Genomic DNA, 57,671 nt, shown 5'->3' on the forward strand with positions numbered 1-57,671 from the left:
TCAGGATATCGTGGGTGCGGGCCATGCCCCGCTGCAGCTCCAGCAGAAAGGCGCGCACCGGCGGATGAGCCGACACTGCACTGGTGGCCATGCCCACCTCTTCGGCCCGGATGGCCTCGCTCACGTCCTCACCGCACAAAAGCACACGCTGGGCGCCGTTCACATAGCGCAGCTCGATTTGGATCTGGGGCAGAAGGGCCGTAACCGCGGCCTCATCCTTCGGATCCACACCCTGGCGCAGGGCGAACAGACCGATGGAGCGATACATGGCGCCGGTGTCCACATACAGATAGCCCAGCTCCTTTGCCAGGCGCTTGGCAAGAGTCGATTTTCCCGCCCCGGAGGGGCCGTCGATGGCAACAGAGATCATGTTTTTTCTTACTTCCTTCTATTTATTCTATGCAAAGCGGCCCCGCCGCTTATGTTACAGATTTGTGGCAAACGCCTGAGCGGTGCACCAGGCAATCTGCAGGTTGTAGCCGCCGGTGTAGGCATCCACGTCCAGCACTTCGCCGGCAAAGTAAAGGCCCGGGCAGAGCTTGGACTCCATGGTTTTCGGGTCCACCTGCTTCACATCCACGCCGCCGGCGGTGATCACCGCGTGGGCAAGGTCGCCCCGCTTAGTAATGGGCACCTCCCAGTGCTTGACAAGCCGCACCAGCTCCCGCTTCTGCTCCTTGGTGATCTGGTTGGCCCGGGTGGCCGGATCCACCCCCCAGCGCTTAACCATCACCGGCTGCATGCTGGCGGGCAGCAGCTTCACCAGCGCGCCCTGTGCGCTCTTGTTGGCCAGCAGGGCAAAATCGTTGGTGACCCGCTTATACAGCTGCTCCTCATCCAGAGCGGGCTTCAGGTCGATGACCGCCTTCCAGCTGTGTTTCTGCATGTCCTTGATGTAGCTGGAAGCCATCAGGGTCAGCGGGCCGGAGATACCGAAATGGGTAAACAGCATCTCGCCCATTTCGGTAAACACGGCCTTTTTGTCCCGGTAAAGGGTCAGGGTCACGTTTTTCAGTGAAAGGCCCATCATGGCCCGGCAGTCCTCGTCCGGCGAGACCAGGCTGCACAGGCTGGGTACGGTGGGAACGATCTTGTGGCCCGCCTGCTTGGCCAGCTGGTAGCCGTCGCCGGTGGAACCGGTCACCGGGTAGCTCACACCGCCGGTGGCCACCAGCACCGCATCCGCGGTCAGCGTGCGGCCGCTTTTGGTCACAACGCCCGCGGCCCGGCCTTCCTCAATCAAAAGCTTTTCCGCCCCGTCGTACAGGATCTGTGCCCCGTCCGCGTAGCGCAACAGGGCCTGGCGGATATCCTCCGCCTTATCGCTCACCGGGAACACCCGGCGGCCCCGCTCGGTTTTTAAGGGAACGCCCAGCTCCTCGAACAGCTCCATGGTCTTTGCTGGCGGAAAGGCGTAGAGCGACGAATACAGAAAACGCGGATTGGTGCGCACGTTCTGCAAAAAGGTATTTTCGTCGCAGTTGTTGGTCACATTGCACCGGCCCTTGCCGGTGATAAGCAGCTTCTGGCCGGGCTTTTCTGTGTGCTCCAGCACGGTGACCGAATGGCCCAGCCGCACGGCCGCGCCCGCAGCCATCAGCCCGGCCGCACCCGCGCCCACAATCAGGATGTTTGCCACTGATTTTTCCTCCAAAGGGTCAGGATACCGGCCCCGCTGTAAAGGAGCAACAGCGGATGCACGGTGGAAAGGTACATGGTGGAGGTGCCGATGTTAAAGGAGGCCACCTCCACAAACGCGATCATAAAGCAGCGCAGCAGCGCCATGGCCACAAGGCCCAGCAGCAGCACCCACAACAGGGCCTGCCCGGGCTGGATGGCCTTTTGCTTTCTCAGCTGCAGCAGCCTGAATCCCTGCCGGATCTGCAGCACCACCGCAGCCGCAAACAACACCGGCAGCCCCATCGCATACACAAGACAGATGGCTTCCATACCGGCAAACACCAGCTTCTGCAGCGGGCTGTAATAGGGCAGATCGCTGCCCGCCTGGGCCGCGCTGTTCACCTGCTGGCCCAGATACGCCTCATAAACCGCCTCGTCCTCCGGCAGGATCAGGCTGCGCTGGTCGGCATAGTAAGGTGCGCAGTCCCGGAAGGTGAGGGTATGCAGCAGGCTGCGCACTCCCTCCGCCAGCACGTCCGGCACATATTCCATCCGGATGGGCGGGGTGGTGCTGCTGCGCTTTGGCCCATTGGACTCCAGCTGACCGGAATCACACAGAGCATTGATGGCGTCCGCCACCTGCTGCCAGTATTCCTCCGCCTTCTGCGAGCTGTCGTACACGCCCTCGTTCCAGGCAGCCTTGCGCAGCGCCCAGTAGAAGCTGCCGGACTGGTAATCGTCCAGCTCCGGGTTGCGGAAGCTGTTCTGCAGGTTCTCGTCCTCCTCCAGCCAGTATTCCAGCGGCTTGAGTTCGGGCACCGCATCGTACAGCTTCATGCGCACGTCGGTGGGTACGCTGCACAGGGGCTTCCATTCCTCGGCCTTCACCCGGCTCATGGCCCCCACCGCTGCGGCAAAGCTGCCGGAGGAGAAATCGCTCACCGCAAACAGACCGTAGCAGGCGTAGTTTACCGCACTGTAAACAAGGATTGCCGCTGCCAGCAGACCATAAGGCACCGCCAGCAGAGCGCAGCGGCCCAGCTTTTTTACAAGAGAGCCCTTATCCCGCAGAGCGGTGAGGATCAGAATCAGGGTGCCCGCCGCCGCGAAGGGCAGCAGCCACACGCCGTCCTCCCGGGTGAGCCAGGCGAGGCCCAGCCCCACGCCGGACAGCACCAGCCAGCCGATGCCCTGTTTCACCGGCCGGCGGCAGCGCAGCGCATAGCCGCACAGCCCGGCAAAGAACAGCATGCACAGGCCGGGGAAGATATTATCCCGGTAGACGCGCAGAGTGAAGGATGCGGTAGCCGCCGGGCTGAAGGCCAGCAGCGCGAACAGGGCAAACCTGCTCTTCCACCGGCGCATCACCGGCGCAAAGGCAAAGGCGCAGGCCAGCGCCGCCCCACAGGTGAGCAGCTGGCCCGCCGCCAGATACGGCAGGTGCAGCAGGTTGCACACAGCCAGCCACACCGCAAAGAACATGTGCTTGGAAAGGGTGAGCCAGTCGTAGGCGCCCAGCCACTGGCCGTCGGTGATGCTCTGAGCCGCCCGGAACATGAGTTCATCGTCCAGCGGGGCGCCGCCCACCCAGACATAGGCCATCTGGAAGCGGGTCATCAGAAGCTTGACGAGCACCACCAGCGCCACCAGCACCCAGAAGGCCCGGCGGCTCATATCCTGTTGCAGCGCACTGCGCAGCCGTTTGTTCATGGCGTTTCTCCCTTTGTAGATGTAGACATATCGGTTATTTCTGGATCTTTTCGATGCCCTCGATCAGGTAGGCCTGTTTGCGGAAGGAAAGATCCACCAGCAGGCTCAGGTACTTCACCGCAATGGTCAGGATCACGAACATGCCGGCCAGACCGCCGCTGAGCACCAGCATGGTGGTGGTCCAGCCGGTAACCGGCTCGCCCACCAGCCATACCACCACAGTGTAGACCAGCGCAATCAGGGTAAGCACCGCCATCATGCAGGAAATGCCGAAGCTGATCTTGTAGCCGGCATTGGTGTAAAGAGCCAGGCTGTCGATGGCCTTGTCCAGCCGGGCTTCCCGCTGGCCGCGGATGCTTCCCTCGAAATGCAGCGTTTTGCAGGCAAGGCCGCTAGCCGCATAGGCCGCCTTGCGGTAGGGCAGGTTCTCGCTGATGGCCTTCACCCGGTTGATGGCCCGGCGGCTCACCAGCCGGAAGGCATCGCTTTCCAGTTTGTAAACGCTGTTGCTGAAGGCATTGAACAGGGTGTAAAAGGCCCGGCTGGCCGCCTTCTGGCTGCTGGGGCTGACGGTCACCACATCAAAGCCGGTGAGTGCCGTCTCGTATGCCTGCCAGACCAGCTCGGCGGGATAGGGGGTGTCCAGACTGTCGAACTCGAACACGAAGTCGCCGATGGCTGCGTCCAGACCGGCGTTCATGGCCTGCTCCACCCCCTGATGCAGGCTCATGTTCAGAATGGTCAGGGGCTTTTCCATTTTTGCGGCGGCAAAGGCCTTCAGGCGGGCCACGGTGTCGTCGGTACAGCCGTCGTTCACCGCCACGATCTCGTAGTAGGTGAAATGTTCCTCCAGCTGAGCCAGCAGCCGGTCAAAGAACGGCTCCACCTGCCCGGCACAGTCGTGCAGATAGACCACCGCCGAGACAAAATTCTTTTCCTTATTCGTGATCTGCGCCATATTGCAGCACCTCATCCAAATCGTAAACGGTATTGATCTTGCCGGACAGCACGCTCACAAAGGCCGGATCCGACGTATACTGCCGGATTACCGTGGGGCGGGAGTCGTCGATCTCGCTGGCCTTCAGAATGGGCTTCATGCTGAACAGGCTCCCGGCATACTGGAAGCCGTATTCCGGCTTCAGATATTTGCGGGCCAGCTGGCTCATCATGGGCCAGGCACTGGCGGGCTTTGCCGGGCACTCGTTGCAGTTGTAAAGGTCGCCCGGGCGGCATTTTCCCCCGCTGCGGCTCTGGCACTCGAAGGTGGCCACACTGTCGTAGCTGGTCACATGGGGGGTAAAGGTCACGCTGGTCAGGCTGTGGTAGCCGGTCTGACCGAAGGGCATAATGGAGAAAAACGGCCCGTCCATCACGGTGATGCCGGTGTTTTTCAGCCTGTCGTCCACGGTGCAGAGAATGATCTCGCACAGCTCATACTTGATTTTAAAGGGCTCGAAGCCCAGCATGGCGTGCAGCTCATTCACCCCGGCATAGGTGGCGTTCAAAAGGAAAGGCGCTTCGGCGGCGATGTCCCCCGCCTTCACCCGCCAGGCACTGCCCACCCGCTCCACCGCTTCCGGCTTGTGGCCGTAGGCAATGGTCACGTTCGGCAGCTTGGCCAGCTCCTTCAGAAAATACTCCTTGAGCACCTGAGCGTCGTAGGTGTATTCGGTGGTCAGAAACGCGCCGTCGCACTGGCCCGGGTTGAAATATTTGGTGGGGGCCACATCGTCGCAGCGGATGTTCGCCGCAGCGCAGAAATCCCGGAACTCCCGGGCATTGGTCCAGGAAAAATGGGCGCTGGTGGCATAGACCTGATCGAATTCCTTTAAAAGGCAGAAGTCATAATCCCGGCAGAAGCGCTCAAAATAATGGGCGCTCTTGATGGCCGTGGAATAGCTGCGGGGGTAGTGGTAACCCATGTGCACCCGGGCCTGGTTGATGTAGGTGGCCCGCATAAAGGGGCCGGCATCCTTTTCCAGCACCAGCACCCGCTGGCCCGCAGCGCCGCATTTCTGCGCCGCGTACAGGCCATAAAGGCCCGCGCCCACAATGATCTTATCGTAAACCTGCATGTCGCATTCTCCCCTTTAAGGGTTGTATTTTCCCCGCAGTGCGGCGAACAAAATTTTCAGCAGATTGGTGTTGCCCTGCAAGCCCTTGATCTTGGTGGGGGTGGGCTCGTTCCTGGGATAAGCTCGCTCCACCGGCACCTCGCAGGCCTTGAGGCCCAGCTGGGTGGCACGCACGCTCAGGTAAGCCAGCAGTTCGTAGCCCACGAACACATCCCGCAGGGGCTTCACCAGCGGATGGGTCAGATAGGCCCGGCTGTAGCCCCGGTAGGCGTTGGTGGTATCGGTAAACCAGTGGCGGGCCGCCAGACTGATCACCGGCGCGTGAATCAGGCGCACCGCCCAGTAACGGCTGACGGGGGTATTGATGGCTTTGCCGCCGGGGATAAACCGGCTGCCCTGAATCAGGTCGTAGCCTTCCTCCAGCTTTTCAATAAAGAGGGGCACGCTCTCGATGGAATCCTTGTTGTTGCCGTCGATGGTCAGAATCCCCTCGTAGCCCCGTTCCAGCGCATAGTGGATGCCCATGCGCAGCTGGGCCCCCTGCTTGCCGGGGCCCTTTTTGGTGAGCAGAGTGTTCACGCCCCGGCGCTCCAGGCCCCGGGGCTCCATGCTGCCGTCGGTGGAGCCGCCGTCGCACAGGATGATGTCACACAGACCATCCACGGCGCCCTTCTGGGCCCGTTCCAACTCGGTGAGGATGCGCTTGCCCTCGTTGATGATGGGGATGAGCAGGCAGTAGTCACTGCGCTTTTCCCGGAAGGCGTCCACCGTGTAGTCCGGCACGCCGGGCACGTTTTTCACCCATTCGCTCATGCGCCGAACACCTCCGCCACATATTCCAGGCTGCGGCGCACGGTGTCCGTGTCCGCGGTTTTCATCTCCAGCGACACATAGCCCTGATAATCCAGCGCGCCCAGCAGCAGCGCCAGTTCCCGGTGAATCGCCCGCTTTTCGATGGGGGCAAGGCCCGGCTCGCTGATGTGCACATGGCTCACATATTTCATATCCGCCGCGAAGTCGTTGGGCCGCTCGCCATTGGCGATCATGGTGCCCACGTCCAGCGTGACGCCAAGGCCGGGGCTGTCCAGCTTTTTAGCCATGGCGAAGGCATCGGCGGTGGTGTTGATGTAATTGGTGTTATACACCGGGGGATTCGCCTCCAGACCGATGACCACCTGCCGCTGGGCCGCCATCCAGGCAATGCGGCTTAAAAAGTCCTCACCCTGCTGCGGGTCGGCGCCTTCCGGCATATTCCGGTTGCGGGGGCAGCCGAACACCAGATTCCGGCAGCGGCAGCTCACCGCGAACTCAATGGCCCGCAGGGTGTATTCCTCCAGCTCCTTCGCCTCGTCCGGGTTGAAGATATTGCCGGTTTTGCCGAACCAGATGCTCTGCATGCTGGGGACGGCAAAGCCGTATTTCTGGTGCATGACGCCGGCAAACAGGGCCGCGCCCGCCGGGCAGTCATAGGGGTTTTCCGGGATCACCCGGGTGGGGGCGATCTCGATGCCCTGATAGCCCAGGTCCTTCAAAAGCTGCCAGACCTGCTCGTCGTTTTCAGCGGCCCAGCCGATGTTGGAAGCCGATAATTTCATTCCGTCCATCCTTTCATAAAGGCGCAGATATTCGCCAGCTCTTCTTTCTCGGTGCAAAGGTAGCCATCCCTGCCGCCGAAGGCCTCGGCGTGCAGGGTGCGCAGATCGTAGTCGAAGGGCTGCGCCGCCAGATGATTTTCAAAATGGCCGCCGGCCACCGCCTCATATACCCGGGCGGCGCTCACCGGGGGCGTTGCCAGATGCAGCACCCGCAAATCCAGCTCCAGAGCCTTCTGAATGTCCGCCCAGAGGCGGCGCAGGTCGTAGAACTGGTAGGCCGAGCGGCTGTCGGTAAAGGCCAGCGCGTTGAAGTCGTTGGCCGCAAACCACTGTTTCAAGGCTGCGGAGTCCTGACTGCCGTTCAATTTATAAAAGTTATTGCCCGCGTCGGAGTAGGCGTTTTTCACCAGCTCACTCTTTGCCGCCAGCTCCTCATACTTGGCCGGGCGCAGCAGCGCCGGGGTAATGGTGTGCAGGTCGTACAGAAAGTTCTTTTTCAGGCCCAGACCATACAGGGCGGGCAGGCGCACGATCAGAGCGTCCGGCCAGTCCTCGCGCACCCAGCGCTCCAGCTGCAGCCGGTTGGCCCCGTAGGCCGCAAGGCCCTCAGGCTGGGGCTCGTCCGCTTCGGTTTTGCCTCTGCTATCTACATAAACACAGATGGAGGAGATCAGCACCAGCTTTTTGGGCGCAAGGCGACGCAGGTTTTCCCGGGCCGCGCGCATTACCGCCAGATCCGCCTCCGGGTCCTGATTGGCCAGAAACATGGCGGCGGGCACACCGGCATAAACCACCAGATCGTTCTCCCTGCCAAAGCCCTGTTGCACATTGCTGGAATGGTAGGCCGCATCGAAGGGATGACTCGCCATCAGGTTGCCTCCCACAAAGCCGGTACTGCCCACCAGAACACTGTTTGCCATGCCGCTGCTCCTTTCGCCGCTTTTTCTCATAGTCATACAGGGTACATTATACACAAAAAGCCCCGAAGTTACAAGGTTCGCGCCCGTTTGAGGCCCTTTTTCCATTGTAAGAAAACCGTAAGAGAAACCACCCTCCGGCTGTAAGAATCCTTTGCTATAATAAGGATGCGCTCAAAGGGGCCTTGGAAAACGCCCCGGTTTTGGCTACAATCAACAAAAGAGCGGTTTTGCAAAGAGGAGGCGGTTTCATGGACCAGCAGGCCTGTATCCTGGTGGTGGACGACGACGCCGACATCGTGAACGCGGTGCGGCTTTATCTGGAAAAAGAGGGTTTTTGCGTATACGGCGCGTCGGACGGCTTTGAAGCGCTGGATGTTCTTGAACAGCGCACAGTACACCTGATTTTAATGGATGTGATGATGCCCCGGATGGACGGTTTTTCCGCCATTCTGCGCATCCGGCAGAAACACAACCTGCCCATTCTGGTGATGAGCGCAAAAACCGAGGACAGCGACAAGGTGCTGGGGCTCTCCATCGGGGCGGACGACTACATTTCCAAGCCCTTCAGCCCCACCGAGCTGGTAGCACGGGTGAAAAGTCATCTGCGCCGGTACCTGACCCTGGGCGGCGCGCAGTCCGGCGGCCCGCTGGTGCGGGTGGGGCGGCTGGAATACGACTTTGAAGCCCATCAGCTCACGGCGGACGGCGAGCCGGTGCGGCTGACCCCCACCGAGACCCGGATCATGGAACTGTTCTTCCGCAGCCCGGGGCGGGTGTTCTCGGCGGAAGAAATCTATGCCGGCGCCTGGGGCGAGGGCAATGTGTACGCCCCGGAGAATACCGTGATGGTGCACATCCGGCGCATCCGGGAAAAAATTGAACTGAATCCGAAGGAACCGGAATATGTAAAGGTGGTGTGGGGTCTTGGCTATAAACTGGAAAAGCACTGAGGGCAAAAAATGGCCGCTGATCGTTCGCATTCTGGCGGGCTGGATGGCGGCGGTGTGCGCGTTTCTGATCTTTTACTGCATCCCGCTGGATGACCGGCTGGTGCAGATTTTTCTGCAGGGGCCCCGCTCCTATTCTGCGCTGATGAACCGGGAAATCGAGGCGGTACCGGAATACCAGTATTTTTTGAGCACCGTTTACTACCATGCCCGGGTGCTGTGCGCCGACGGGCTGGTCACCCCCAGCGGTGAGGCCCTCGCTCCCCAGGCGGTAGCGCAGCAGAAGCTGCTTTCCCGGCAGGCGCTGGAACAACTGCAGCAGAGTGAGGAATACACCAGCCGGGACATCCTGCTGTATCTGAGCGCCGAGGGCGAAGAGACCATCTCATCCTCCCTGCTCCGCTCTCCGGATGAGATCCCCCAGGGCTACGAAATCGTCTTTCAGTTGAAGGACGGCAGCATCGGCGGCAACAGCCTTTTGCTGGACGTCTGTGACCAGATGTCTTATCTGGTCAGTGTAACCGCCTTCAGCAGCACTCAGGAGATTCTTGTCGAGGACATCACCCCCACCCGGGTGGAACCGCAGGGCTTTCTGTCCAATGCGAAGCTGGTGATCGCGGTCAAGCAGGTCCCCTCCAGCGACACCGGCACCCTCGGCTTTGCCTACCGGTGGATCAACAATTCCACCGTGCCCATCATCGCCCGCATTCTGGTGGGGCTGGGCGCCTGGGGGCTGCTCTGCCTGGCGGTATGGCTTGCTCTGTGGAAAAAGCGGCGGGCGGCAGCCCAATGGGCGGCCGGGCTTTTGCGCCGGGTTCCCTTGCTGGTGAAGCTGCCTGCTCTGATTTTCCTGCTCTTCTCCGGCTATCTTCTGCTGGCCATCCTGAGCTGCGCGGCGCAAAGCTACCTGTATGGCTACTCGGTCACCTTCTTTGCGTCCCCCTTCCTGACGGCGTTTCTTCTGGTGATCGATCTGCCGCTGGTCTGGCTGTTCTGGCTGGAATTCCGCTTTAATCTGCGCCACACCCTGCGCACCAGCCTGACCGCCCGCCTGATCCGCCGATACAAGCAGTTTGCCGCCGCCCAGCCATGGAAACGTCAGGCAGCCCTGAGCCTGTTGGCGCCTATCCTGATCGGGCCTCCCTGCCTGATGGCGGCGCTGCCTCTGTCCTTCTTCTGCTATTACAAGGTCTTTTATTTCTTGGATTTGCAGCTGGCTGTTCTTCTGTTTCTTGCCCTCTTCCTGGGCGGTGCTTTCCTTTTTGTAGCCGGTATTGTTCGTCTGCTCCGTTTTCTGGAGCAGGCGAATCAACTGGCGGATAAGCTGGCCGCCCTGCGCGCCGGGCAGCATACCGCCCCGCTGGCCCTGCCCGAGGGTTCTCTCTGTGCGGTGCCCGCGGCGGACCTGAACGCGCTGGAAGAAGGCATTCAGGCCCGGGTGGAACAGCAGATGAAGGCCGAACGGCTCAAGCTGGAGCTGATCACCAATGTGTCCCACGACCTGAAAACACCCCTGACCAGCATCATCAACTATGCGGGGCTTCTCTGTGAGGAACCGCTTGACCAGCCCGCGGCGGACTACGCCAAAATCCTGAAGGTCAAGGCTGACCGGCTGAAAACCATGGTGCGGGATGTGTTCGAGGTGAGCAAGGCCGCCAGCGGCGAGCTGCCGTTGCAGACCCGGCCGCTGGATCTGGCAAAGCTGATCCGCCAGACGCTGGCGGATATGGATGAAGCCATTGCAGCCAGCCCCCTCTCCTTTGTGACCCAGCTGCCGGAACAGGCCTGGGTCTGCGCGGATGGCGACCGGCTGTATCGGGTGTTCCAGAATCTTTATACCAACGCACTGGCCTACTCGCTGCCCGGCAGCCGGGTCTATACCCAGATGGAACGGGGCGAAAGCCGGGTTTCCATCAGCATCAAAAACGTGACCCGGGATCCCATTGCCCCGGAGGATGCGGAGCATCTTCTGGAACGGTTCGTGCGGGGGGATTCCGCCCGCAGCGGCGAGGGCAGCGGCCTTGGCCTTTCCATCGCCAAGAGCTTTGCCGAGGCCTGCGGCGGCCGGTTCTCGGTTCACGCGGTGGCGGATCTGTTCTGTGTACTGGTGGAGTTTCCCCTCTGCCCGCCGCCTGCATCGGAACCGGAAACAGAGTATCCTTCTCAACCGGCTTATGAGCCATCTGACCCGGCAGAGCCACCCGTCTGATCATATCTCCCCGGCTTTCAGGGCCGGGGAGATTTTTTATTCACTGGTGGAAAATCCACCGTTTTCCGCCAACAGTAACCGTCAAATCCCTCCGCGGCTCTTTCCTTCCGTTCAAAATTCGATTATACTGTATAAAATACAGTTGATTTTTTCACAATACATCCCCCGTACACTTGCCGGGGGAGCTCTGCCAGGAAGGGAGCGTTGCCCGTGACCAAACATATTCATCGCCAGATCGTGGTGGCTTTTTCGCTGATTACCGCTGTTTGTATCGCGCTCACCGTTTCCTTCTATATTTTTTCCCGCAACGGCGCGCAGGTGCAGCACGAAGAAGCAGCCCATTCGCTGGAAGCCACTGCGGAAACCGCCCGCAATATTGTGAATTCCCACATTCAGGGGAATCTGCAAACACTGGTAACTCTTTCCTCCTTTATCGGCTACGACTCCGCGGATGGGCTCAATTCGCAGCAGCTGCTTCACGATCCCGCCTTTCTGGACCAGCTGGATGTGGTAAACTCTCAGAATGCGTTTCTGCGCATGGGTGTGGTGGACACCGCCGGGCAGGGCAGCTTTGTTCTGCTGGACGGCAGCGCCCAGCTGGAGCAGGACCTGAGCCAGGATTCCGCCGTGCAGCGGGCACTGGCCGGTGAAGGCAACATCTCCTTCACCTTCTGGGATGATACCCTGGGCTGCTATGTGAACCGGTACGCGGTGCCCATCTACCAGGGCGGCGTGGACGGTCCGGTGATCGGAGTGCTCACCGGCACCAACAACACCGACGCATTGCGGGAGCTGCTCAGCCCCAGCCTGCTGCTGAACGGCCAGGTCCACGCCCATATCGTAAACTCTGAGGGCAAGTTCGTAGTGCGCAACCAGACCTATTTCATCAGCGAAGACGCCCGCAGCATCTTCGATACCCCCGCCTTCAGCGATGAGCTGCAGCAGACCATCCTGAGCGCCTTCGCCGTGAACGAATCCGCCTTTTTCAGCCTGACCAACGAGCGTACCCTGTATGAGGTGGCGCTGATTCCCATGGGAGTCAACGACTGGTACATCATGTGCGTGGTTCCCCAGCGCATTCTGGTCACCGATCTGAGCCAGTGGTTTAACCTGCAGCGCATCACCTTTTTTGTGATTTTCCTGCTGGTGATCCTGCTTACCCTCTATATCTACCGGATGATGCGCCAGAACAACCGCTCTATGAACAAACTGACTTATTTCGATTCCATCACCGGGGCCTACAACCGGGTTCGCTTTTTGCAGGAGATGCCCAGCAAGCTCACCGCCGACCCCAAAGCCCTGATCGTGCTGGACATCGACAACGCCCCCACCATCAAAGACCTGTACGGACTGGAGCGCTTCAACTCCCTGCTGCGGCATATCAAGGAGGCGCTGGACCAGCAGATAGGCCCCACCGAGCTGTTCTGCATGGGCCGCAACGAACGCTTTTTGCTGCTTCTGGACTGCTCAGACCCGGATCAGGTACATCAGCGCATGAGCCGCTTTTTTGCTCAGATCCGCCGGTTCCGGGTGTCGGAGCATCAGAACTATCAGGCGGTGTGTTCGGCAGGTGTGCGTTTTGTGACCAACACCACCCCGGACCTGGAGCGGGCGATCACCGAAGCGGCCATGACCGCCGAAACCACCTCCGGTTCCCGGCAGGACGAACTGCTTTTCTTCGACCCGGCCATCTACGAACCGGTCATCCTGCGCAATCAGATTGAGGAAAGCATGGACGCCGCACTGATGAGCGGTGAATTCGTGATGAAGCTGCAGCCCAAAATCGACCTTGTCACCGGCCGCCCCGGCGGTGCCGAAGCGCTGGTGCGCTGGGTCCGGCCGGACGGGCTTTCCTTCTACCCGGACCAGTTCATTCCCGTATTCGAAAAGAACGGCTTCTGTGTGGATCTGGATTTTTACATGGTGGATCAGGCCTGCCGCACCCTGCGCCGCTGGCTGGACGAAGGGCGCGATGTGATTCCCATCTCGGTGAACCAGTGCCGGCTGATGCTGTATGAGGCAGGGTATGTGCAGCGCCTGTGCAGCATTCTGAACCGCTGGAACATTCCGCCCCGGCTGATTGTGCTGGAGGTGACCGAAAGCCTTGCGCTGGAAAGCATCGACCGGGTGCGGGCCGTGCTGCTCGGGCTGCATGGTCAGGGGTTTTCCATCTCGATGGACGATTTCGGCAGCGGCTACTCCTCGCTGAATACCCTGAAGGATCTGCCCATCGACGAGCTGAAGCTGGATCGGGTATTCCTGGCCGCCCGGGATGAAACCGACGAGGAAAAACGGGATCTGGTTCTGAAAAATGTGATTCATCTGGCCCAGGAGCTGCACATCACCACCGTGGTGGAGGGTGTGGAAACTGAGGCTCAGCTGGATTTCATTCGCCGCATGCACTGCGATCTGGCCCAGGGCTACTACTTCGACCGGCCCATCAGTGTGGAGGAATTCGAACAGAAATACCTGCCCATCCCCCATCCGGATCGGCATATTTCATAAGATTTTCACTGCATTTCCGGCAGAACTTCCAAAGTTTTTTTCGCCCCTGTTTTTTTATTGACAAGGCTTTCCCACCTGTGCTATTCTGTGAACAGTTCAAAGTCGATACGGCTTGTGACTGGTAATGCAGGCAAGACCAAACTTCTCCCGGTGCGATTTGATCGCCGGGTGTGGTTTGGTCTTTTTTATTTGCCGAAACCGGTCGTTTCAAGGCTACGTGATGGAAGGAAAGGTGATAAAACGCATGAAGCATGGCATGTCTGCCGGTGCGTTTTCCGGGGGGATGCACGCATGACCTCCCCCATGGAACAGCACGGCACCTACAAAATTGTGCGGGTGATCGGCAGCAACTTCGTCTGCTCCCAGGACTCCAGCGGCCAGGAAATCATTCTGCGTGGGCTGGGCATCGGGTTCAAAAAATCTGCCGGAGATCTTCTGCCCGCCGCCCGGGTGGAAAAGATCTACGCCCTGCGGGATCCCGGCCAGTGCGACCGGCTGATGCAGCTGATGCAGGATGTTCCCAGCGAATATCTGGACATCAGCACCCACATCATCGAAACCGCCGAGCGGGTGCTGGGGCGGCGGCTCAGCGAAAACGTGTATATCACCCTCACGGACCATATCTCCTTTGCGGTGGAGCGGCTCCGGAACGGGGTGGAATACCCCAACCAGCTGCTCTGGGAGATCAAAAACTTCTATCCCCAGGAATACGCACTGGGCCAGCAGGCGCTGGACGTGATCGAAAGCGTGCTGGGCCTGCGGCTGCCCGAGGACGAAGCCGGATTCATGGCGCTTCATATCGTGAACGCCGAGCTGGACGGCCGCATGGCGGACATGGTTCCCATCACCAAGCTGATCCGCGAGGTGGTCAACTACGCCCAGGCCTACTACGGCGTGACCTTTGACGAAAGCTCGGTGGACTACGAGAGATTCGTGGTGCACCTGAAGTTTCTGGCCCAGCGGCTGTTCCAGGGCCGCTACGCGCCGGATGGCGATACCGGCTTCCAGAATCTGATCGCCCGTCACTACGCAGCCGACTACGAATGCGCACAGGCCATCGGCCAGCACATCCGCGAAACCTTTGATTTGAACTTTCCCAGCAGCGAACAGTTCTTTTTAACCGTCCATCTGCACCGGCTTTCGGTGTCGATGGGCCTGAGTACAGAGGAGGAATGAAACCTATGAAAGACAAAATCTTCGGCGTATTGCAGCGTGTGGGCCGCTCCTTCATGCTGCCCATCGCCATCCTGCCGGTGGCCGGCCTGTTTCTGGGCATCGGCGGCTCGCTGACCAACGAGACCATGCTGGAGGCCTACGGCCTGATGGGCCTGCTGGGCCCCGGCACCTTTGCCAACGCGATTCTGCAGGTGCTCAACTCCGCCGGCTCGGTAGTGTTCAACAACCTGCCCATCATCTTCGCCATGGGCGTAGCCATCGGCATGGCCAAGCAGGAAAAGGAAGTTGCGGCCCTGGCTTCCGCCATCGCCTTCTTCATCATGCACGCCACCATCGGCGCCATGATCGGCGCCTTCGGCGCGCCGGATCTGGCGGGCGCCACCGCCGATGTGCTGGGCATGACCAGCCTGCAGATGGGCGTGTTCGGCGGCATTCTGGTGGGCCTTGGCACCGCGGCGCTGCACAACCGGTTCTATAAGATCCAGTTGCCCCAGGTGCTCTCCTTCTTCAGCGGCACCCGTTTCGTGCCCATCATCTCCTCCGCCGTTTACCTGCTGGTGGGCATCGCCATGTACTACATCTGGCCCACCATTCAGATCGGCATCAACGCTCTGGGCGGCTTTGTGCTGGCCTCCGGCTACGCGGGCACCTGGCTGTACGGCTTCATCGAACGCGCACTGATCCCCTTCGGCCTGCATCATGTGTTCTACATCCCCTTCTGGCAGACCGCCGTGGGCGGCACCGCCGTTGTGGGCGGTCAGCTGGTGGAAGGCGCGCAGAACATCTTCTTTGCCGAGCTGGCTACCCCCGGCATCACCCATTTCTCGGTATCCGCCACCCGTTTCATGACCGGCAAGTTCCCCCTGATGATCTTCGGCCTGCCCGGTGCTGCCTTCGCCATGTACCGCTGCGCAAAGCCCGAGAACCGCAAGGCTGTGGGCGGCCTGCTGCTCAGCGCAGCCCTCACCTCCATGCTCACCGGTATCACCGAGCCCCTGGAATTCACCTTCCTGTTCGTGGCTCCCGCCATGTACATGGTGCACTGTGTGCTGGCCGGCGCTTCCTACATGATCATGCACATCCTGAACGTGGGCGTGGGCCTGACCTTCTCCGGCGGCCTGATCGACCTGACCCTGTTCGGCATCATGCAGGGCAACGAAAAGACCAGCTGGCTGTGGATTCCCGTGGTGGGCGTCGTCTACTTCGTGGTTTATTACTTCGTGTTCAGCTTCATGATCCGCAAGTTCAACTACATGACCCCTGGCCGCGACGACAACGCCGAGGCCAAGCTCTATACCCGTAAGGATCTGGAAGCCCGCAAGAAGGCCGGTGAAGTAACCGAGGCCGAAGCGGCGGACGAGCTCTCCGCTCAGATCACCCAGGGCCTTGGCGGCAAGGACAACATCTCCGACGTGGACTGCTGCATCACCCGCCTGCGCTGCACCGTGAAGGACCCCGCCAAGGTGGACCAGCAGCTGCTCAAATCCACCGGCGCTTCCGGCGTAATCTGCAAGGGCCAGGGCGTTCAGGTGGTTTACGGTCCCCGGGTATCCGTGATCAAGTCCGATCTGGAGGCCTACCTGAAATCCTCCGCTTCCGATCATCCCGCTCCGGTGGCAAAGCCCGCGCAGGAAGCGAAACCCGTTGAGACCAAACCCGCCGACGCCCCCAAGGCCGGAGGCGGGCGACTGACCGTGGTAAGCCCTCTGGCCGGTAAGATCATCCCAGTGGAAGAGGTTGCCGACGGCGTATTCAGTGAAAAGATGGTGGGCGACGGCTTCGCCGTGGAACCCGAGGCGGACGAGGTTCTGGCCCCGGCGGACGGTGAGATCACTCTGGTGTTCGACACCAAGCACGCCTTCACCATGCGCACCGCCCAGGGCGTGGATCTTCTGGTTCACATGGGCATCGACACCATCCGCCTGAACGGCGAACCCTTCACCCTGAGCATCAAGCAGGGCGATGTCGTGAAGGCCGGTCAGCCCATCGGCACCATGGACCGCGCCGCCATTCTGGCCGCAGGCTACCGCACCGTGACCCCCGTTGTGGTGGGCAATCTGGCCGATCTGGGCGGCTTCAAGCTGACCCGCACCGGCGAGGTAAAGGCCGGCGACGCGGTGATGGAAGTTTTCTGATCTGCTATCCTCTCAACTCCTAAATACACAGATGCGCAAAGCCCCGGCCTGTTTTCAGGCCGGGGCTTTGTGTTTGTTTTGATGTTTTATAGGCTCAGCCCTCGCTCAGATACTGGCGGGGGTCCTCGTAATTGCCGCCGCGCAGGGTTTCCAGATGCAGGTGCGGCTCCAGTGCGCTTTCCGCCGGGGCCTGATCCAGCGTAGCGATGGCCTGACCGGCCAGCACCTCGTCGCCTGCCTTCACCAGCACGCTTCCGCTGGCAAGGCCGCAGTAGCGCCAGGTGATGGCGCCGTCGTCGATCTCCACGATCTGGCCCCACATGCCGTCCTCATACACGGCGGTGACCCGCCCGGCCACCGCGCTCTTTACCGGGCTTTCGGCCTCACAGAAGATGTCCAGTCCGTTGTGGGTGCGCCAGTCCTTCAGGGTCTCGTTATACACCAGCTCATCGCCGCTATATTCCTGCCCGGTCTGCCCATCCACCGGCCACACGAAGGAGGGCGCCGGCGCAGCGGCAGGCTCTTCGGGTGCGGCAGTAGGCGCGGGCTGCTCCGACGAGCCAGAGGAGGAAGCCGGCGAGGGCGATGGCCTGGCCGAGGCGCTGGGCCTGGGCGTAGCGGTGGGGGCGGGAGTGGCCTTGATGGGCACATCCTCCACATCCTGTTCTACCGGCGCTTTGGGCAAATCCCATACTGCCTCACCTCCCTGATCGGTCTGCGGTTTGTTTTGTTCCACAATGTTTTTCACGGCAAAAAAGCTGCACGCCGCCGCGATCACGATGCACAGCGAAAGGGCCCAGTACAGCCCCCTGCCCCGAAACAACGAAGCGATCCATTTCATTCCCTTTGCTCCTTATCTTTTGCAGTTTTGCGGCGGCACAGCCGGTTGCCTCGTCGGTGTTCCGTTGCCGCTTTGCCTTTAGTTTTGCGCCAAAGCCGCCGGTTTATACATGTGCCGTCTGTCACTTGAAATCCCCTTTTGCGGATAGTACAATAAGGTTGAAAAACCTCACCGGCCGCAGGCGGCGGCCAATTCAAGGAACGGGGGGCTGTTTTTGACGAAACCTTACATTGCCGGCATCGGCGGCGCCAACGTGGACATTCACGGCCAGAGCTTCGCGCCCCTGATCATGCGGGATTCCAATCCCGGTCGGCTGCATCTGTCCATGGGCGGCGTGATGCGCAATATTCTGGACAACCTCACCCGTCTGGGCGAAGCCTGCCAGATTGTAACTGCAGTGGGCGACGATGCCTACGGTCAGATGCTGCGCACCGGCTGCCAGGCACTGGGCATGGGCACCGACGGCATGCTCACCCGGCCGAGGCATTCCTCCTCCACCTACATCTCCATCATGGACTCCGCCGGCGATATGCTGGTAGCCATGAGCGACATGCGCATTCTCACCGAGATGGACGAGGGCTTTGTGGCCGGCCAGATGGAGCTTCTGAACGGGGCCGAACTGGTGGTGTGCGACGGTAACCTTTCCGCCAGCGCGCTGAATTATCTGACCGCCCACTGCACTGCGCCCCTGTGTGTGGACCCGGTGAGCACCACCTGGGCCCGCAAGCTGGTGCCCATTCTGGGCCGGTTCGACACCATCAAACCCAACCGGCTGGAGATGGAGATTCTGGCGGACATGCCCATTGCCACCGAAGAGGATCTGGAAGAGGCCTGCACCCGCGTGCTTGCCGCAGGCGTACGCCGGGTCTTTGTGAGTCTCGGCGCGGACGGCATCTATTACAAGGGGCCGGGCGGCAGCATCCACCGGCGCAGCCGCCGCTTCGACAGGATGGTCAATGCCACCGGCGCAGGCGACGCCACCATGGCGGGCATCCTGCACGCCACCCGCAAGGGGCTGGACGAAAGTGAGATTCTGGACTGGGCTCTGGGCGCCGGCCTTGTGGCCATCAGCGGCAAGGACACCATCAACCCCGACATGAGCGAACAAGCCATTCAACAAATGATAAAGGAGTATGTGAAATGAATCTGAAGCAGTATCTGGACATCACCCCCGAGATTAAGACCGCTCTGGAAGAGGGCAAGCCCGTTGTTGCGCTGGAGAGCACCATCCTCTCCCACGGTATGCCCTACCCCCAGAACCTGGAATTCGCCGCTGAGGTAGAGAAGATCATCCGCGCCGAGGGCGCTGTTCCCGCCACCATGGCCATCATCGACGGCCGCATGAAGGTGGGCCTGTCTGCCGGGGAGCTGGAGCTGATGTGCAAGGGCGAAGGCGTTGTGAAGGTAAGCCGCCGCGACCTGCCCATCATTCTGGCCGAGGGCGGCACCGGCGCCACCACTGTGGCTTCCACCATGATTCTGGCCAGCCTGGCTGGCATCAAGTTCTTTGCCACCGGTGGCATCGGCGGCGTACATCGCGGCGCCGAAACCACCATGGACATCAGCGCCGACCTGCAGGAGCTGGCCCACACCTCTGTGGCCGTGGTCTGCGCGGGCGCCAAGATGATTCTGGACATCGGCCTGACTCTGGAATATCTGGAGACCATGGGCGTTCCCGTTCTGGGCTTCCAGACCAGCGACTTCCCCGCCTTCTACTGCCGTAAGAGCGGCTTCGGCGTGGACTACGCCGCCAAGGACGCTGCCGACGTTGCCAGGATCGCCAAGACCAAGTGGGATCTGGGCCTTGCCGGCGGCATGCTGATCGGCAACCCGGTGCCCGAGGAGTTCGCCATGGACTTCGACGAGATGAGCGCCATCATCGACAAGGCTCTGGCCAGCGCCAACGCCGACGGCGTGCGCGGCAAGAGCATCACCCCCTACCTGCTGGCCCATATTGTGGAATACACCCAGGGCCGCAGCCTGGCCACCAACATCCAGCTGGCCTACAACAATGCCCGTGTGGCTGCCCGCATCGCCCGCGAGTACACCGCGCTGTAAGCGTTTTTCTCAAACCCGCAAAAGCCCTCTGCCTGCCGGCAGGGGGCTTTTTTCTGCACAAACAGGTTACCCGCCACGCAGCCCCGTCTGGCCGCCGTGATATGGTTCATGATCCGCTGCACCGCGTTTTTCTCCAGCCAGGTGTCCGCATCCACCGTGAGAAAATGGCGGGTGCGCACCCGACTGAGACCCAGATTCAGCGCATTCGCCTTGCCCGGCTGGCCGCAGTACAGATACCGCACCGGCCGATTCTGCGGCGCAAGGCGTGCCATAGCCTGAATCCGGGCCTTTGTGCCGTCGGTGGAGACATTGTCCACCGCCAGAATGCAGATGCGCCCGCCGTAGTTCTGGCACAACAGCGCCTGAATGGTGCCGGCGATGCTTTCCTCCTCGTTGTGGGCGCACAGAATGACCGTGGTATCCTCATCGGTTTTCGGATATTCCCGCACCCTTCGGTGCAGCAGATTGGAAAAGAACATGGCGCTCATCAGATAGCCCGGCAGAAAGGCCACCCCCGTGACCACCGCCCACACATAGGCCGGTGGCAAAAACTCTGCGGCCGACTGAATCCACGGGATCGACAGCCATATCGACAGTGTGAGCCACAGCACGCCGAACCCCACGGAAAGGATGAATTTTTTCTTCACCCGAATCCCTCCCTTTTTTCGACAGACTATGCCGAAAGAGGGGAAGAAGTTTCGGGCAGCCCGGGCAATACTTCGCCCGGAGTCGCCCTTTTGCGCAAAAAATCCCCCTGCGGCTTGCCGTCCGCAGGGGGATTTTTATGGAAAAATAATTTTTTCTGTTTTCATTCAACGCCGATCCCGGCGCAGGTTGCTGGGCTTCATGGGGATGGACATGACCACCGCAATTCCCATTGCCAGCGCCACGGCGATCTTCAGCGTCTCGGCGCCCTTGGCCGCGCACTGGGCGGTGTCGCCGGTGATGAAGGCGTAGGCGGTGTAGTAGATGCCTGCACCGGGCACCAGCGGAAAGATGCCGGGAATCAGAAACAGGGTGACCGGAGCGCGGCGTACCACCGCGAACACCCGGGTGGCAACGGTAAGCGGAATCACCGCCACCAGACTTGCCAGCACCGCGCTGGGCTGCACCAGCATCATGGCCCAGTAGACCAGCCAGCCGATGGCGCCCACAATGCCACAGGCGGCAAAATGCCGGGGCGGCACATGGAACAGCAGGCCAAAGCAGACGGTGCCCAGAAAAGCCAGCGCCAGCTGGCGGAGAAATTCAATCAGCATCATCATACGTTCACCCCCGGAATCATGGTGGCCAGACCAAGGATCAGGCCCACACCGCAGGCAATGCAGGCGGCAGTGAGCAGAGCGTCCAGCATGCGGATGGTTCCGGAGAGAAAGTCCGCCATGATCAGGTCGCGAATTCCCAGCGTGAGCGCCATTCCCGGCACCAGCGGCATCAGCGCACCGATGATGGATTTGTCCATGTTTTGCCCGAAACCGGTGAGGAACAGCAGCATGGTGGCCAGCGCCACAAAAGCCGCCCCAAGGAACTTGGTGATCAGCTTGTTCAGGCCCCAGCGGCCCATCCACAGCAGAAACACCTGCAGACCCAGGCCCACCGCCAGCGCGATCAGGCCGTCCTGCCAGATGCCTCCGAACATCAGCGCAAAGCAGGCACTGCCCACACCGCAGGCCAGAATCTGATCCCGGTTGGGCGCGTAGGGCATGGTTTTAATGCGCTGGAGCTCCTCACGGGCCTCCTCCAGGCTCACCTGCCCCTGGGCGATTTTTCGGGAAAGGGCATTCACCGCCTCCACCCGGCCCAGATGCACCTCGCTGGCAGGCACACTGCGGACCTGGGCAGGCTGGCCGTAATCCAAGCCCATGCTGGCAAACAGACCGTTGGTGAGCACATAGCCGTGGAAGCTGTCCACTCCCAGGCTTTTGGCCATGATCTCCATGGTCTGTTGCGTACGGCTCACCTCGGCGCCGTTTTTCAGCAGTACCTCGCCTGCCTCCATCACAAATTCCAGCACGCTCTGCTGGTCGTTCATATCGTTTCTCTCCTATCCTTCTGGGTTTTGTATCGCTGCGCTCCATACCAGCCCAGCACGGCAATCAGGCACAGGCCGCTTACTGCCGCACCAACAGCCGCACCCGGGTGATGGTAGGTCAGCCGGATCTGGTTTTCGCCCGGTTCCAGCCGCACGCCCATCATGCCCTCAAACACCTGCTCCACCGCCACCGGCTCGCCGTTTCGCTCAGCGGTCCAGTGGGCCTCATCCTCCCAGGCAAAGGGCAGCACCAGCAGATCATTCTCTTCGCCGCCCTGCGCGGTCACCCGGATGCTGCCCCTCTCCCGGATGGTCAGATCAACAGGGGCGCTCGCCTTCAGCCGGTCAACGGCCCCGGCCAGCACCGATTCATTCAGGCTGTAAACCTGCAGTTTGTCCAGATACTGCGCCGGATCCTCCACGCCCAGCTGCAGGCATACGGTCTGGCCTGCTTCAAAGCTGCCCAGCGGGAACACGCCGCCCAGAGAATCCCCCTGGAAATACTCGCCCAGCAGCTCGCCGTCCACCTTCACGTCTGCCGGCAGGAAGTTGCCGGTATCCGGCACCGCCAGATAACAGGGTCCGCTCACCGGTGCAGTAAAATACACCGTGAGCCCCTTGGCCTGCTCGTCCACCGTAACGTTCCCGGCAGGCAGCAGCGCGTCGGCCGTGCCGGGCACCAGCGCCTGCAGCATTTCGTTTTGCAGCTGGAAGGTATTTCCGCTGCTTTCCACGTCCACAGCCAGCGCATCGGTGCTGCCCACATAGGCAAGCGGCAGCGCATAGGGGTTTTCGTACACCTCCAGCTCGGTGCCCAGCTCCAGCTTCTGATAGGGCCCGGGTATCGGGCGGCTGCCGTCGGTATATAAGTATTTAATGCCCAGCAGGCTGTCTGCCACAGCGGTGGAGCCCCAGCCGTAGGTGGTATAGTTCACATAGCCCAGCTGCTCCAACATGGGCTTTGCGGTGCTGGCCTTGGTGGAGGAATAATGGCTGATGCCCCAGTAGCCCAGCAGCATGGGGTCGTTGAGGGTGCGCATGTAGTTCTTTTCCAGCCGGTAGTATCCCTCGTCCTTCTGCTCCAGCGCCTCCACAACCTGGCGGCCCTGATCATAAAAGGTCTCAAAGCCGCTTTTGGAGTAGCTCTCGAACTTGCGCAGGCTCAGCATGCTGTTGGCGCCCATGTCCGCCGCAGCAAGGCAGCAAAAGCCCGCCGTGCCCAGCAGGGCTGCGCTGCGTTTTGCGCCCAGCAGCCACACACAGATCAGAACACCGTAATACAGCCCGCCGCACATGACCAGCTTGAGAGCGGAGAATTCCTCACCGGCGGTGGCGGTGTAACCCGCCAGCCAGAGTGCCCCCAGCACAGCGGCAGCGGCGAAAGCCCAGAGCTTTGGCCGGGCTGCCAGCAGTGCCCGCGCCGCCAGCAGCAACAGAAACAGGCTGGCCAGAAAGCTGTAACGGTAGGGGAACCAGACCGGCTCCTTGAAGCCGTGCCAGACAAGGTCAATACCGCTGACCCAGAAGCTGAGCACCAGCGCCGCCAGCACCCCGGCCGCGGCCAGCTTTTCCCGCAGGCGAATCCGGTCGCTGAAAAAGAAGAACAGCCCCAGCGCCACACAGAATACGCCGCAGTAAATGTTGGGCAGGCCACCGGTCACGTCCTCCCAGAAGAAATTGCCGAAGAACAGCTGCCACACCAGCCGGGGCAGGCTGAAATTCGTTTCCAGCGAAAGATCCATGGCGAACAGCGCGCCCTTGCTCTCCTCAATTTCCGTCAGTGCCGGATACAACAGCACCATCCCCAGCCCCGCCGCCAGCACACCGCTGACGGCAAACCGGGCGAATCGCCGGGCAAACAGCTGTGCCGTGCGCTGCGCCAGCCGCTCGCTGGTGACCCAGTAATAGAAAAAGTAGATCACGCTGAACAGACACACCGCCCAGGCGCTGTAAAAATTCAATACCACGCAGGCAAACACCAGCCACAGAAAGTGCCAGTGGCGGCCGGTGTCTACCAGCCGCTCCAGCGCCCACAGCACCAGCGGCGCCAGCAGCACCACGTCCATCCAGATCACATTCTGGCTGTACACCACACAGAAGGCGCACAGGCCGTAGCCTTGACTGATTGCCGCCAGCAGCGGGCTGGCGCTGTTCAGATGCTTTTGCAAAAAGAAGCAGCAGGCCGTGGCAGTAAAGGCGGTGCGCAACCAGAACATCAGCTGCACCGCCACCGGAATCATGCGCAGCGGCAGCGCCAGCAGGATCAGATTGAAGGGGCTGGCCATGTAATAGGCGAACAGCCCCAGCGTGCTGCCGCCGCACAGCTTGGCGAAGCTGTAAAAAAAGCCGCCTTCCGCTGCCCGGCGTTTGAGATCGGCCAGATAGGCCACATACTGGCCGTTCAGGTCACCGGTAAGCATGGTTCCATCGCCAAAGGGCCAGAAGCCCAACAGCAGATAGATGCCGCCCACCAGCACCATGGCCAGTGCAAAGCAGAAAATCAGGTTATTCCGCTGCGCGCGGGCGCAGGATGTTTGTGTCTTTCCCATGGTATCCCTCGATAACAGATTTCAGCGCGAGGGCATTTTGCCCCCGCGCCGCGTCTTATTCCCGAATGTTGTCCCGCACCTGGGCAAACTCCGACAGCGTTTTGAACAGATGACCCGCGATAACCTCCATCAGCAGGAAATCCTCCTCGCTGTCGATGTCCAGCACGCCGGTGTCCAGCATTTTGCTCACGCCGATCTTGCCGTCCCACAGAATGCCGGTGGTGTTGTTCGTCAGAAAATCCCGGCGGAACACATAGATGCTGGCGTTCACATCGTAGAACACCGGGGCCTGCTGGCGGGCGGTGTAGGTGGCGTTGTCGATGCCCTTTTCCACATGGTCGCCGCAGTCCCGCACCATGTTGAAGCAGGGGTTCCGGCGGGACTCGGTCACGCTGAACACCAGATCCAGATCCGGGCGGGAAGCCTTCATTTCGAAGGCGTTCTGCACGTCCTTTGCGGTGCGCAGCGGGCTGGTGATGTCCAGATCCATCACATAATCATAGGTGCAGCCGTTGGCTTTTTCCATGCGGGCCAGGCTGTCCTGAAAGACGGCCATCTTGGGCACGGTGTCGCCGCCCAAAGCCTCGCCGCGGGGCAGGAACACCACCTCCGGGTATTTGGCGGCCACCAGATCCGCCAGCGCCTGGCTGTCGGTGTTCAGGCAGATGTCAACCTGCACGTCCGGCCGGGTGGCCTTGAACAGCGAAGCGGCGCTCAGGGTGTAATACACCAGCGGCTTTTCGCAGAACACCTTCAGGTTCTTGTTTTTAAATCCCTTGCTGCCGGCACGGCCGCAGATGGTGATGAGCAGTTTTTCCACGTTTCGTTCCTTCTTTCGGATTGATTCCTCGGGAGCCACCGCATGATTGCAGGCGGCCCCCCTTGCTTTATTCCTCGCCCAGAGTCAGCTTGAGCACATCCAGCGCCATGGCCGGGCTGTTGATGCTCTCGCCCTGGCCGTTGATGGCATAGTCCAGGAAGTATTCCATCTCCCGCATATAGCGGTCGTTCACCGGCTCCTCAAAATGCTGCACCAGACCGTTGGCCAGCGTCAGGGTACCCGCGCCGAAGTCGGCAGTCACGGTGCCGTCGGCGCAGAACAGCTCGATGGTGCGCCGGTAGGTGCGGCCGAAGTAGTCCAGATGGATCTCCGCCAGCATGTGGGGATACCGGGCGATGTAGACGGACAGATCGTCCGAATCGATTTCCAGATCAGAGTAGGTACCCTTGAAGTTGTAGCTTTCCAGAGGTTTTCCGAACAGCTCCACCATATAGTCCCACTCGTGGATCAGGTCGATGGTCACGCCGCCGCCCATGTCCTTGTGGGCGGAGTAGACCTTCCGGTAGTCCACGCCGGGCCGCCAGTCCGGCAGATAGGACGAGCAGATCACCCGGGCAGAATAGGGCCGCAGGGTGGGCATCAGCTTTTTCAGCGCCAGAAAGGTGCCGCACCAGCGCATGGGCGCGGCCACATAGGCCTTCTGGGTTTCCAGCCCCAGCTCGGCCAGATCGTAATTGGTGTGGTCAAAGATGGGCTTTTCGATGAACAGATTCTCGGCCTTGCCCGCCAGATCCGCCAGCGTGGAAGCGTGCAGACTGGTGGGGTTGGTGATGAAGGCCACGTCGTAATGGCCCAGCTGCTCAAAGTCGATGTACTGGTGCTTGATTACCGCCGCCAGCTCCGGGGGCAGGGGCTTCAGGCTGGAGCGCAGCGCGTCCACCTCCAGCGGAATGCCCCGTCGGGAGGCGATGTGGATCAGGTTGTTCAGATGCCGCTTGCCGATGGAACCCAGGCCCACAAACAATACTTTCATGGTGCTTCCTCCTTTTCTTTGTGTTGGAGATTGGCCAAAACAGGCTTACGCCTCCTCGATGGCCTCGATCAGCCGGATGGTCTCCAGATCCTTTTCAAAGCTGTAACGGGGCTGCTCGGCGCCCTTGAGCACCGCGAAGAAGTTGGCCAGCTCGTCCACATAGGCGTTTTCCACGATGTTGTCGCTGTAACGGGAATCGTGCTCAAAGCTCTCGTAGGTGTTCACCGGCAGCTTTTCGCCCTTGTCGTGGTCGAAGGTGTAAAGGCTTCTGGGGTTGCCCTCCCAGAACAGGTGCAGCCCTTCGCCAAAGCATTCAAAGTTGCGCACCGCCTTGGGGCTTACCACATCCACCGCCAGCATGCCCTTCACGCCGTTTTCGTGGCGCAGGGTCACAAAATAGCTGTCCGGGTAGTCCACCTCCAGCTGGCTGATCTTATCCTTTTCCACATGCAGGCTCTTCACCGGTCCGAAGGTATCCAGCAGCCAGGGCAGGTCGATGCCGAAGATCTCCCGCACGCCGCCGGTGCGCTTGTCGCCCACGAAGAAGTTCTTGTAGTTCTCCCAGGGGTGCCAGTCCGGCAGGTACTGGCCGATGTGGTAGATGTAGTTCACCGGTTTATCGAAGGCTTCCACCTGCCGCTTGATGTACTGGGTCTCGCCCCGGTAGAGCATGGTGGAGGAAAGGAACAGGGGCAGGCCCTTCTCTCTGGCCTTTTTCATGTTCTCCTCGTAGCCGTCGCTCACCAGATTCAGCTCGGTGAACACCGGCAGGCCGGCGTCCAGCAGCTCGCTGATAATGGCCGCATGGGTGATGGGGGCGGTGCAGACCAGCGCCGCGTCGAATTTGTCCGCCGCCACCGCTTCGCCGATGCTGGCATAGGCGGTGATGCCCAGGCCCTCGGCCTCGGCCCGGCGGGACTCGGTGGTGTCCACGCCGCTGATCTGGATGGATGCGTCCATTCCCCTGGCCAGGCGGGCACGGCGCTTGCCCATGCTGCCCAGACCCACGATCAAAAGTTTCATTTGTTCACACCTCGCGTTTTTGTTCCGGCGGTTCTTTTGCCGCCCGCCGGGAATCATTCCAGTTGCAGCCGGTCGGCCGGAACCCAGCCGGGCCGGTCGCCGGTTTTGATAAGGGCCCAGTCCCCTGCCCGGGCGGCAAGGCCCACCTGCTGGCCCGCTTTCAACGGCGGGCGGTAGTCGGTGTAATCGTCCGCCAGCTTCCAGCCGGTTTCCGTCTGCTTCACCAGCTTTGCAGGGGCACGGAATTCCCGGCCGGTGGCCTCGTGGCGGCAGCGGCACCAGCCGCCCTGCCATTCCAGCGGCTGCACCGCGTAATTGGGCCAGTTGATGTTCACGGTGGCGGGACTTTCCGTCTGCGGGCACAGCACCCGCACGGCGGGCAGATCGTCCACCCACTCACAGCCCAGGTATTCTCCATCCTGCAAAACCGCGCCGTTCAGCTGGCCGCCGGTCTTGACCCGGTTTCCCCCGTCGATGCAGAGGATCTTCCGCGCCTTATCCTCATAAGGGGAAAGGCGGCACTCGGTCAGGTCGTAATTGCAGGCCGGGTAATGGCCCACCACCAGCAGCCGGTCAAAGGCCCCGGCACTTTGCAGAAAGGCGCGCCGGGTAATCACATCCACCGGATCCTGTTTATCCGGCGGCAGGGCCGCATCCATGGCCGCGTGGGCGAAATAGTACTGCTCGCTTTCCAGAATCCGGGGCAGCCCAGCCAGAAAGGCCGCCTGCTTCGGATAGGCCCGGCAAAGGGCCTGAATGGTGCCGTGGGCATCCGCCAGCGCCTCGCTGCGGCCAATGCCCTGTTTCGCGCACTGCTCCCAGAACAGCTGCCTTGGCTGGCGGTCCAGAAAGAACGGCAGCCAGGGGGCCTCGGCCTCATCGTTCATGCCGTCGCAGTTGCCCAGCAGAATGTACACGTCCGGCAACGCTGCCAGCTCCATGGCGAATTCCAGCATGGCCATGTTCTCCTCGCCCTTGGTCAGAAGATCCCCCGCCAGCACCAGCGCATCGGTGCCGAGGCGGTAGTCCAGCTTTTGCAAAAGCCGTTCCAGCAGGGCTTTGCAGCCATGGATGTCACTGATGGCAAGCACCCGCTGGCCCGGTTTGAACGCCGCTTTGCGGACCATACCCGGGGCCATGGGATAATGCTTACTCCACGGGTCCATCGTAGAACCCCTTGGGCGCGCCAAACTCCGGCCGGGCCAGCTGCTGGCGCAGAATCTGCACGATGCGACCGCTGGTATCGCCCCCATTGTAGGGGCTCACGGTCCGCTTTGCCTTTGCAGCAAATTTCGGGCTAAAGGCGGTTTTGAGCGCCGTCAGAATTTTTGTTTTCTCGGCGGGGCAGCAGATCACATTGGGGCAGATGATCCGCCCGGCCTGCCGCTCGCCGATGTTCACCGTGGGCACCCCAAAGGTGGGGGTTTCCACCACACCGGAGGAGGAATTGCCCACCACCGCCGCCGCGCAGGCCATGGCGGACAGATACCGCTTGACCCCGAGGCTTGTAAAGGCAATTGCCCTGTCGGGATATTTTTCTACCCACCGGTCGATCAGCTCATTGATGGCAAGGCCGCCCGCGTCCGCGTTGGCCTTGGTGATGAGCCAGCGCACCGGCTGGGTCTTTTGCAGCTGCTCCATGGCATCCAGCAGCTGGGCCACCTGCTGGGTGGGGCTGGCCCCTCCGGCAGTCTCCGGGTGGAAGGTGACCAGCGCAAAGGGCCCGCTCAGGTCAAAGCCCAAGCTCTCGCTCAGCTCTTCCCGGCTCATCTTGGGCATGGTGCGGATGTTCTCATCCCCCAGACCGCCCACGTTGAACACGGTGTCCGGCGCTTCGCCCATACGGATGACCCGCCGGGCATACTCCGCGCAGCTGGGGAAATGCAGGTGGGCCATTTTGGTGATGCAGTGACGGTAGTAGTCGTCTGCTGCACCCAGAGTCACGTCGCCGCCGCTGATGTGGGCGATGGGCACCCCGGTCATGGCCGCGGCCTGTGCCGCTGCAAAAATCTCGTACCGGTCGCCCAGCACCAGCACTGCGTCCGGCTTATGCTCCCAGAACCAGCGGCTGAACTGCTGGATGGTATAAGCCACCGTGTCCGCCGTAGCCAGCGGGCCGGTGCCGAATTTCAGAATGGGGATACGAGCGGCAATGGGTACCCCGTCCGCCTCGATCTCCTGCACGGTATTGCCGAATTCCGGGGCCAGATGGGCGCCGGTAACCAATACTTTCAGTATAAAATCGTCCGATTTCAACAGTTTTTGGATCACCGGACGCAGCAGGCCGTACTCGGCCCGGGTTCCGGTGACGACCGCAAGGGTCTTTGGCTGGGCTGCCATGGGCAGCACCCCCTTTTGCTTTTTGGATCGCGCCGCCCTGAAACACAGAGCGTCAAAAGCGCGGCGCTGCACGCATTACAGCTCGATCTTTTCGTCCTCTTCAAAATCGCGCCCAGCGGTCTTGCCCAGCACCTCGTACCAGCGCATGGGGCTGATGCCGTCGCCGGGGCGTTTGGTGGTCAGGTTTTCGGCGGTGAAGGTCTCCCCCGCCTTGATGGCCCGGGCCGCCACGATGCTCTTGCGGGCGATGGGCTTGTTCTTGGCCTCGCTGGCACTCACTGCCTTGCGGCCGGTGCCCAGGGCGGCCTCGGTGTGGCGCACCGCCTGCACCATGGCCTTCAGCTCGGCGGGCTCCAGACTTGCCTTGTGATCCGGGCCCTCCATGGTTTTGTCCAGCGTGAAGTGCTTTTCAATGACCGTAGCTCCCAGTGCCACCGCCGCCACGTCACACTCCCAGCCGGAGGTGTGGTCGGAAAGGCCGTAGGGCAGGCCGAACTGTTCGCCCAGCTCCAGCATGGCCAGCAGGTTCGCATCCTCATAAGGGGTGGGGTACTCGGTGTTGCAGTGCAGCACGGTCACCCCGGGGCAGCCGTTGTCCTCCAGAATGCTCAGGGCATCCTCGATTTCGGGCAGGGTGCTCATGCCGGTGGAAAGAATCACCGGCTTTTTGGTGCGGCCCACCGCCTCCAGATAGGGCAGGTTGGTGATCTCGCCGCTGGGCACCTTGCACATGGGCAGATCCAACCCGGCCAGAAACTCCACGCTGGGCAGATCGAAGGGGGCGGACAGATACTGGATGCCGATGGAATCGCAGTATTCCTTCAGCTCCTTATGGGCTTCAAAGCCGAAGTGGATGCGGCGCACCATCTCCAGCTGGCTTTCTTCGGCCCCGGTCTCCCGCTTCTGGTACTCCGCCTTCTGGGCAAATTTGGAGATCACCAGCTCGGGCACGGCGGTCTGGTATTTCACCACATCCGCGCCGCACTCCTTGGCCACAAGGGCCATCTTCTTGGCCAGCTCCAGGCTGCCGTTGTGGTTCACACCGGCTTCCGCAATGATCAAAACGCTCATGGAATCGCTCCATTTCTTATACAAAACGTAATTTTTATACACTTTTCAACTGATTTTCACCGGTTTTCGACCGACTTCCGGCCGTTTTGTGGAAATTCAGCTGTTTCCTTCCAGCCGGCGGCGCATGTGATCCAGCTCTTCGATCTGGCCCATGTCCATCCAGCTCTGCTCGCTGATGGGGTATACACCCACCTTTTCGCCGGCAGCCCGGTAATGCTCGATGATGTCGGTAAAGCCCTGCTTTTTGCCGTCCTCCAGCTCCTCCACCACACGGGGCTCCACCACATACACGCCGGTGTTGGTGAGGAAGTTCATCTCCGGCTTTTCCCGCATGGTCTGGATGGTGCCGTCGTTGTTCAGCTCGATCACGCCGTAGGGCACGGTGAAGTGCTTCACCGCACAGACCATGGTGATGATGTTGCCCTGGCTCTTGTGGTAGTTCAGGATATCGCCGTAATCGGCATCCAGCAGGATGTCGCAGTTGGACAGGAAAAAGGTGTTGTCCAGCTTGCCCTTCAAAAGGCACAGACCGCCACCGGTGCCCAGAGGCTCGTCCTCATCCGCATAGGAAACACGATAGCTCTTCTCCAGATCGTTGAAGTAGCTCTTGATCATGTTCTTTTTGTAGTTGACCACCAGATGGAAATCGGTGCAGCCAAAATCACAGAAGCGGTCGATGATCAGCTCCAGGATGGGGCGCTCGCCCACCGGGATCAGGGGCTTGGGCAGGATCTTGGTGTAGGGGTACAGGCGGGTGCCCAGACCGCCGGCCATGATAACCACCGGCAGCCCGGCGCAGGTGCGGTTGTCCAGATCCACGCCGCTGGTGAAGATGATGTCCGCAATACGGCCCTGCTTGTCCAGCAGAGGCAGCGCGTCGATACCCTGCTCCTCAATGTAGGAACGGGCCCGGGCACGCTGCTCCAGCGGCAGGCTCTTGGGGTGGTAGTTTGCGGCTTCGCGCAGCGGGCCTTCCAGCGCGCCGCCCCGCAGAATGTACTTGCGGATGTCGCCGTCGGTCACCGCTGCCGCCAACTTTCCCTCCGGAGCAATGAACAGGATGCGCTGGCCGGTCTCGTCCAGCTTTTTCAGGGTATCCAGCACACTGGTGTTTTCGTCGATCAGCAGCTCGTCGATGCGCAGCATGGGCGCTCGCCTCTCTTTCGTCGATGTATTGTTACAGCGCCAGCAGCGCGTCGATGACCCGCTGGCAGTCCTCGCGGGTCAGGTTGGTGGAGCAGGGCAGGTTCACGATCTTGGCCCGGTAATCCTGGGCCTTTTCGTCGCTGAACACCTGATTTTTGCCGTAGTCGGCCTGCTCGTGGATCAGGGCCCACACCGGGCGGGTCTGAATCTTCTGCTCCTTCAGCGCCTGGATCACCTGATCCCGCTGATGGCGGGGATCCTCCAGATAAAGGGAGAAGAACCACTTGTTGGGGCGGGTGCAGTCGTCCCGGAAGGGCAGGATGCGGTAGCCGTTCTTGCCGTCCAGCGCGTCCTTGTACATCTGCCACATCTCGTGCTTATGGGCGATGAAGCCCTCCACCTGCTCGATCTGAGCCAGACCCAGCGCCGCCTGCAGGTTGGTCAGGCGGTAGTTATAGCCCACCTCGTCGTGCAAGAACTGCAGCTCGTCGGCCTTGGCCTGGGTGGACAGATGCTTTGCATGCTCGGCCCAGTCCGGATGGTTGGAAACCACCATGCCGCCGCTGCCGGTGGTGATCAGCTTGTTGCCGTTGAAGCTGTAAACGCCCACGTCGCCGATGGTGCCGGCGTATTTGCCCGCGAAGGGGCCGCTGGTGTAGTAGGTGCCCAGCGCCTCGGTGGCATCCTCGATCAGGATCAGGTTGTATTCCTTTGCAATGCGGGTGAACTCCACCATATCCGCCATATTGCCGAACACGTGCACCACCAGCAGGGCCTTCACATGGCGGCCGGAGGTGTTGTTGATCAGCTTGCCGTCTTCCATGTGGCACTCCTCTTTGCAGAAGCGCTCGGCGGCGGCGGGATCCATGCACAGGCTGTCGTCACAGCCGATGAACACCGGCTCGGCGTTTGCGTAGCGCACCGGGTTGACCGCGGCGATGAAGGTGAGGGTGGGCACGATCACCTCGTCGCCCGCACCCACGCCGGAAATCAGCATGGCCAAATGCAGGCCGGAGGAGCCACAGTTGCAGGCCACGGCCCGGTCCATGTGCACATAGTCGGCGATGGCCTTTTCAAAGTCGCCCACCTTGCTGCCGCCGGTGGACACCCACTCGCTGACCACCGCGTCACTCACATATTCTTTTTCCTTGCCGGAAAAATTGGGAACAGACAAAGGAATAAAGTTTGCCATTTTCAATAACCTCTTTTCCAAACATTGGGCTGGCGCCGGGCCGCTTTTGGGGCGGCGCTCAGCGCTTCTTGCTTTTGTATGTTTGCCAGGCGCTCTGAGCCAGCGACAGTGCGCAGGCTGCGAGCCCCGGGTAAAGCACCAGTTCCATGGCCCCGTACCAGCCGGGGGCAAAGTAGCTGACCACGCTGGCCGACTCGTTCATGGAAAAGCCGGAAAGCGTCATGGTTACGGGCTTTTCCTCCTCCGGGCTGCAGGGGTCCAGCCGCAGAGCGGCGATGTTGCCCTGGGGCAGGGTGTACACATAACTGCCGTTGTCCTGCTGGGCAGCGAACACCCGCTTGTTCACGCTGAAGGGCTCCCCTTCGGCGTTTGTGTAGTACAGGCACATCTCCCGAGGGCTGCGGTCAAAGCTGGCGGTCAGGCGCAGAGTTCGCACCGTCATGCCGTCGGTGTTGCGCCAGATCATCTGGGGGTCGCCGCTGGTGGTGATGTAGCTGCCGTTTTCCAGCAGCTGCATGTCCACCAGTTCAAAATTGTCCACCGTGAGCTCGCACTCATAAAGCGTTCCGCCCGCCTTGGCGATCATGTCCGTACCAAGGCTCCACACGCTGCTCCCCAGCCAGACGATCACCGCCACCGCATAGCACAAAATCGGCAGAAAGGCCGGGCGGCCCAGCCATTGTTTCAGTTTTGCGATCATCGGGGCACCTCCATTGCGACCGGCTCATAGCCGTCGGGCGTGATGCGGTAGAGCAACGTCTCGCCATTTTCGGCGGCGGCCAAGCCGTCGGTGAACAGGCTGCCGTATCCGGCCACAAAGCCCGCGTCCAGCTTGTCCACAAAGATGTAGTCGCAACCGCTCTCGGCCACTGCCTTTGCAAAGTCCTCGGTGCTGTAGGCGTGGAAGTAGATCGCGCCCTCCACACTGGGGTCGGGCATGTTCTCGGGCAGGCAGAAGCTGCCGCCGCCCGCACCGTACAGGCCGGATTCCTCGTTTTTCTCCCAACCACTGTAATCCAGAATGTTGGGCTGGAAGTAGCAGCTGTAGGTGAACCAGAGCAGGCCGTCGTCGCCCTGGCTCACAAAGAAGATGCGGTCGTCCTCGTCAATCTCATCCTTCACCGCGTCCACCTTTTCCATGATCAGATACTGATCCGCAAAGGTGGCATCGGAAAAGCCCAGCACGCTCATCTGGGGCAGCACCATCATGTTCACCCGCACCAGCATCAGGCAGGCAAAGGTCAGCGCACCGGCCTGCCCCAGCAGCCGCCATCGGCCGGTCTGCACCACCCAGGCCAGAACAGCCGCGGCCATCAGGAACCAGGCGATGTAATAGGTGTACATATAACGGGAATAATCGATCAGATCCGTGGCCTGGGATGGTTTGAAGATGAAGCCGTAGCTCAGCGCCAACACATAGTTATACGCCACAAAGCCGAGGGAACTCAAGCCCATCCAGCACAAAACACGCAGCCGCTGGCGCATTCCCTTTGCGAACACCAGCGCGATCACAAACAGAACGAGGATCAGCACCGTGACCACCACGCCCGGGCCGATCATGGAAAGAGTCCATTTTTCACTGCTGAAAAATGCGTCCCACATGTTGGCCATGGCGGTGTAGAACTGCTCCTGTCGGGCAGCGTACTCCTCCGGTACCGACAGACCCAGAAGCATCTTCGTTCCCTGCAGCGCTGCGCCAAAGGGGCTCAGCGAGGTGGTGCCGGTACCGCCGCTCTCGGCGTTTTTCTGCACCAGCACCGCGATATAGTTGCTCCACACCTTATACTGGGCCATGGGCACCGCCAGGCACAGCACCGCAAAACCGAAGCGCCGGGCAAGGCCCTCTTTCCAGCGGGCCGCGTAGTCAAAGAGGAAGGCATCCGCCGCGATGCAGCCCGCCACAATCAGCGCAATGGGGAAGGTGTTGTCCTTGATGTTAGCCATCAGAGCCAGCACCGGCAGCACCGCCCAGCGGGGCCCCGTGCCCTTTTCGCTGCGCAGGGCGATCCACATGGCCACCGCGCCGCCCGCCAGCATACCGGCGGGCACGTCGCCGTAGGTGCTCATGTAGGTGTCGTCCAGGTAGATAGTGCGGGCATATACCGTGAAGAACCAGGGCGTGCACCAGCCGATCACCGCCATGGGCAGGGCCAGCCGGTAATTTTTGAACCCGATGGCCCCCACCAGCGCGGCAATGCAGCCAAACAGAAGCAGGTCGTAGGCCAGATATACCTTGAAGGGGGCAAAGGCCCCGAAGAACTGCACAAAATAGCTCAGCACGATCAGGCCGCAGTTCTGGGTGGCCTGCCAGGGGGCGCCGTATTCGCAGATGGTGTACAGGTGGTTGGTGGTACTGGTCATCTGTGCCGCCGGGCCCCAGAAGCTGAACTCGTCGAACTTGTGGAACATGGGCTGGCGGATGGAAAAATACACCGCGAAGCTGATTGCCAATCCCCAGAACACCACCGCGCCGGGGCTGAGCAGCCGCCGGGCCTCGCTGCGTTTTTGCACCAGAGCAAACGCGCCCAGGCCCCAGGCCGCCAGATAGAACACCCAGCCGCCCGCCACCAGCAGATCCGCCACGCCGACCAACGTAAACCAGATGCCGGTGATGCCCAGCGCGGTCAGCGGAGCCAGCGCACTGTGCAGCCGTGCCTTCAGCGTAAGGAAGGCGCACAGGCCGAACAGGGCCGTAAAACTTAAAACCAGATCAAAATACTGCAAGCTCATTTCTCCTTTTTGAAAGGTTCAGGCTCTAAAATTGCCCACAGCTCCCACAGCACCGCAACAAGCACCGGCGGCACAAGCAGCCCCAGCACAAGGCCGGTGGCGGTGGGAACAAAGGCGGTATACCAGCCCTCGGCCGGGTTCAGGGTGACCCCGTCAAAGCGGGTGGTCACACCGCCCACGCTGTCCGGGTCCAGGCGGATCTCGCTTACCACGCACCCGCCCAGATCAAAGCGGTACACCCCGTCGGCGGTCTTTTGGGCATACACCATTTGGGCCGCGGAAAAATCCGCCTGACCCGGCGCTTTCCAGTAAAGCACCACTGCCTGACCGGGGGTAAGCTGCTCCATGCGCAGTTCCACCGTTTCCAGATAAATCCCTTCCGGGTTCGGGGCAATCCAGTGCAGCTGGGGGTCGGTATCGGTGGAGACGTACCACACGCCTTCCCCCTGCCCTTCCAGCTCCTGCACGCCCACGCCGGTCAAATCCTGCCAGGCAAGCTCGGTCTGCGCCTTCATGCCCTTGTGGGCGTACCAGGCGTTTTTGCCCAAACTCACCCCGCTCAGAATCAGCCAGAGGGCCAGCACGGCAAGGTAGGCCGCCGCCAGCCAGCGAATCGGTCGTTTCATGCCGCGCCTCCTTCCTCATACACCCAGCGCACGGTGTCGCCCTCATACTCCACCCGCAGCAGAATCACCGAATCGGTGCGCCGGTCGGGCAGATCGTCGACACCGAAGGCGGGGCCGATGGTTCCGGCGATGTAATCGTCGCTCTCGTCAATGAGAATGTGGGTGTAGCGTTTGTCCAGCAGGAACAGGCGCAGATCGTCCGCCGTGCAGACGGTCTGGTAATTGTACACCTCCGGCATGCCCTCCTGCGCACGGGCCGGGTCCACCAGATTCATGTGGGTGGTGTCCCAGCTCCAGTCGCCCTCGTGGCCGTAGCCGAAGCCGCCGAAGCCCCGGGCCAGAGTGGCGTTCAGATCGTAGCCGAAGTAGTTCCAGCGGGTGGCGTCGTCGCCCTGACTGATGAGCAGAACGATGTCGTCCCAGCTCAGCAGGTCGTTCACCTGCCCGGCCCGCTCCTTCACGTCATCCCGCACCGAGTAGACCACATGGGGGTAGTTCCAGAAGCCCGCGGCGGGCACGCCCCGCCAGCCGATCAGCACACAGAACACCGCCAGCACGCCCACACCGGCCAGCCGGGCCAGCTTGGCCCACGCGCCGCCAAAGCCCGCCCGGGCCAGAAGGCCCAGCGCCATCAGGAAAAAGCCCAGATAATAAGGCCCGATGTAGCGGATGTAATCCTTCAGCTGCAAAGCCTCCGGGTCCTTGAAGTTGAACACATACAAAAACAGGTGGAACACCAGAAAGGCCACCAGCGCCAGTGTTCCGAACACTGCCAGCACCACCGGCCGGCGGCGCTCCTCGCCCTTCTTCTGAGCCAAAAACACCACGGCCAGCACAAGGAAGATGGCCGCCAGCGCCAGCGCACCGCCGCCCAAAAGGCACACCGGCACGCTCACCGGGCTTTTCAGCATCAGGGCACTCACCTGGGTGAACTTTTCGGTGGGCTCCTCCAGCCGCAGCAGCTGCCGCACGCCGGAGAGGATGGCCGCGCCCTGACTCATGGCCGCGTCGCCGCTGCCCACGGTGGTTTTGTCCGCACCGGTCATGGCCGCCACATAGCGGGTCCAGCCCAGATAAAACCCGGCCACCGGAATGGCCAACAGCACGCCGCCGCCCACTGCCTTGGCCAGACGGCGGCCAAAGCCCGCCAGCGGCCCGGTGAACAGGGCATCCGCGCAGACAAGGCCCACCGCGATCAGGGCATAGGCAAGGCCCATGTCCTTGATCAGGGTCAGGAAGCTCACCTGCACCAGCAGCACCGGCAGGCAGCAGACCTTATCCTTTAACGCAAAATACAGGCAGACCGTGGCCCCGAACACAAAGCCCAGGGGCAGGTCACCCAGCACCGAGAGATACACGGTGGACAGCTCCCCCACCGAGGGGGCGCTGAAAAAGTAAGGCAGCAAGAAGCCGCAGCCTGCCAGCACCAGCGTACTGCTCCAGCGTTTGCCCGCCAGCGCGGCCATGGCGGCCACCGTCGCAGCCAGCATGGTGTCGTAGGCAAAATAGGCGCTCCACTCCGAGAACCCGGCGCTGAATAACTGGAACAGATAAACCACCAGCATCATGCCCGGGTTGGAGGCCTTGGCCAGCAGGTTGCCCTGGGCCGCCGGATGCAGCACATTCTGCAGCTTGGTCAGTTTGGCGGCGGAGCCCCACAGGGTGAACTCGTCGTTTTGGGCAAATTCCGGCCGTGTGATGGCGAACACCACCAGAAAGAACACACCAGCCGCCAGAAATACGCCGAAGGCCGGTGTGAACAGGGTCTCCAGCGTTTCGGCCAGCTGGCGGCGGGCCAGCAGAACGGCCACAAGCGCCGCCGCGCCCAGATAAAACAGCCAGCCGCCCACCGGCAAAAGGCCCGCAAAGCCCCAGAGGCAGAGCCACACCGCCCCGCCGCCGATCACCGGCAGCGGGAACAGGGCAGCATCCGCCCGGCAGAGCCGGGCAAGGCAGGCGCTGTACAGCCCAATGGCCGCCAGCGCCAGGAATCCGCTGATCGTTACCATCACCATCGCGCGTTTTCCCCCTTTTCAGTCAAGTCAGAATCCATCATGCGGGCAGCACAAACACCGGCCCGATGAAGTAATGCTGGAACAGCAGCACCGCCCCCAGCATACCGAAGGCGGCAAAGGTCCACAGCGCCACTGCCTGGGGCTTTTTCTGCCCGGCGGAAAGGCGGGGCTCCAGCACATGGCTGAGCACCGCTGCCAGCAGCACCGTGAGCATCAGGAAGGCAGGCAGGAAGTACCGCGCCTGCACGCCGATGATACGAATCATGCCCACCGGCGTGCTGGTGATATACATGGCGGTGGCTGCGCCGGCGATGTACAGCACGCTCAGCGCACCCAGGCCCAGCGCGGGCGCGGGCTTCAGGCTGCTCTTTTCATGCACCGACAGCACCGCGCCGAACAACAGCAGCATGGGGCTGATCAGGCTGATGAAGGGCACCTCCAGATCCAGCGCGCCGAACACGCCCATCTGGCCCACATAGAAGTTGTTCTCGTAAAAGGTTCCTAGCAGCACCGCGATGTAGCGCAGCGGGTTCGAGAGGATGAACGCCAGCTGGTCCACCTCGCTGGCCCCGGCAATCTGCCGCCCCACATAGGGGTAATTGTAGCGGAAGGCGGTGCCGTACCAGTCGAAGAATTTGCCCAGAGCAAACCCGCCCACCAGACAGGCCAGTGCCAGCTGCCACTTTTTCCAGCGGGTTTTCCATGCGCTTTTGGGCAGCACGATGGGCAGCACCAGCCACAGCAGGTTGATGTAGGGCTTGGCCACGTTCATCATCACGAAGGCGAACAGGAACAGACCGATGTCTCGATCGGTGATCTCGTCCTTGCAATAGAAGCTGGCCACCAGATAGTAAAAGCCCAGCAGGGTGGCGTCGTAGCTCACCGAAGCGGCCATATAAAGGCTCAGCGGAAGCAGCATGAAGGCCAGAAAGACCGGTTTGTAGCGCCTGCAGTTGCGCAGCGCCAGCCAGCACAGCGCCGCATAGGCGGCCAGATTGGCCAGCCGGGCAGCGTACATGCAGCCCAGCGCGCCGAAGCCCAGCAGCCGGGCGATCAGGATGCCCAGCGCCTGCGGCGCCATGGAGATGGTCATGAAGAAGTAGGGCTCGCTCACCGAATGTTCGGCGGGCTGGCCGTCGAAATAGGCGGCAAAGCCGTCGGCCACGCCGCTCACCGGCCCGCCCTCGCCCTGCTGCTTGAGGGCATAGCCCTCGGTGGTGTAGACGCTGGGGTTGCCGTCCTCATCGGTGGTCATGCCCTGGCTGGTGTGGCTGTTCACCCAGGCGCCGGGGAAGCTCTCCACCAGCTTGGCCACGTCATCCGGATAGGTGCGGCTGGCATCAAAATCCAGATGCCCAAGGCTCAGCGAATAGCTGCGCAGGAAGTGATTGGTCTCATCCGGCGTTTGCAGGGGCGGATTGGCAAAGCAGAACAGCGCGCCGCACAGAAAGATGCAGATTGCGGCCCTTGTGTCCAGCTGCCTGACAAAACGCACCAGCAGAAACACCGCCAGCGTGGCGGCGCTGGCCAGCCCCACTATCGCCACCGTGAGAGGCAGCGCCCCGATGCGGCCTTCCAGATAATAAAACACCCGCCAGTAATAGGCAAAGCATACGGCACCGGCGCAGGCGCACAGCCAGCCCAGCAGCCAGAACACCCCGCCGGGCAGCCGCCGCAGCCGGGCCAAAATGTTTTGTTGCGTCATAGAAATTCCTTTTCGCTTTGTTGTTTTTTGCCGTTTCTCCGCGGCGGGAAAACTCCCCTTTTTAAACGGCATAAGCCGGGCAGACCTTTTTGCAAAAGTCCGCCCGGCAATGGCAAGGCAAGCCCGGGGGCATGCCCTGCCCGTGAGCTTACAGATTATAAACGTCCGGCTTGTAGCGGTCCAGATTGTTTTTCAAAAACTCGATGGTCGCCGCCAGACCCTGTTCGAAGGTGTACTGGGGCTTCCAGTCGGTCATGGAGCGGATCTTGGTAGAATCGCCCAGCAGACGGTTGACCTCGCTCTTCTCGGGGCGCAGGCGCTGCTCGTCGCACACGATCTTCGCCTCGGGGTTGATCTGGCGGATCAGCTCATTGGCCAGATCGCCGATGGAATGCTCCTCGCCGGTGGCGATGTTCACCTCCTGGCCGATGGCGGCGTCGCAGCCAGCCAGTGCCATAAAGCCCGCCGCGGTGTCCTTCACATAGTTGAAGTCGCGGGTGGGGGTCAGGCTGCCCAGCTTGATCTCGGTGGCGCCGGTGAGCAGCTGGGTGATGATGGTGGGAATCACGGCCCGGGCGCTCTGGCGGGGGCCGTAGGTGTTGAAGGGCCGTACGATGGTGACCGGCAGATCAAAGCTGCGGTAGAAACTCTCGGCCAGACGGTCCGCGCCGATCTTGGTTGCGGAATAGGGGCTCTGGCCCTGATAGGGATGCTTCTCGTCGATGGGCACATACTGGGCGGTGCCGTACACCTCGCTGGTGCTGGTGACCAGCAGACGCTTGGTGCCCACCTGACGGGCTGCGTTCAGCACGTTCAGGGTGCCCTTGATGTTGGTGTCCACATAGCTGTCCGGGCTGTGGTAGCTGAAGGGGATGGCGATCAGCGCCGCCAGATGGTAAACGATGTCCTGCCCTTCCATGGCATGGCGCACGCCGTTGGGGTCGCGGATGTCGCCCATGAACACCTCAATCTCGTTTTTGATCTCCCTGGGCAGGGTGTCCAGCCAGCCCCAGGTGCCGAAGGAATTGTAGTAGCAGAAGGCCTTGACCTTCTCGCCCTTCCGCACCAGCTCTTCGGTGAGGTGGCTGCCGATGAAGCCGTCGGCTCCGGTGACCATCACAGTGTTCGCCATATCGCAAAAATCTCCTTTACAACTTCGTTTGTTTTTATTCTAAAAATCTGCCGCCCCGCCGCCCGCTGCATAGCAGGGAGGGGCCACTTTGGTTGTTACCCAGTTGTTACTAAGTATAATATAAACCATCGATAATTTCAATAAAAAGAGCACCCTCGCCCTTCGGCGCCCCGCTTGAACACCCATTCGGCGCCCCGCTTGAACACCCGTTTTCCTTTACAGTGGTCAAAAAAGCCGGTATAATGAGGGTTTGGGAAGAAGTTCCCACAATATACCGAAACAAAAAGGATGGGCAACCGTTTTGAGCTTTCAAAATCTTTCTTACCTTGCCTTTGCGCCACTGGTGGCTTTTGTGTATCTGAAGCTTATGCCCCGGCGCTGGCAAAATCATTTTCTGCTTGCGGCAAGCCTTGTTTTCTATTGGTGCAACCGCCCCACCGGCGACGGTTTTGCCGGCCTGTGGCAGGCGCTTCCCATTGCCCTGCTGGCGGCCAGCTGTGTGTTCGTGTGGCGCATGGGCCTGAGCCTGCAGGCCGCCCCGCCCGAACAGCGCGGGCGGAAACTTGCCGCAGCGGTGATCGTGTTGCTGGCGGTGTTGGCGGTGTTCAAGTACTTCAATCTGGCGCTGGCCGTGCTGCCCTTCGCGCCCGGCGTGCTGCACCGGCTGCCCTTCCCGCTGGGCATCAGCTTCTACACCTTCGCCGCTCTCTCCTATCTGATCGACGTGAGCCGGGGCGACATGCCCGCCGAAAAAAAGTTTGTCAATCTGGCAACCTTCCTCAGCTTTTTCGGCACCATCACTGCCGGGCCCATCTGCCGGGCCCAGAAGGTGCTGCCCCAATTGGAACAGGAACACCGGTTCGACGCGGCCCGCACCGTGCGGGCGCTGCAGTTGTTCGCGCTGGGCTTTTTCAAAAAGGTGGCGGTGGCGGATGTGCTGATGATGTACGTGAGCCAGGTCTTTGCAGACATTCCCGGCCACGGCGGCCCCGCGCTGCTGGCGGCTACGGTGGGCTACACCTTTTATCTTTACTTTGATTTCGTGGGTTATTCCCAGATGGCCCGAGCCAGCGCCCTTTTGCTGGGGCTGGAGATCCCGGAAAACTTCAAGACCCCCTTCTTCGCCACCAACTTCTCCGGCTTCTGGAGCCGGTGGCACATCAGCCTTTCCAGCTGGCTGCAGGACTACCTGTTTACCACGCTGGTCTGGGCGGACGCTTCCAAGCTGCCGCTGCTGGGCCGCAAGATCACCCGGTTTTCGCCGGTGTTCTGTGTGTTCTGCGTCTTCTTTGTTTCCGGTTTCTGGCACGGCAACACCCTGCCCTTCGTGATCTGGGGCCTGTTGCAGGCCGCCTACCGGGTGGGCGAAGAGCTGCTGCATCAAAAATTGGGCAAGCCCAAAAAGAAAGCCCCTGCCCGCCAGCAGTGGGCAAAGCGGCTGGGCGTGTTCCTTCTGTGGAACTTCAGCATGGTATTCTTTGCCATGGGCAGTGCCATCGGCCAACCGGAGGGCGAAAGCTACGGCGTGGGCCAGGCCTTCGCCATTGTAAAAGGCTGGTTCGCCGGCTGGTCCCCCGCCCGCTTTGCTTCCGAGAGCTGGCAGGCCATTCTGGGCGGCTTCTACAACAACACCCTTATGGGCGCGGCCTGGATTTTGATGCTGGCCTGCACGCTGGCGCTGGCCTTCTGGCTGGACTGGCAGCGCAACTTCCAGTTCAAGAACAAGAGCGAGGAGCTGGTGCTCACCGCCCAGAAGCCCGCTGTGCGCTGGGCGCTTTACTATGCGCTGGTGCTGTTCAGCTTCGCCGGGCTCGTCATGCAGAACGGCGGCTTTGCCGGGGGCAGCTTTGCCTACGGCGGCTTTTGATCATTTTTGCAGAAAGGAGCCCACGGCCCCATGAAACATATTCTACGCAACCTTGCGCTGCTGCTGGTTCCGGTGCTGGCGTACTTCTGCCTGTTTGTGGCCTTTGAGCCCAACAATTACTTCGGCCTGCACCCAAATACCGACAGCGACGCCCCCATCAGCCGGCTGAAGGATTTCAAACGCGAGCCCGGCAATTCCATCATCATCGGCGATTCCCGCTTTGCCCATTTCGACATGGAGCTGGTGGAACAAACCAGCGGCCGCAGCTGGCAGAATCTGGCCTTCGGCGGCGCGTCGCTGCGGGAGGGCATCGACCTTTTAAACTGGGCGCTGGACGAGAACCCGGATCTGGAGGAAGTGATCTTCGGCTTTTCCTTCTACACCATCAACCAGGGCTACGACACCGACCGGATGAGCAACCTGGAAAAGACGTTGAACAATCCCTTCGCCTACCTCTTTAATCTGGAATACAACGTGAACATGCTCACCAACCTGCAAAACCAGATCACCGGCCGGGTGGATGCCCCCGAAACCGGCGACTGGGTTTACCCGCAGGACTACACCGCTGCCGACGGCACGGTGTATGAGGTGCACACCCTGCTGGCCGAGTACCCCGCCGCCCTGATCACCAAGTGTGAAAACTGGGCGCTGAACACCAGCCAGCTGGAGCGGCTGTACGAAGCCGCCGCCCGGTGTGCCGAACAGGGCGTGAAGCTGACCGTGGTGCTGGCCCCCATGGCGGACATCGTGAAAACCGAAGTCTGCGATGTGTACGGCGAGGGCGGCACCATCACCGACCAGATGGAAACCACCGTGCTGCCCCAGCTGGCGGAAAAATCCGCCGAACTGGGCCTCTCGGTGCTGGACTACGAATGGTCGAACCGGCCAGACTTTGACGACGATACCCAATTCTACGACGGCTTCCATCTGGACGAGCGCTACGGCCTGCCCCAGTGGACCGAGCAGCTGTTCACCGATCTGGGCTAAGGGCAGCCGTTTCTGCCCGAAAAGCCCCCACAAAAAGGAGCGAAAAAAGTGAGTCTTGATTTTCTGATCCTCTACGAGCACACGGTGCGGGAATACGAAAGCGACCTTCTTTTGAAGCTGGAGCTGGAGCGACGGGGCTACACCGCCGAGATCCGCCAGCTGCTGGACCGCAAAAAGCTGAAGTACTTCACCTGGAAAAAGCCCAGGGTGCTGGTGTCCAGCTGCATGTACGACAACGAGGCCATCAACAGCCACGTTTACAACAACGTGGGCAGGCTGAACAAAATCGTGAACCTGCACTGGGAGCAGATGCTCAGCGACACCCAGGAGGAGGGCGACTGGTTCAACTTTAACGGCAACGCCAAAAAGTGCGTGCAGACCTGCTGGGGCCGCCGCACCGCGGACCGGCTGATCGCCCACGGCATGGAGGAGAAAAACTGCCCGGTGACCGGCGCGGTGATGATGGACTTCGTGCGGCCGGAATTTTCCGGCTATTTCAAAAACAAGGCAGACCTGTGTGCCGAGTTCGGGCTGGACGCCTCCAAGGAGCTGCACCTGTACATTTCCAGCTTCGGCTATGCCAGCATGACCGAGCAGGAGGTGAAGGAGCTGAGCGAGATGGCGGGCACCGACTTCACCGGCTTTGCCGCCACCAACCGGGTGAGCATGGCCGAGACCCTGCGCTGGTTCGACGAGTATCTGGGCCAGCACCCGGAGGTTGAGCTGGTTTACCGCCGCCACCCCAGCGAGTGGAACAGCCCCCAGCTGGCCGAGCTGGCCAAAAAGCGGCCCAACTTCCATGTGATCTTCGCCTACGGCGTGAAGGACTGGATCATGGCGGCAGACTCCATCTCCATCTGGATGAGCACCGCCATTGCCGAGGTATACATGGCGGGCAAGAGCTGCCACATCCTGCGCCCGGCCCCCATCGAGCACGAGTACGACCCGGTGATCTACGCCGCAGCCAAGTATGTGACCAGCTACGAGGAGTTCCTCGCCGCCATGGCGGACAAAAACCCGCCCTTCCCCATCGCCCGCGAGGTGATCGAGGGCTATTTTGACCCCAGCGAAACCCCCGCCTATATCCGCATGGCGGATCTGCTGGAAACCGTGTATAAGGAGCCGCCCCGGGACGAGCCCATGGGCGAAGGCTTCACGCCCCATTTCAACTGGCTCAAGTTCTTCGCGCTGTGGGGCGTGCACATCCTGTTCGCCCTGCGCCTGCCCCCGAAGAAGGTGTTCTTCTTCCACAAGGGGCTGGCGGATTTTGCACAGCGCATCTACGGTTATGTGGAAAAAGCCTATGTGCCGAAGGCCCAGATCAGGGCCATGGAGGACAAGATCCGCCCCTTCGTGATGAAAGGGGGCAAGTAACCTGCCATGGAACGCCAAATGCGCCGCAACGTGCTGTTCAACACCGCGGGCAGCCTGCTTTTTTATATCTGTCAGGCGGCCATCACCCTGCTGGTCACCGCACTGGCCGGAGCCGAGGCCAACGGCCTGCTGGCCACCGGCATGACCATTGCCAACGTGTGTCTTTCCGCTGCCAGCTACGGCATGCGCACCTTTCAGGTGTCTGACCTTTCGGGCAAATACACCGACCGCAGCTACCTGCTCAGCCGCTATATCACCCTGACCGCGGCGGGGCTGGGCTGCCTTGTATTCTCCTTTGTGAACAGCTATTCTGCCGAGCAGCGGTGGGTGATCTTCCTCTACACCGGCTACCGGCTGATCGAAAGCTGGTCGGACGTGTGGCACGGCTATCTGCAAAAGGCCGAGCGGATCGACATCGTGGGCATCAGCTTCGGGGTTCGCGGCATCGTAACCGCCCTGAGCGTGACGCTGGGCCTTCTGCTCACCAAAGATCTAGTGCTCACGCTGGCCGTTCTGTTTGCACTGAACGCCGCCTATGTGCTGGTGGTGGACATTCCCCTGGCCCGCCGCCGGGCGGATTTCAAACGCACCGGCGGTGCAGGCGTGAAGGCTTTGCTGCTGGAATGCCTGCCGCTTGCGGTGTACGCCTTTTTGAACACCACCATCGCCTCGGTACCCCGCTACTACTGCGAGCGGATTCTGGGCAGCGTGAAACTGGGTTATTTCAACAACGTGTTTTTGCCAGTGATGATTCTGCAGGTGGCGGTGATTTATCTGTTTGTGCCCTTCATCACCACCTTTGCCCGCCTGTGGACCGACCGGAACGGCAAGGGCTTTTACAAGGGGCTGCGCCTGCTGGGTGCGGCACTGGTGACCCTGTGGATTGTCGGCACCATCGGCGTGGCCCTGCTGGGCCGGTGGGGGCTGTCGATTCTGTACCCCACCACCCCCGAGGTGCTGGACTACGCGCCGCTGCTTGGGCCGCTGGTGCTGGCCACTGTGTGCACGGTGGCGGCCACGGTGCTGTGCCATCTGCTCACCATCGCCCGGGAGATGCGTGGTCTGATCCTGGGCAATCTGGCAGGCCTTGCCGCCGCTCTCCTGGCCAGCCAGCCCCTGCTGCGCGCCTTCGATGTGTACGGCGCGGCCTGGGCCACCATTCTGGGCATCGGCGTGCAGGCCATCGCCCTGCTGGCCTTCCTGCTCGTTCGCTGCAAAAAGCAGTTTGCGGCCAATCAATAAACTCAAAAATGCAAAACGACAGCCCCTTCCCTTAGCCATTATGACATAAGGGAAGGGGCTGTCGTTGTATCCGTTTCTTTCGTATCGTTCAGCCTTTCTGCATCCGGCGGCCCATCCAGTGGGAATAGATCCCCGGTACACCCATGAGAACCAGCCAGATCATCATTCTGCCTGTATTCTGGGGCCAAAGCCAGTTGCCCAGAATCACCGCCGCGCCGCACAGGCCCCAGATCCCGCCGGTAACCATGTGGATATGGGTCCAGTTCTCTTCACTGGCCATGGAAAAGCGCTCCTGCACGCCCCAGCGGGAACCGAAGGGCAGCTCGGCCACATGGGCCGCCACGATCAGCACCGCCAGACCCACCAGACTGAACAAAAGCACCAGAATCTGTATCCTGCCGGTAAGGTTCGCCGCAAAGATCACGCTGTACATGGCCACACTCAAAAGCGGGATCAGCCAGCCCAGACCTTCCCGCAGCGCGCCCATCAGCCGGGGGCCCAGCACCATGCTGTGTACCGTGGCATACACCACCCAGTGCATCACCATGAGCACGGCGGGAATGGCGATCACCGCCCATGGCTTGCTCATCAGGCTGATCACCTCGCCGGTTTCGCCGCTCCACTGCACCGCCATCTGCCCGGGCAGGCGGCCGTAGGCCAGAAGCCCGGCCACCAGCGGCAGAGCGCAGGCCGCAAGGCCCGCCCAGAACGGAGTTTGTATCTGCTTTTTCATCCCACAGCACTTCCTTTCCTGCTCAGGCATCCCTGTGCCGACGCGATCGAACGGAACGCATCGCTTATGGGATGCGGATATTTTTCTACTGTTATCATAACGCGCTTTTGCCGCCCCGGTCAAACCCGGCGGCGGGCGGTTTTGCGCCGTTTGTCCGGCCCGTTCGCCCCGGCTCTTTTGCGGGCGGGGCGGGGCGCTGTTTTGCAAAAAATTCATGAATTCTGCGCCGGTGGCCCGGTGGGAATTTGTAATATGGCCCGGGGCATGCTATAATGAAGCGACGGCACAGGAACCCCTGTGCACAAGCCTTAACTTCAAGGGAGGGGATCGACCCATGAAATACTGTAAAAAATGCACCATGCCCGACACCCGGCCCGGCATCACCTTCGATGCCGAGGGCGTTTGCAGCGCCTGCCGCCACTACGAGAGCCGCTCGAAGGTGGACTGGGATGCCCGCTGGAAGGAATTTGAAGCCCTGTGCGACAAATACCGCGGCTGCAACGGCCCCGGCGGCTACGACTGCGCCGTTGCCGTGTCCGGCGGTAAGGACAGCCACTTCCAGGTGTACATCCTGAAAGAGGTCATGAAGATGAACCCCATCCTGTTCAGCGTGGAGGACAACTTCCCCATGACCGAGGCAGGCAAGCACAACCTGAAGAACATCAGCGAGGAGTTCGGCTGCACCATCATCAGCTGCAAGCCCAACATCAAGGCCCAGAAAACCCTGATGCGCGCCTTCTTCGAGAAATACGGCAAGCCCACCTGGTATGTGGACCGGCTGATCTACACCTTCCCGCTGCACATGGCCCTGAAGTTCAACACTCCCCTGCTGTGCTACGGCGAGAACGTGAGCTTTGAGTACGGCGGCAACGCCGACGAGGAAACCTATTCCGCCCGCGGCCAGATTGAAAACGGTGTGGCCGTCGGCTTCCCCGAGGAGGAGCTGCTCAGCTACGGCGTCTCTGCCAACGACCTGGCTCTGACCAAGGCCCCCACCGCCGAGGAGCTGGCTCGCCTTGACCCCTTCTACATGAGCTACTTCCTGCCCTGGAACAGCTACAAGAACTACCAGCTGGCCAAGAGCCGCGGCTTCCACGACCTGACCCACGAGTGGGATCGCCGCCATCATGTGGAAAACTTCGACCAGATCGACTCCCGCGCCTATCTGGTGCACTCCTGGCTGAAATACCCCAAGTTCGGCCACGCCGCCGCCACCGACTACACCGCCCGCTACATCCGCTACGGCCTGATGACCCGTGAAGAGGCCATTCCTCTGATCAGGGAGCGGGACGGCGCGCTGGATCCCCTGTGCGTGCGTGATTTCTGCGAGTTCTGCGGCTACACCGAGAGCGAGTTCTGGGCCATTCTGGACAAGTTCTACAACACCGACATCTTCCACAAGGACGAGTACAGCCGCTGGGTGCTGAATCACCCCATCTGGGAAGAGAATAAATAATCACAATTTGTGATACTGCGCCCCGCTTTTTGGCAAAAAAGCGGGGCGTTTTTTGCATTTGTCGTCAAACCGCGCAAAAAAATGCTTGACAAACCGTAAATTCGACGGTATCATAAACGCATACTATCATCCAAAAGCGAAGAAGAGAAGAGTAGGCTTTCGGCATCGACCCTTACTAGAGAGCCCCGACGGTGGAAACGGGCAGGGAACAGGAAGCTGAACATGGTCTCGGAGCTGCGTGTGCGAAGAGCATGAGTTCTAAGTGCCCGCCGGGAACGCCCGTTAAAGCGTCAGGCTGTAATCAGTTCATTTCTGCCGCAGCCGGAAAGGCCGTTGTCCCCGCAAGGGGCCGGTGAACCAAGGTGGTACCACGAAGTCTGTTACAGGCTGTCGTCCTTGTTGTGTTGCAAGGACGGCAGCCTTTTTGTTTTGCCGTTTTACCGCCGAACCGAAAAAAGGAGCGAAAGAAAGCAATCATGTTTGAAATCAAACATCTGTCCAAAATCTTTACGGGAAGCGCCAATAAGGTGGAAGCCCTGCGGGATGTTTCCACCACCATTCAGGATGGCGACATCTTCGGCATCATCGGCATGAGCGGCGCAGGCAAAAGCACCCTGCTGCGCTGCCTGTGCCTGCTGGAAAAGCCCACCGAGGGCCAGATTCTGCTGAACGGCAAGGATCTTGCCCACCTGAAGGGCAAGGAGCTGCTGGAGGCCCGCCGCCAGATGGGCGTGGTGTTCCAGGGCTACAACCTGCTGATGCAGAAAACCGTGGCCGAGAACGTGGCCTTCCCCTTAAAACTCACCCCCTACAAAAAGGACGAGGTGGAAAAACGGGTGGCCGAGCTGCTGGAGCTGGTAGGTCTTTCCGATAAAGCCGGCAGCTACCCCAGCCAGCTTTCCGGCGGCCAGAAGCAGCGGGTGGCCCTGGCCCGGGCGCTGGCGTCCAATCCCCAGGTGCTGCTGTGCGACGAGCCCACCAGCGCACTGGACCCACTGACGACCAAGAGCGTACTGGAGCTTTTGCAGGCCATCAACAAAAAACTGGGCGTGACGGTGATCATCATCACCCACGAGCTGGCGGTGGTCAAGGCCATCTGCAACCGGATGGTGGTCATCGACGGCGGCCGCTTTGTGGAGCAGGGCGACGCGGCCCAGATTTTTGAACATCCCCAAAGCGACGTGGCCCGCCTTTTGCTGGGCAAGGAGGAATAAACCCATGGCAGAATTTTTCGCAGAATACGGCAGCCTTTTGTGGGAGGGCACGCTGGAAACCCTTTATATGACCTTTGTTCCCACGATGGTGGCCTATCTGATCGGCCTGCCTCTGGGCGTGCTGCTCACCACCACCAAGTCCGGCGGCATCATGGCCGCCCCCCGCTTCAACGCGGTGTTCGGCTGGTTTGTAAACCTGTTCCGCAGCATTCCCTTCATGATTCTGATTTTCTTCGTTCTCCCCTTCACCCGGCTGATCGCGGGAACCTCCATCGGCGCTACTGCCGCCAACGTTCCCCTGTCCATCGCGGCGGCTCCCTTCGTGGCCCGCATGGTAGAGCAGAGCCTGGAGGAGATCGACGCCGGTGTTGTGGAGGCCGCCCGCTGCATGGGCGCCACCAACTGGCAGATCATCACCCGGGTGCTGCTGGTGGAAAGCGTGCCCAGCCTGCTGCGGGGCCTGTCCATCACCATCATCACCATCTTCGGCTACACCGCCGTGACCGGTGCGGTGGGCGCAGGCGGCCTTGGCAACATTGCCTTCCGCTTCGGCTACCAGCGTTACCAGAGCGACGTGATGTACGCCACCATCGTTCTGGTGGTCATTCTGGTGTGCATCATCCAGAGCGTTTGCAACCTGCTGGCCCGCAAGGCCGACAAGCGCAACCGCTGATTCCCTTTTCCTTTTGAAAAAACAGCGCCCCGCCCGGCGGCGCGCGAGCCTGACTGGTGCGCTGTTTTCGCTTTTCAACGCTTATTATCAACCCATCAACATAGAGGAGTGTGTATCATGAAAAAACTGATTTCTCTGGCTCTGTGTGCCGTTCTGGCCGTGAGCCTGACCGCCTGCGGCGGCAAATCCGGCGGCTACAAGATCGGCATCCCGGCAGACGCCACCAACGGCGGCCGCGCCCTGCAGCTGCTGCAGAAGCAGGGTATCCTGACCCTGACCGAGGGCGTTGGTCTGGAGGCCACCGAGCGGGACATTGCCGAAAACCCCTACAACGTGGAAATCGTTCCCATGGAGGCCGCTGCCCTGCCCAGCAGCCTGCCTGATCTGGACTTCGCCGTGATCAACGGCAACTACGCCTCCGGCGCCGGCATCGGCGACACCGTTCTGGTGAGTGAGGACGCCGAGAGCGTGGCCGCCCAGACCTACGGCAATGTGCTGGCCGTGAAGGAGGGCCGGGAGAACGAGCCCGCCATTCAGGCGCTGGCCGCTGTGCTCATGAGCCGGGACGTGCAGGACTGGATTGCCGCCAACTACAACGGCGTGGTGATGCCCATGGGCGTAACCGACGCCACCATCCCCGAAATCACCGAGCCCGTTACCCTGAAGGTGGGCGCTTCCCCCAGCCCCCACGCCGAGATTCTGGAGTATGCCGCCCCCATTCTGGCCGAGCATAACGTGACTCTGGAGATCGTGGAATTCGACGACTACGTGATGCCCAACACCGCCGTGGAGGACGGCAGCCTGGATGCCAACTACTTCCAGCACCAGCCCTATCTGGATGACTTCAACGCCGAGCAGGGCACCCACATCGTGAGCGTGGTCACCCCCCACTACGAGCCCATGGGCATCTACCCGGGCAAGACCGCCGATCTGAGCGTGTTCAGCAAGTAATTTCCCCATCCCCAAAAAATGCAACCAATAAAAAAGAGGAAGCCCGCAGGCTTCCTCTTTTTTATTGGTTTTTCGGTCAGGCTTCTGCTGACTGCTGCACCGCCTCGGCGGGCTTGCGATCCTCTTTCGGCAGCCATTTGCCGCACTTGTAATACACCACAAAGCAGATGCTGGTGATGACCCAGCTCACCGGATAGCTGTACAGAACGGTGGTAATCTCCCGCCGGAAGGGAACCACAAGGAACACCCACAGAATACGCAGGCCGCACACGCCGCAGCCGGTAAGGATCATGGGGATCAACGCCTGACCGCAGCCGCGGATTGCGCCGGACAGAATCTCGATGCACACAAAGGTCACATAATAGGGCATCATGTTGCGGACCATCACAGTACCGATCTCCAGCACTGCCGCATCCTGGGTGAACATGCGCAGGAAAATGCCCGAGCAGCTGACCATCAATACGCTCATGGCAACCGCGGTGCCCGCGCACATGGCAAGGCAGACATGCACACTCTTTCGCACCCGGCTGTACAGCCCTGCGCCATAGTTCTGGCCCGCGAAGGTGGTGATGGCGATGCCGTAAGCGCCGCTGACCATCCAGAAAAAGCCGTCCACCTTGGAAAAGCTGGTCCAGGCTGCCACCGTATCGGTGCCGAAGGAGTTGATGCAGCTTTGCAAGATCACGTTGGAAATGGCGTACATGTTGCCCTGAATGCCCGCCGGGATGCCCACCTGCAGCACCCGGCTCAGGCTGGCCTGATCGAAGCCCAGCCGGGTTTTGTCCAGCCGATAAATGGCGGAGGTTCCGCTCAGCGAGATATACACCAGCGCGGCGCTCACCCACTGGGAAATCATGGTGGCAAGGCCCGCGCCCAGCGCGCCCATGCCCATCACCGCCACAAACACAATATCCAGCACAATGTTTACCAGGCAGGCCACGATCAGAAAATACAGCGGGCGCTTGGTGTCGCCCACCGCACGCAGGATGCCCGCGCCCACGTTATAGAAAAACGAGGGGATCATGCCCAGGCAGTAGGCGATCAGATACTGCACCGCGTATTCCATCACATCGTCCGGGGTCGCCATGGCCACCAGCGCGGGCCGGGCCGCCAGAATGCCCACCACCGTGAACACCAGACCGCCCACCAGCGACATGGCCGCCGAGGTGTGCACGGTCTTGCGCACCCGTTCCGGGTCCCGTGCGCCCACGCCCTGCGCTACCACCACGGTGGTGCCCGCAGCCATGCCGGTGAACAGGTTGACCACGATGTTCACCAGATTGCTGGTACCGCCGCCCACCGCGGCCAGCGCCTGCTTGCCCACGAACTGGCCCACGATAATGGCGTCGAAGGTGTTGTAAAGCTGCTGGAAGAAGGTACCGAACAGAATGGGAAAAAAGAACACCAGAATCTGCTTCCAGATCACGCCCTGCGTGATCTGATTTTCCGCGCTGACGGAACGCGACATATCACAAAAACCTCTTTTCTGAAATTCACTTCCGGGGCCTTTCGGCTCCAATGGCAACACTTCAAAGCCACAACAGTATAGCACGATTGCACCGCCGTGTCGACCATCGTTATTTCTTTGGCGCAAATTCGGTAATTTGCCCAAAGCCATGACAAGTTGGCAACAAGTTCTTTATAATATAAAGGCAAAGCCGGTGTGATATAAGAGATTGACGTTTTCTCATCTCGCGCCGGCTAATACCGGCGCCCTCAGCCGGGCACAGAAAGGGAGACCCGCCCCATGGCACACATTCTCATCGCCGAAGACGAAACCGCCATCAACAATCTGATCCGCTCCAATCTGAAGCTGGTGGGCCACAGCTGCGCCCAGGCCTTCACCGGCCCCGAGGCGCTGGAGCTGGCCCGGAGCCAGAGCTTCGATCTGGTTTTGCTGGACGTGATGCTCCCCGGGCTGGATGGCTTTGCCGTAAAGGCCAAGCTGCCCGTCGATCTGCCGGTGATCTTTGTGACCGCAAAGACCAGCCTGTCGGATAAACTGCAGGGGCTGGGCCTTGGCGCTGAGGACTACATCGTGAAGCCCTTCGAGGTACTGGAGCTGCTGGCCCGGGTGGAGATTGTGCTGCGGCGGGGCGGCAAATCCGCCCGCACCTTCACGCTGGACGGGCTGCGGGTGGATCTGGATGCACACCGGGTCTTTCTCCACGAAGAGGAGATTCCCCTCACCCCACAGGAATACAGCCTGTTGGAAGTACTCATCACCAACCGGAACCTGGCCCTCAGCCGGGAAAAGCTTTTGAACCTTGCCTGGGGCTACGACTATGAGGGCGAAAGCCGCACGGTGGACGCCCACATCCAGCGGCTGCGCAAAAAGCTGGAGCTGGAAGGCCGCATTCAGACCGTTTACAAGCTGGGCTACCGGCTCAGCACCCGCTGAAAGGGGCTTTTCATGAAAAAGATTACCCTGAAATACTGGCAGAAAACCTATCTGGCCACGCTGGCGCTGTTTCTGTGCTGCCTTGCGGGCAGCATCGGGGCGGTGTTCAGCCTGGGGCAGCGGCAGAACTTTTCCTCCACCGTGAATGAGGCGCTGGCCCAGCAGCAGTACCTGATGCAGAGCCTTGTGCAGGATGCCCAGGCTGTGGCTTCCTCCCGCCCGGCGGCGCTGCCCAATCTGTATGAATACTATGCCACCCAGTATGCGGGCGGCGGCATCCCGCTGGAGGTGGCGGAACAGTGCACAGTGCTCTGTTCCACCCTGCCTGCTGTGGAGGGCGAGCGCACCCGGCCGGAGGTTCCTGAGGGCCAGCGGGTCTATCTGGTGCAGCCCACCGAAGAGGGTCGGCAGCTGTTTGTTTCCTCCCGGCTTTCCACCGTTTCGCCGGATACCATCGTCACCTGTGCCTTTCCCATGGAAGGGTTCTATCAGGAGTGGGCCCGCATCCGGCTGCTGTTTCTCATCATCGGCGGGGTGGTAAGCGGGGTATTCGCCATCGCCCTGTATCTGGTGCTGGCCCGGATGTACCGGCCGCTGGCCCAGGTGACCGGCACTGCCCGGGCCATTGCGGCGGGCGACCTTGCCGCCCGCGCGCCGGACAAACGGCGGGATGAGGTGGGCGAGCTGGGCCGTGCCATGAATCAGATGGCCGGTCAGGTGCAGCGCAAAATCGACGAGCTGGAAACCGCCGCCAGCCAGAAGCAACAGCTGATCGACAATCTGGCCCATGAGATGCGCACCCCCCTCACCGCCATCGGCGGCTGGGCCGAAACCATGCAGCGGGCCCAGATGGACCCGGAAGAGCTGATGGAAGCCACCGACACCATTTTGTTCGAGAGCCGCCGGGTGCTGGCGCTCAGCCAGCAGCTTTTAAAGCTGAGCGTGCTGCGCGGCGAACCGCTGGAGCTGGCCCCGGTGGACGCTGCAGACCTGCTGCACCGGGTGGAGCGCACCATCGCCCCCAAGGCCCGGGCCCGGCAGGTAACCTTCACGGTGCTGCCCCCTGCCGAACCGGTGGAGCTTCTGGCCGATGAGGTGCTGCTGGAAAGCCTGCTGGTGAACCTGTGCGACAACGGGGTAAAAGCCTGCGCCGCCAAAGGGCAGGTGCGGCTGGCCGTTCACAGCACACCGGGCCGGGTGCTGCTGACCGTAACCGACAACGGCCGGGGCATGGACCGGGAAACGCTGGCCCATCTGGGCGAACCCTTCTACCGGGCGGACAAGGCCCGCAGCCGGGCCGAGGGCGGAGCCGGGCTGGGGCTTTCGCTCTGTTTTGCCATCGCCCGCCGCCATGGCGCTTTGCTGGAATTCGAGAGCAAGCCGGGCCACGGAACCCGGGCCACGGTGACTTTTACAACTTCGCAATAAGTTTTTACCGCTTCGCAACACACCGCAGCTTTTGCGGCAACAGGTGAGCAGTAAACTGAAGCCAGAAAATACGCCGGGGCCTTCTTCCCCGGCTGCGCCAAGGAGGATGTTATGATGAACCGTCGCCCCATTGCACTCGGCCTTACGGCCACCCTGGCTCTGGCCGCCTTTTCCGCCTGCTCCGCCCCCGGCAATACCCCGGTGGCCGTGAGCGACCCGGTGAGCACCGCTGCCAGTACCACCGCCGACCCGGTGGACCAGCTGGTGAATCATTATGATTACAGCTATCTGGACGCCACCCAGGAACTTTTTGATCTGAGCGCCAATACAGATCCCAGCGACCAGTTTCTGCCCGCGCCCCGGGAAGGGAATTTTCTCAGCGAACAGGAGCTTGCAAACCTTGCCGCCGCAATTTTTGAAAAGGACACCGGACTGGATTTCTCCCAGCAGCAGTTTGAGCTGGTCTTTCACCGGCAAACCTGGTTCGATGTGACCAATAATCTGGTGGATGTGACGGTATATCTGCCCGGCTGTGACGAAACACAGGAGCCGAAAACCCTGACGGACTACGCCCATGGCAACCCGGCACTGACTGTCAGTGCCCAGCTGGACGCAGCGACCGGCAGGCTGCTTTCCTACTCCGGCTCGTTCACTCCGCAGCAGCCGGTGACCGACGATACCCGCGAAGCCGTTTATCTGGAACGGGCAAAGGCACTGTGTACCGCTGCCGGGCTGGGCGAGCTGAGCGACTGCCGGTATTCCGCCGCCGATTCCCTCACCCAGTCCCTCTGGGCCACGCTGGAAAACGGCGACCGGGTGGTGTTCCATCTGGACCATCCCCGACTGACGTTTGAGAATGTCACCGCAATGGGCGGGCAGGGCCGCGTGGACGCGCTGCTGAAAAACGAAATTGTGGACGATGGAGGGATGAGCCAATGAAATTCTGTCAATGCCTGGCCGCCGCCCTCTGTGCTGCTCTGCTTTTCACCGCCTGCTCCGCCCCCGGCAACACCCCGGTGGCCGTGAGCGACCCGGTAAGCACCGCTGCCAGCACCTCCGCCGACCCGGTGGACCAGGCAATTCAGGCACTGAATTACACCTATTTCGATGTGACAGACGAAATGACACAGGGGGAATATCACGATCCCCTTTTCACCTATGCACCGCCATCGGACGGGCATCCGGATTCTCAGGCACTGGTCAACCAGGCGGCCGCCATCTTTGAGCAGGCCTGCGGTGAAAACTTTTCCGATCAGGAATTCATCCTTTACTACTACAGCTCTCCCTTTTCCTATGATCAGCAGACGGTGGCACACATTCAGACCACGCTGCCCAGCACCCGTTTGCTGGAGGATGAACAAATTCCAAAAGAACGATACGAAAACAAAAAACCGGAAGCACTCTATAAACAGCATGCCAGAAACATGACCATCGTTTCGCTGGATCTGGATGTGGAACAGGGCTCCGTGCTGCATTTCGGTGGTGCATTTTCCTTCGATGCTCTGGACAAGCTGCCTGAAAATTACGATGAGCTGCGCAAAGCATTGTGGCCGGATCAGATCTCCAGTTTCTGCGAAGCGGCAAATCTGGGCACACCCGCTTCTGTGAAGTTTTCCAACGATCAGGCTTCCTCGGTATGGGTTACACTGGAGAACGGAGACATCTGCCGCTTTTCTCTTTCTCTTGCCGGAATTGTAGGTTTTGACAATCTGACCCGCGCCGGTGGAGACGAAGCCGTGCAGTCCGCTTTGGACAAAGATGCCGGACGCTGAGGAGGGATTTACCATGACATATCGTTCTGTTCTTGCCGCCCTCTGCGCCGCCCTGCTCCTTTCCGCCTGCTCCGCCCCCGGCAATACCCCGGTGGCGGTGAGCGACCCGGTGAGCGCTGCTGCCAGCACCGCCGGGCAGATCGTGGAGGATTACGAGTTCCGGTTTATCGATCGCACCGCCGAGAAGATCGAGGAATACAAAACCTACGACCCCGCCGAGGGGCAGCCCACCCCTGCCCTGCCCCGGCCGGAATTCCTGCCCACCCAGGACATTGCCAAAAAAGCAGGCGAGCTGTGCCAGTCCGCCCTTGGGATGGACCTTTCCGCCCAGCTGATTGCGCTGTGCTACATGGAGGACCCGAACCTTTCCCGCACCCAGTCGGTGGTGGAGGTCAGCGTACCCATTC

Annotated in this window: 49 protein-coding genes (2 of these 49 only partly in view); 20 read left to right on the forward strand and 29 right to left on the reverse strand. The window is 61.0% G+C overall.

Annotated elements, in window-relative coordinates; genetic code table 11:
- The 8 genes in view from cmk to EDD77_RS06760 are tightly spaced (at most 54 nt apart) and all read right to left on the reverse strand, a layout consistent with a single transcriptional unit that may run on beyond the window.
- Positions 1 to 370, reverse strand: partial view of a (d)CMP kinase gene (cmk, locus tag EDD77_RS06725; protein WP_058963607.1) — the 5' portion only. It extends 293 nt beyond the left edge of the window; 370 of the gene's 663 nt are visible here — the first part of the coding sequence; its start codon is at positions 368 to 370; its stop codon lies off the left edge, out of view.
- Between the two features lie 54 nt (positions 371 to 424).
- Complete coding sequence (locus EDD77_RS06730) at positions 425 to 1,639, reverse strand: BaiN/RdsA family NAD(P)/FAD-dependent oxidoreductase (RefSeq protein ID WP_058963608.1); 1,215 nt, start codon at positions 1,637 to 1,639, stop codon at positions 425 to 427.
- Positions 1,624 to 3,330: a hypothetical protein gene (locus EDD77_RS06735; RefSeq protein ID WP_058963609.1), complete on the reverse strand. Its 1,707-nt coding sequence runs from the start codon at positions 3,328 to 3,330 to the stop codon at positions 1,624 to 1,626. The genes EDD77_RS06730 and EDD77_RS06735 overlap by 16 nt, the downstream gene beginning before the upstream one ends.
- Positions 3,331 to 3,364: 34 nt before the next feature.
- Positions 3,365 to 4,288: a glycosyltransferase gene (locus EDD77_RS06740; RefSeq protein WP_058963610.1), complete on the reverse strand. Its 924-nt coding sequence runs from the start codon at positions 4,286 to 4,288 to the stop codon at positions 3,365 to 3,367.
- On the reverse strand, positions 4,269 to 5,405 hold the full coding sequence (locus EDD77_RS06745; RefSeq protein WP_058963611.1) for an FAD-dependent oxidoreductase: 1,137 nt from the start codon (positions 5,403 to 5,405) through the stop codon (positions 4,269 to 4,271). The genes EDD77_RS06740 and EDD77_RS06745 overlap by 20 nt, the downstream gene beginning before the upstream one ends.
- Before the next feature lie 15 nt (positions 5,406 to 5,420).
- Positions 5,421 to 6,218 carry a glycosyltransferase family 2 protein gene (locus EDD77_RS06750; protein WP_058963612.1) on the reverse strand — a complete coding sequence of 266 codons (798 nt, stop codon included), beginning with the start codon at positions 6,216 to 6,218 and terminating at the stop codon, positions 5,421 to 5,423.
- Positions 6,215 to 7,000: a sugar phosphate isomerase/epimerase family protein gene (locus tag EDD77_RS06755; protein ID WP_058963613.1), complete on the reverse strand. Its 786-nt coding sequence runs from the start codon at positions 6,998 to 7,000 to the stop codon at positions 6,215 to 6,217. Before EDD77_RS06755 ends, EDD77_RS06750 begins: the two co-directional genes overlap by 4 nt.
- A complete protein-coding gene (locus EDD77_RS06760; protein ID WP_058963614.1) occupies positions 6,997 to 7,920 on the reverse strand; it encodes a sugar nucleotide-binding protein in 924 nt (307 codons plus the stop codon). The genes EDD77_RS06755 and EDD77_RS06760 overlap by 4 nt, the downstream gene beginning before the upstream one ends.
- 248 nt (positions 7,921 to 8,168) lie before the next feature.
- Here EDD77_RS06760 and EDD77_RS06765 point away from each other — a divergent pair, with 248 nt between their 5' ends.
- The 5 genes from EDD77_RS06765 (at position 8,169) to EDD77_RS06785 (ending at position 16,892) form a co-directional block, all read left to right on the forward strand.
- Entirely contained in the window at positions 8,169 to 8,870 is a 702-nt protein-coding gene (locus EDD77_RS06765; RefSeq protein WP_058963615.1) for a response regulator transcription factor, read from the forward strand.
- Complete coding sequence (locus EDD77_RS06770; RefSeq protein ID WP_058963616.1) at positions 8,845 to 11,076, forward strand: sensor histidine kinase; 2,232 nt, start codon at positions 8,845 to 8,847, stop codon at positions 11,074 to 11,076. Before EDD77_RS06765 ends, EDD77_RS06770 begins: the two co-directional genes overlap by 26 nt.
- Positions 11,077 to 11,286: 210 nt before the next feature.
- Positions 11,287 to 13,581, forward strand: a complete 2,295-nt coding sequence (locus EDD77_RS06775; RefSeq protein WP_058963617.1) for a putative bifunctional diguanylate cyclase/phosphodiesterase — start codon at positions 11,287 to 11,289, stop codon at positions 13,579 to 13,581.
- A 291-nt stretch (positions 13,582 to 13,872) separates the two neighbouring features.
- On the forward strand, positions 13,873 to 14,757 hold the full coding sequence (gene licT, locus EDD77_RS06780) for a BglG family transcription antiterminator LicT (protein ID WP_058963618.1): 885 nt from the start codon (positions 13,873 to 13,875) through the stop codon (positions 14,755 to 14,757).
- Positions 14,758 to 14,762: 5 nt separating this feature from the next.
- Complete coding sequence (locus EDD77_RS06785; RefSeq protein ID WP_132587350.1) at positions 14,763 to 16,892, forward strand: PTS transporter subunit IIABC; 2,130 nt, start codon at positions 14,763 to 14,765, stop codon at positions 16,890 to 16,892.
- A gap of 94 nt (positions 16,893 to 16,986) precedes the next feature.
- Here EDD77_RS06785 and EDD77_RS06790 read toward each other — a convergent pair whose 3' ends face one another.
- Positions 16,987 to 17,733, reverse strand: coding sequence for a M23 family metallopeptidase (locus EDD77_RS06790; protein ID WP_058963620.1), 747 nt, complete (start codon positions 17,731 to 17,733; stop codon positions 16,987 to 16,989).
- 214 nt (positions 17,734 to 17,947) lie between these two features.
- On the opposite strand from EDD77_RS06790, the gene EDD77_RS06795 reads away from it, so the two are divergent.
- Together EDD77_RS06795 and EDD77_RS06800 are read left to right on the forward strand one after the other, a co-directional pair.
- Positions 17,948 to 18,877 carry a PfkB family carbohydrate kinase gene (locus EDD77_RS06795; protein WP_058963621.1) on the forward strand — a complete coding sequence of 310 codons (930 nt, stop codon included), beginning with the start codon at positions 17,948 to 17,950 and terminating at the stop codon, positions 18,875 to 18,877.
- Positions 18,874 to 19,791 (forward strand): pseudouridine-5'-phosphate glycosidase, encoded by a 918-nt coding sequence (locus EDD77_RS06800; RefSeq protein WP_058963622.1) that lies wholly within the window; start codon positions 18,874 to 18,876, stop codon positions 19,789 to 19,791. Before EDD77_RS06795 ends, EDD77_RS06800 begins: the two co-directional genes overlap by 4 nt.
- On the opposite strand, the gene EDD77_RS06805 is transcribed toward EDD77_RS06800, so the two are convergent.
- From EDD77_RS06805 to EDD77_RS06890, 18 genes are all read right to left on the reverse strand, one after another.
- Complete coding sequence (locus EDD77_RS06805) at positions 19,737 to 20,438, reverse strand: glycosyltransferase (RefSeq protein ID WP_058963623.1); 702 nt, start codon at positions 20,436 to 20,438, stop codon at positions 19,737 to 19,739. The genes EDD77_RS06800 and EDD77_RS06805 overlap by 55 nt on opposite strands.
- A gap of 165 nt (positions 20,439 to 20,603) precedes the next feature.
- Positions 20,604 to 21,056, reverse strand: coding sequence for a threonine/serine exporter family protein (locus EDD77_RS06810; RefSeq protein WP_058963624.1), 453 nt, complete (start codon positions 21,054 to 21,056; stop codon positions 20,604 to 20,606).
- Positions 21,053 to 21,823 carry a threonine/serine exporter family protein gene (locus EDD77_RS06815; protein WP_058963625.1) on the reverse strand — a complete coding sequence of 257 codons (771 nt, stop codon included), beginning with the start codon at positions 21,821 to 21,823 and terminating at the stop codon, positions 21,053 to 21,055. Before EDD77_RS06815 ends, EDD77_RS06810 begins: the two co-directional genes overlap by 4 nt.
- Entirely contained in the window at positions 21,820 to 24,372 is a 2,553-nt protein-coding gene (locus EDD77_RS06820; protein ID WP_058963626.1) for a YfhO family protein, read from the reverse strand. Before EDD77_RS06820 ends, EDD77_RS06815 begins: the two co-directional genes overlap by 4 nt.
- A 55-nt stretch (positions 24,373 to 24,427) precedes the next feature.
- Complete coding sequence (locus EDD77_RS06825; RefSeq protein ID WP_058963627.1) at positions 24,428 to 25,192, reverse strand: acylneuraminate cytidylyltransferase family protein; 765 nt, start codon at positions 25,190 to 25,192, stop codon at positions 24,428 to 24,430.
- A gap of 67 nt (positions 25,193 to 25,259) precedes the next feature.
- Positions 25,260 to 26,186, reverse strand: coding sequence for a Gfo/Idh/MocA family protein (locus EDD77_RS06830; protein ID WP_058963628.1), 927 nt, complete (start codon positions 26,184 to 26,186; stop codon positions 25,260 to 25,262).
- 45 nt (positions 26,187 to 26,231) lie between these two features.
- Entirely contained in the window at positions 26,232 to 27,209 is a 978-nt protein-coding gene (locus EDD77_RS06835) for a Gfo/Idh/MocA family protein (RefSeq protein WP_058963629.1), read from the reverse strand.
- Between the two features lie 53 nt (positions 27,210 to 27,262).
- Entirely contained in the window at positions 27,263 to 28,375 is a 1,113-nt protein-coding gene (locus EDD77_RS06840; RefSeq protein WP_058963630.1) for a metallophosphoesterase, read from the reverse strand.
- Positions 28,359 to 29,549: a UDP-N-acetylglucosamine 2-epimerase gene (gene neuC / locus EDD77_RS06845; protein WP_058963631.1), complete on the reverse strand. Its 1,191-nt coding sequence runs from the start codon at positions 29,547 to 29,549 to the stop codon at positions 28,359 to 28,361. The genes EDD77_RS06840 and neuC overlap by 17 nt, the downstream gene beginning before the upstream one ends.
- Positions 29,550 to 29,624: 75 nt before the next feature.
- Positions 29,625 to 30,620, reverse strand: a complete 996-nt coding sequence (gene neuB / locus EDD77_RS06850) for an N-acetylneuraminate synthase (RefSeq protein WP_058963632.1) — start codon at positions 30,618 to 30,620, stop codon at positions 29,625 to 29,627.
- 96 nt (positions 30,621 to 30,716) lie between these two features.
- The gene (locus tag EDD77_RS06855; RefSeq protein ID WP_341439598.1) at positions 30,717 to 31,766 is read right to left on the reverse strand and encodes a sugar phosphate nucleotidyltransferase; all 1,050 of its coding nucleotides are present in this window, start codon (positions 31,764 to 31,766) and stop codon (positions 30,717 to 30,719) included.
- A gap of 31 nt (positions 31,767 to 31,797) precedes the next feature.
- Positions 31,798 to 32,958, reverse strand: coding sequence for a LegC family aminotransferase (locus EDD77_RS06860; protein ID WP_058963633.1), 1,161 nt, complete (start codon positions 32,956 to 32,958; stop codon positions 31,798 to 31,800).
- 58 nt (positions 32,959 to 33,016) lie between these two features.
- On the reverse strand, positions 33,017 to 33,658 hold the full coding sequence (locus EDD77_RS06865) for a hypothetical protein (protein WP_058963634.1): 642 nt from the start codon (positions 33,656 to 33,658) through the stop codon (positions 33,017 to 33,019).
- Positions 33,655 to 35,682 carry a hypothetical protein gene (locus tag EDD77_RS06870; protein WP_132587351.1) on the reverse strand — a complete coding sequence of 676 codons (2,028 nt, stop codon included), beginning with the start codon at positions 35,680 to 35,682 and terminating at the stop codon, positions 33,655 to 33,657. The genes EDD77_RS06865 and EDD77_RS06870 overlap by 4 nt, the downstream gene beginning before the upstream one ends.
- Before the next feature lie 2 nt (positions 35,683 to 35,684).
- Entirely contained in the window at positions 35,685 to 36,314 is a 630-nt protein-coding gene (locus EDD77_RS06875) for a hypothetical protein (RefSeq protein WP_058963636.1), read from the reverse strand.
- A complete protein-coding gene (locus tag EDD77_RS06880) occupies positions 36,311 to 38,329 on the reverse strand; it encodes a hypothetical protein (protein WP_058963637.1) in 2,019 nt (672 codons plus the stop codon). The genes EDD77_RS06875 and EDD77_RS06880 overlap by 4 nt, the downstream gene beginning before the upstream one ends.
- 37 nt (positions 38,330 to 38,366) lie before the next feature.
- The gene (locus tag EDD77_RS06885; protein ID WP_058963638.1) at positions 38,367 to 40,034 is read right to left on the reverse strand and encodes a DUF2142 domain-containing protein; all 1,668 of its coding nucleotides are present in this window, start codon (positions 40,032 to 40,034) and stop codon (positions 38,367 to 38,369) included.
- A 148-nt stretch (positions 40,035 to 40,182) separates the two neighbouring features.
- Complete coding sequence (locus EDD77_RS06890; RefSeq protein ID WP_058963639.1) at positions 40,183 to 41,166, reverse strand: NAD-dependent 4,6-dehydratase LegB; 984 nt, start codon at positions 41,164 to 41,166, stop codon at positions 40,183 to 40,185.
- Positions 41,167 to 41,467: 301 nt separating this feature from the next.
- Here EDD77_RS06890 and EDD77_RS06895 point away from each other — a divergent pair, with 301 nt between their 5' ends.
- The 4 genes from EDD77_RS06895 to EDD77_RS06910 are packed head-to-tail and all read left to right on the forward strand — an operon-like array spanning position 41,468 to position 46,636.
- Positions 41,468 to 43,033: an MBOAT family O-acyltransferase gene (locus tag EDD77_RS06895; RefSeq protein WP_058963640.1), complete on the forward strand. Its 1,566-nt coding sequence runs from the start codon at positions 41,468 to 41,470 to the stop codon at positions 43,031 to 43,033.
- 30 nt (positions 43,034 to 43,063) lie between these two features.
- A complete protein-coding gene (locus EDD77_RS06900) occupies positions 43,064 to 44,020 on the forward strand; it encodes a hypothetical protein (protein ID WP_058963641.1) in 957 nt (318 codons plus the stop codon).
- Positions 44,021 to 44,068: 48 nt separating this feature from the next.
- Positions 44,069 to 45,394 carry a surface carbohydrate biosynthesis protein gene (locus EDD77_RS06905; RefSeq protein ID WP_058963642.1) on the forward strand — a complete coding sequence of 442 codons (1,326 nt, stop codon included), beginning with the start codon at positions 44,069 to 44,071 and terminating at the stop codon, positions 45,392 to 45,394.
- A gap of 6 nt (positions 45,395 to 45,400) precedes the next feature.
- On the forward strand, positions 45,401 to 46,636 hold the full coding sequence (locus EDD77_RS06910; RefSeq protein ID WP_058963643.1) for a lipopolysaccharide biosynthesis protein: 1,236 nt from the start codon (positions 45,401 to 45,403) through the stop codon (positions 46,634 to 46,636).
- 88 nt (positions 46,637 to 46,724) lie between these two features.
- Here EDD77_RS06910 and EDD77_RS06915 read toward each other — a convergent pair whose 3' ends face one another.
- Positions 46,725 to 47,369 carry a DUF1648 domain-containing protein gene (locus EDD77_RS06915; RefSeq protein ID WP_058963644.1) on the reverse strand — a complete coding sequence of 215 codons (645 nt, stop codon included), beginning with the start codon at positions 47,367 to 47,369 and terminating at the stop codon, positions 46,725 to 46,727.
- Between the two features lie 334 nt (positions 47,370 to 47,703).
- On the opposite strand from EDD77_RS06915, the gene EDD77_RS06920 reads away from it, so the two are divergent.
- The 4 genes from EDD77_RS06920 to EDD77_RS06935 all read left to right on the forward strand — a co-directional run bounded on the left by EDD77_RS06920 (position 47,704) and on the right by EDD77_RS06935 (position 51,663).
- Positions 47,704 to 48,825 (forward strand): N-acetyl sugar amidotransferase, encoded by a 1,122-nt coding sequence (locus EDD77_RS06920; protein WP_058963645.1) that lies wholly within the window; start codon positions 47,704 to 47,706, stop codon positions 48,823 to 48,825.
- 476 nt (positions 48,826 to 49,301) lie between these two features.
- A complete protein-coding gene (locus EDD77_RS06925) occupies positions 49,302 to 50,039 on the forward strand; it encodes a methionine ABC transporter ATP-binding protein (RefSeq protein ID WP_058963646.1) in 738 nt (245 codons plus the stop codon).
- 4 nt (positions 50,040 to 50,043) lie between these two features.
- Positions 50,044 to 50,712, forward strand: a complete 669-nt coding sequence (locus EDD77_RS06930; protein WP_058963647.1) for a methionine ABC transporter permease — start codon at positions 50,044 to 50,046, stop codon at positions 50,710 to 50,712.
- A 117-nt stretch (positions 50,713 to 50,829) separates the two neighbouring features.
- A complete protein-coding gene (locus EDD77_RS06935; protein ID WP_058963648.1) occupies positions 50,830 to 51,663 on the forward strand; it encodes a MetQ/NlpA family ABC transporter substrate-binding protein in 834 nt (277 codons plus the stop codon).
- A 76-nt stretch (positions 51,664 to 51,739) separates the two neighbouring features.
- Here the strand turns inward: EDD77_RS06935 and EDD77_RS06940 are convergent, their stop codons facing one another.
- Positions 51,740 to 53,131, reverse strand: coding sequence for an MATE family efflux transporter (locus tag EDD77_RS06940; RefSeq protein ID WP_058963649.1), 1,392 nt, complete (start codon positions 53,129 to 53,131; stop codon positions 51,740 to 51,742).
- A gap of 279 nt (positions 53,132 to 53,410) precedes the next feature.
- Here EDD77_RS06940 and EDD77_RS06945 point away from each other — a divergent pair, with 279 nt between their 5' ends.
- From EDD77_RS06945 to EDD77_RS06965, 5 genes are all read left to right on the forward strand, one after another.
- Positions 53,411 to 54,064, forward strand: a complete 654-nt coding sequence (locus EDD77_RS06945) for a response regulator transcription factor (protein ID WP_058963650.1) — start codon at positions 53,411 to 53,413, stop codon at positions 54,062 to 54,064.
- 12 nt (positions 54,065 to 54,076) lie between these two features.
- Entirely contained in the window at positions 54,077 to 55,492 is a 1,416-nt protein-coding gene (locus EDD77_RS06950; protein WP_058963651.1) for a sensor histidine kinase, read from the forward strand.
- Between the two features lie 111 nt (positions 55,493 to 55,603).
- Positions 55,604 to 56,431, forward strand: coding sequence for a hypothetical protein (locus EDD77_RS06955; RefSeq protein ID WP_132587352.1), 828 nt, complete (start codon positions 55,604 to 55,606; stop codon positions 56,429 to 56,431).
- Positions 56,428 to 57,264 carry a hypothetical protein gene (locus EDD77_RS06960; protein WP_058963653.1) on the forward strand — a complete coding sequence of 279 codons (837 nt, stop codon included), beginning with the start codon at positions 56,428 to 56,430 and terminating at the stop codon, positions 57,262 to 57,264. The genes EDD77_RS06955 and EDD77_RS06960 overlap by 4 nt, the downstream gene beginning before the upstream one ends.
- A gap of 13 nt (positions 57,265 to 57,277) precedes the next feature.
- Positions 57,278 to 57,671, forward strand: partial view of a hypothetical protein gene (locus EDD77_RS06965; protein WP_058963654.1) — the 5' portion only. 380 nt of this gene lie beyond the right edge of the window; the window shows 394 of its 774 coding nt (coding positions 1–394); it begins with the start codon at positions 57,278 to 57,280; its stop codon lies beyond the right edge, outside the window.

The sequence above is a fragment of the Allofournierella massiliensis genome, from assembly GCF_004345265.1.
Lineage (GTDB): Bacteria > Bacillota > Clostridia > Oscillospirales > Ruminococcaceae > Allofournierella > Allofournierella massiliensis.

Coding starts and splice junctions, on each gene's coding strand:
- EDD77_RS06785 (WP_132587350.1), top strand. CDS start 14,763: ATGAAAGACAAAATCTTCGGCGTATTGCAGCGTGTGGGCCGCTCCTTC.
- EDD77_RS06955 (WP_132587352.1), top strand. CDS start 55,604: ATGATGAACCGTCGCCCCATTGCACTCGGCCTTACGGCCACCCTGGCT.
- EDD77_RS06925 (WP_058963646.1), top strand. CDS start 49,302: ATGTTTGAAATCAAACATCTGTCCAAAATCTTTACGGGAAGCGCCAAT.
- EDD77_RS06830 (WP_058963628.1), bottom strand. CDS start 26,186: ATGAAAGTATTGTTTGTGGGCCTGGGTTCCATCGGCAAGCGGCATCTG.
- EDD77_RS06935 (WP_058963648.1), top strand. CDS start 50,830: ATGAAAAAACTGATTTCTCTGGCTCTGTGTGCCGTTCTGGCCGTGAGC.
- EDD77_RS06885 (WP_058963638.1), bottom strand. CDS start 40,034: ATGACGCAACAAAACATTTTGGCCCGGCTGCGGCGGCTGCCCGGCGGG.
- EDD77_RS06950 (WP_058963651.1), top strand. CDS start 54,077: ATGAAAAAGATTACCCTGAAATACTGGCAGAAAACCTATCTGGCCACG.
- EDD77_RS06960 (WP_058963653.1), top strand. CDS start 56,428: ATGAAATTCTGTCAATGCCTGGCCGCCGCCCTCTGTGCTGCTCTGCTT.
- EDD77_RS06875 (WP_058963636.1), bottom strand. CDS start 36,314: ATGAAACGACCGATTCGCTGGCTGGCGGCGGCCTACCTTGCCGTGCTG.
- EDD77_RS06945 (WP_058963650.1), top strand. CDS start 53,411: ATGGCACACATTCTCATCGCCGAAGACGAAACCGCCATCAACAATCTG.
- EDD77_RS06890 (WP_058963639.1), bottom strand. CDS start 41,166: ATGGCGAACACTGTGATGGTCACCGGAGCCGACGGCTTCATCGGCAGC.
- EDD77_RS06765 (WP_058963615.1), top strand. CDS start 8,169: ATGGACCAGCAGGCCTGTATCCTGGTGGTGGACGACGACGCCGACATC.
- EDD77_RS06920 (WP_058963645.1), top strand. CDS start 47,704: ATGAAATACTGTAAAAAATGCACCATGCCCGACACCCGGCCCGGCATC.
- EDD77_RS06740 (WP_058963610.1), bottom strand. CDS start 4,288: ATGGCGCAGATCACGAATAAGGAAAAGAATTTTGTCTCGGCGGTGGTC.
- licT (WP_058963618.1), top strand. CDS start 13,873: ATGACCTCCCCCATGGAACAGCACGGCACCTACAAAATTGTGCGGGTG.
- EDD77_RS06910 (WP_058963643.1), top strand. CDS start 45,401: ATGGAACGCCAAATGCGCCGCAACGTGCTGTTCAACACCGCGGGCAGC.
- EDD77_RS06790 (WP_058963620.1), bottom strand. CDS start 17,733: ATGAAATGGATCGCTTCGTTGTTTCGGGGCAGGGGGCTGTACTGGGCC.
- EDD77_RS06880 (WP_058963637.1), bottom strand. CDS start 38,329: ATGGTGATGGTAACGATCAGCGGATTCCTGGCGCTGGCGGCCATTGGG.
- EDD77_RS06915 (WP_058963644.1), bottom strand. CDS start 47,369: ATGAAAAAGCAGATACAAACTCCGTTCTGGGCGGGCCTTGCGGCCTGC.
- EDD77_RS06900 (WP_058963641.1), top strand. CDS start 43,064: ATGAAACATATTCTACGCAACCTTGCGCTGCTGCTGGTTCCGGTGCTG.
- EDD77_RS06860 (WP_058963633.1), bottom strand. CDS start 32,958: ATGGCAAACTTTATTCCTTTGTCTGTTCCCAATTTTTCCGGCAAGGAA.
- neuC (WP_058963631.1), bottom strand. CDS start 29,549: ATGGCAGCCCAGCCAAAGACCCTTGCGGTCGTCACCGGAACCCGGGCC.
- EDD77_RS06930 (WP_058963647.1), top strand. CDS start 50,044: ATGGCAGAATTTTTCGCAGAATACGGCAGCCTTTTGTGGGAGGGCACG.
- neuB (WP_058963632.1), bottom strand. CDS start 30,620: ATGAGCGTTTTGATCATTGCGGAAGCCGGTGTGAACCACAACGGCAGC.
- EDD77_RS06800 (WP_058963622.1), top strand. CDS start 18,874: ATGAATCTGAAGCAGTATCTGGACATCACCCCCGAGATTAAGACCGCT.
- EDD77_RS06810 (WP_058963624.1), bottom strand. CDS start 21,056: ATGATGATGCTGATTGAATTTCTCCGCCAGCTGGCGCTGGCTTTTCTG.
- EDD77_RS06940 (WP_058963649.1), bottom strand. CDS start 53,131: ATGTCGCGTTCCGTCAGCGCGGAAAATCAGATCACGCAGGGCGTGATC.
- EDD77_RS06820 (WP_058963626.1), bottom strand. CDS start 24,372: ATGGGAAAGACACAAACATCCTGCGCCCGCGCGCAGCGGAATAACCTG.
- EDD77_RS06835 (WP_058963629.1), bottom strand. CDS start 27,209: ATGAAACTTTTGATCGTGGGTCTGGGCAGCATGGGCAAGCGCCGTGCC.
- EDD77_RS06855 (WP_341439598.1), bottom strand. CDS start 31,766: ATGCTGCGCATCGACGAGCTGCTGATCGACGAAAACACCAGTGTGCTG.
- EDD77_RS06750 (WP_058963612.1), bottom strand. CDS start 6,218: ATGAGCGAATGGGTGAAAAACGTGCCCGGCGTGCCGGACTACACGGTG.
- EDD77_RS06865 (WP_058963634.1), bottom strand. CDS start 33,658: ATGATCGCAAAACTGAAACAATGGCTGGGCCGCCCGGCCTTTCTGCCG.
- EDD77_RS06755 (WP_058963613.1), bottom strand. CDS start 7,000: ATGAAATTATCGGCTTCCAACATCGGCTGGGCCGCTGAAAACGACGAG.
- EDD77_RS06735 (WP_058963609.1), bottom strand. CDS start 3,330: ATGAACAAACGGCTGCGCAGTGCGCTGCAACAGGATATGAGCCGCCGG.
- EDD77_RS06815 (WP_058963625.1), bottom strand. CDS start 21,823: ATGAACGACCAGCAGAGCGTGCTGGAATTTGTGATGGAGGCAGGCGAG.
- EDD77_RS06840 (WP_058963630.1), bottom strand. CDS start 28,375: ATGGACCCGTGGAGTAAGCATTATCCCATGGCCCCGGGTATGGTCCGC.
- EDD77_RS06745 (WP_058963611.1), bottom strand. CDS start 5,405: ATGCAGGTTTACGATAAGATCATTGTGGGCGCGGGCCTTTATGGCCTG.
- EDD77_RS06760 (WP_058963614.1), bottom strand. CDS start 7,920: ATGGCAAACAGTGTTCTGGTGGGCAGTACCGGCTTTGTGGGAGGCAAC.